Below are 55234 nucleotides of genomic sequence, written 5' to 3'. Positions count from 1 at the left end.
GAGCGGGAAGTGCTCTCCGGTAACGTCTGGGAGATGCTCATCGACTGGCTCGCCTGCGGCGTGAACCCGAACCTGGCGCGCGTGTTCATCCAGTCCCGGGTGCCGGAGCATGCCGAGCTGCATCTGCTGCTCTCCATGGTGACGCCGCTGGGCTGGCTGGAGCGCGTGCCCACGTACAAGGATCAGCAGGAGAAGCTCAAGGAGAAGGACCTGGCCACCTACGGGTTCCTGGGGTATCCGCTGCTGCAGTCCGCCGACATCCTCATCTACCGCGCCACCGGCGTACCCGTGGGCGAGGATCAGGTGGCGCACGTGGAGCTGACCCGGGAGATCGCGCGCCGCTTCAATCACCAGTTCGGCCGCGAGCCCGGTTTCGAGGACAAGGCCCTTGCCGCCGCCAAGAAGATGGGCAAGAAGAACAACAAGCTCTACCTGGACCTGCGGCGCAAGTACCAGGAGAGCGGCGATGCCGAGTCACTGGACGTGGCCCGGGCCCTGCTGGACAACCAGCAGAACATCACCCTGGCTGACCGGGAGCGCCTGTTCGGTTATCTGGACGGCAGTGGCGTGGTCATACTGCCCGAGCCCCAGGCGATGCTCACGCCGGCGCCGCGCATGCCGGGTCTCGACGGTCAGAAGATGTCCAAGTCCTATGGCAATACCATCTCCCTGCGCGACGAGCCCCAGGAGGTGGAGCAGAAGATCCGGACCATGCCCACCGACCCGGCGCGGGTGCGCCGCACCGACCCCGGCGAGCCGGAGAAATGCCCGGTGTGGGATTTTCACAAGGTCTACTCCGATGACGACACGCGCGAGTGGGTACAGCAGGGGTGCCGCTCCGCCGGCATCGGCTGCCTGGAGTGCAAGAAGCCGGTCATCGAGGCGGTGCAGGCCGAGCTGAAACCCATTCGTGAACGGGCGAAAGAGTACGAGGCCGACCCGGAAGCCGTGCGCAGCATCGTCGCTGCCGGTGTGGAGGAGGCCCGGGATTGCGCCCGGGAGACCCTGGATGACGTGCGTCGCGTGATGGGGCTGCGCTACTGGTGAGCCCGACCGCCACGGAGGCCCGGTGACGGAAGCAGCGGACAGCGACAACCTGCTCGACCAGGACGGCGACGCCGTGGCGACCGCCCGGATCCGTGGTGAGCCCCTGCGTGAGCTGCCACGGGATCTGTACATTCCGCCGGACGCCCTGGAAGTGTTTCTGGAGGCGTTCGAGGGGCCGCTGGACCTGCTGCTGTATCTGATCCGCCGGCAGAACCTGGACGTGCTCGATATTCCCATTGCGGCCATTACGCGCCAGTACATGGAGTACGTGGAGCTCATGAAGGAGCTGCGGCTCGAGCTGGCCGCGGAATATCTGGTCATGGCGGCCATGCTGGCCGAGATCAAGTCGCGCATGCTGCTGCCGCGGCCGCCGGTGGTGGAGGATGAAGAGGACGACCCGCGCGCCGAACTGGTGCGCAGGCTGCAGGAGTACGAGCGCTACAAGATGGCCGGCCAGGACCTGGATGCGCTGCCCAGGGTCGGCCGCGACATTTTCCCGGCCGAGGCGGAAGCGCCGGACGTGGAGGTCCGCCGCAGCGAGCCGGAAGTGGACATCCGCGAACTCCTGGGCGCGCTGGCGGACGTCATGGCGCGGGCCGAGATGTTCACCCACCATCACGTGCAGAAGGAAGCGCTGTCCGTGCGCGAGCGCATGACCGAGACCCTGAGTCGCCTCGAAAGCGAACGCTTTACCACCTTTACCGACCTGCTGCATGCCGAAGAGGGGCGGGCCGGGGTGGTGGTGGGGTTTCTGGCGATCCTGGAGCTGATCAAGGCGTCCCTGGTGGAGGTGGTGCAGTCCGAGCCCCTGGCGCCGATCTACCTGCGGGCGCGTGCCTGAGGGAGAGGGAGCATGGCGAAGCCGGATCTCAAGCACATCATCGAAGCGGCACTGCTGGCGGCCGGCGGGCCCCTGTCGCTGGATCACATGCAGACGCTCTTCGGTCGCGACGAAGAGCCGGACAAGGCGGCCCTCCGGGCGAGTCTCGCTGAGCTGGAGCAGGACTACGCCGGTCGCGGAGTCGAGCTGCGGGAAGTGGCCAGTGGTTTTCGCATCCAGGTCCGCCCCGAGCTCGCGCCATGGGTCTCGCGCCTGTGGGAGGAGAAACCCCAGCGCTACTCCCGTGCACTGCTGGAGACGCTGGCGATCATCGCCTACCGGCAGCCCGTGACGCGCGGCGAGATCGAGGAGGTGCGCGGTGTGTCCGTGAATACCAACATCATGCGCACCCTGCAGGAGCGTGGCTGGATACGCACTGTCGGCCACAAGGATGTCCCCGGGCGCCCGGGCATGTACGGCACCACAAGGCAGTTCCTGGACTACTTCAATCTGTCGAGCCTCAACGAACTGCCGACACTGCTGGAGCTGCGCGACATGGACGACATCCACCCCGAACTGGACCTCAAGTTCCCGGAAGAAGCCGACGCCGGCGCGCCGGAACACCCAACCGCCAGCGAGCAGGAGCCCGGGCGTGAGTGACGAGAAGCTGCAGAAAGTCCTGGCCCGCGCCGGCCTGGGGTCGCGCCGCGAGGTGGAGACCTGGATCCAGGTCGGGCGCGTGCGGGTAAACGGCCAGGTGGCCACCCTCGGTGACCGGGTCACCGGCGCGGAGCACATCACCGTGGACGGCCGCCGGGTGCCGGCGGAGAAGCTCACGGGCCTGCGGCGCAAGGTGCTCATGTACCACAAGCCCGTGGGCGAGGTGACCAGCCGCCACGACACCGAGGGGCGGCCCACCGTGTTCCAGCAACTGCCCCGGCTCGGTCAGGGTCGGTGGATCAGTATCGGTCGCCTGGACCTCAACACACTCGGGCTGCTGCTGTTCACCAACGACGGCGAACTGGCCAACCGCCTGATGCATCCCTCCTGGGAGCTCGAGCGCGAGTACGCCTGCCGCGTGTTCGGCGAGGTGGATCAGGCGATGCTCAACCGCCTGACCGCCGGTGTGGTGCTGGATGATGGCGAAGCGCGGTTCGACTCCATCGTGCCCGTGGGCGGCGAGGGCGGTAACACGTGGTATCACGTGGTCGTGCGCGAGGGGCGCCAGCGTGAGGTACGCCGGCTGTGGGAGAGCCAGGACGTGGCGGTCAGCCGGCTGATCCGCGTGCGTTACGGGCCGGTCTCCCTGCCCCATGACCTGCCACGCGGCAAGTACCGTTTCCTGGAAGACGACGCCATCGCGGCGCTCTGCCGCGCGGTGGATCTGGACCCCCGCCAGTCCATCAGCCCCGATGCGTCCGGTGGCGGCGGCAGGCGCAAACCGGCTGGTAGCAAGGGGCGCAAGCCGCGTCGCCGATAATCATGAGCAGTCCGCAGGCGGTGTTTGACACCCTCTACGCAGCCTTCGGGCCCCAGCACTGGTGGCCGGCCACCACCGACTACGAGATCATCACCGGGGCAGTACTCACCCAGAACACGGCGTGGCGCAATGTCGAACGCGCCCTGGCCAACCTGCGCGCACGGAACCTGCTGGCGCCGTCGGCGGTCATGTCGGTCAGCGAGGCCGAACTGGCCGATGCCCTGCGTCCGGCGGGGTACTACAACGTCAAGGCGGGGCGGCTGCGCAACGTGACGGCGGCCCTGATCGAGGACGGTGGTGTGGCGGGGTGGCGTGAGTGGTCAACGGCGGCGCTCCGCCGGCGCCTGCTCGGCGTGCGCGGCGTGGGCGCGGAGACGGCCGACTGCATCCTGCTGTACGTCCTGGGCCGTCCGGTGTTCGTCATCGATGCGTACACACGCCGTATCCTGACGCGCCTGGACCTGGTGCGTGACGATGCAACCTACGATGCCCTGGCGAAGTGGTTCCGTGAGGGCTTGCCGACGGATGCGCGCGTCTATAATGAGTACCATGCGCTTCTCGTCCGGTTGGGGAACGGCGTGTGCCGGCCGCGCCCGCGATGTCCCGAGTGCCCTCTGGCGGGTCTGTGTCCGACTGGCAGGCGCCATGAGGATGGGTATGTCGTTACCGGGCGACAGTAACCGGTCGCCCCGGGGTGCGTGTACTATCCAGCGATCGAGTGTGGCGCCCCCGGCGCGCGTGTTACGGGATCAAGGGGGCATGGTGTTCAGAGTGCAGGGCCCATGATCGAAAGTCTCAACAAAGTCATCGATTCCGAATTCCGGCTGGCGATCCTGGATACGGAGACGCCGGATCGCGTGATGGATGCGTTCAAACGACTGACCCTGACCACCGGGCGGGCGGTGTACGGCTGGTCTCCCAACGACGGCCTGTACCGCCTGGGCACGGAGCGCATTTTCATTCCCCATACCCGCCGCCTCGTCGACGCTCTTGCGTACGTCGCCGCCAGCCGGCATTACGGTATCTACCTGGTGCGCGATTTCCAGGATGGCCTGGAGAAGCCCAGCGTTCAGCGGGCTTTCAACCGCATTCTGGAGAAGGACGACGACGTCCGCCGCCTGGTTCTTCTGGTTGGTACCGATGTCGCCCTGCCCGACGGGCTGAAGGGGCAGTTCGCACGCATTCGGCACAGCCCCGGACGCGGCCGCTCCGACCAGGCGGGCGACAATCAGCCCTGATCGTTACCGCTCGACCGCCTCGCAGCGGACCGAGGGGCGTTCCCCCGGCTGGTAGTAGGGATGTTGCCGGCGCATGTCGGCGAGCTTGCGGTCGCGTTCCTCGGCGGTGGCGTACCAGCGATAGGCCTCCCAGTCCGGACCGAGCAGATGTTCGCCGCGGCGCGGATCGCCCTCCGGCAGGGTCAGGCGGATACCGTAGCGTTTTTCCGTGTTCTGTCTGTCACCACTCATGGCGTTGTCCTGTTACCGGTTTCAAGTCGTCGAATCGTCGTGAGCCAGGCTCAGCCGTGCGCCGTGGAGGGCGTCGCCCTCGGGGCCCAGCGGGTAGAGCAGCCTGGGGGCAACATCGGCGGGTTGCGCCAGGGCCTGCCAGTTCTCGCCCGGGAAACAGTAGCGCCGCAGCGACGTGTTGACCACGCCCGGGTCGATGCTCATGGTGCGCACCGAGCGCTTGGTGCCCAGCTCCGCTGCCAGCGTCTCCATCATGCCCTCCTGGGCAAACTTGGACACCCCGTAGGCGCCGCGGAACGCGCGGCCACGCCGGCCGGCCTGATCGCTGACGAACAGCACGCGGCCGCGGTCGGAACGCTGCACCAGCCCCAGCAGAGCCTGGTTGAGCAGAAACGGGGCATTCACGTTCACGTGGAGTACCCGCGCCCACAGTTCGTGGTCGTACTGGTGCATGGGTGATTGCTCACCGAGCATGGCGGCGTTGTGGATCAGCGCATCGAGACGCCCGAACTCCCGGTCGATGGTGGTGGCGAGCTCGAGGAATTCGGCCGGCCCGACACCCTCCAGGTTCATGGGATAGAGTGCGGGCTGCGGGGAGCCGGCGGCCTCGATGGCGTCGTACACCGCTTCCAGCTTGGGTAGATCCTTGTCCAGCAGAATGACCGTGGCGCCGCAACCGGCGGCTGCTTCCGCCAGGGCGCGGCCAATGCCGTCAGCGGCGCCGGTAATGAGCACGACGCGCTCCGCCAGGAGGTCGGCCGGTGGTGTGTAGTCCCGCGGGACGTGCACGTGAACGGGGGTGTCATGCTGGGTCATCAAGCTGCCTTTCTGCTGAGTCGCTGCTGTTGTCGGGCCGTCCGCCAGGCGATCCAGAGTCGCCGCAGCGGTGTCAGTTCAAAGCCCTGTTCCAGCAACGGAAAGTTGTCTTTCGCCATCTCCCGGAGCAGTGCCCGGTCCAGCGCCGCGAGGATGATACCACTGCGATGCACTGCGCGTTCAGCGTCCGGAAGATGGCTTTCGGCCTGGTCCAGGAACGCGTGAACGCGATCGGCCTGCTCCCGGAAAAGTGTCCGGGCGGCGGGTGGGGTTTCATGCCCCAGCAGATCCTCGCGGGAGACGCCCGCCTGTTCCAGCTCGTCCTCGGGAATGTAGACCCGTCCGGACTGGGCGTCGCGGCGCACGCTGAGCAGCCGGCGACGGAGGGTCAGCGCCATGCCAAGGTCGTGCGCGAAGTGTGCGCTGGCGGCGCTGCCCGTGCCCGCCACGGCAGTCAGAAGCCGGGCCAGTGAACCGCCGGTCCGGTGACAGTAGACCGTGAGTTCGCGAAAACCGGGATACCCGCCGTAGGCGAGATCCATGCCGGTGCCGTCGAGCATCTCCGTGAAGGCGTCGGCCGGCAGATCGTGACGGGCCACCGCCGGCGCCAGGGCCTGGCTTACCGGGTGGCGGGGCGTGCCATCGAACAGGCGTTGTACTTCATCACGCCACCACTGCAGCTTCACTTCGCCCACGCCCGGATCGGAGACTTCGTCGGGGATCTCGGTGACCTCGGCGTGGAACGCGTGCACGGCCACCAGCGCATCCCGCTGGTCATCCGGAGAGAAGCGCAGGGCGTAGTAGATGGCCGACCCGGGTGGGGCGACTTTCCGGTGACAGTAGCTGAGCGGCTCCATGGGACCTCGTCGACACCCGTGAGCGTTGGTGGCGGCTTGCGAACGGGGCGGTAGTGTAACGCGTCAGGCCGGCGCGTTGGGCGCGGGGTTAGTCGTGCTGGCCGTGTTCCGGAAGCGGGGTGGTGTCCGGCAGCCAGCGCAGCAGCTCGCCGGGATGGCCGATCAGGCCGTCGGCCCCCCAGCGGGTGGGTTCATCCTCGGCGCAGATATAGCCGAACAGCGCCACCAGCGTGCTGGTTCCCGCAAGACGGCCGGCGCTGACGTCGCGGAGGGCGTCGCCGACCACCACGGTCCGGTGCGGTGCGATGTCCAGCAGTTCACAGGCGTAGCTGATGGGGCGCGGGTCCGGTTTACGGCAGGCGACCGTGTCGCCGCTGACCACGCAGGCCGCCCGGTGCGACAGGTCCAGATCCTCCAGGAGCGGCTCCGTCAGCCAGCCGGGCTTGTTGGTCACCACCCCCCAGCGCAGCCCTGCGGCCTCGATCTGCTCCAGCAGCTCGGGAATGCCGGCAAACGGCCGTGTGAGCGAGCTCACGCGGCTGCGATAGAGCTGCAGAAAGCGCTGTCGCAACGGCTCCATGGCGGGGTCACGCGGATGCAGGTCGAAGCTGCGCGCAATCATCGCGGCGCTGCCGTGGGAGACCACCGGTGCATACAGGCCAGCGGCCAGGGCCGGGCGATCATTCTCCTGCAGCAGCGTATTGGCGGCAGCGATCAGGTCGGGGGCGGTATCCAGCAGGGTGCCGTCCAGGTCGAACAGGACCGTTTCGATGGCGGGGCGGCGGAGATGGCCCGCAGGCCGCAGACCTGGTGCCGGTTCGCGGTTGCCCCCCGGCTGGAGGCCAGGGCCGGCAGGAAGCGGGTCCGCCAGGCCCTGTGTGTTGCTGCTGTGTGCGTCGAGAGTCACGGTGTCAGTCGTCCCCCGGCCTGATGCAATGGGCCAGATAGTTCACGCCCACGTCACTGGTCAGCCGGTATTCACGGGTGACGGGGTTGTAGGTCAGGCCGGTGAGCTCGTCCAGCACCAGTGCCGCGTTGCGGCACCAGCCGGCAAGCTCCGACGGCCGGATGAATGCCCCGTGGTCGTGGGTGCCTTTCGGCAGCAGGCCGAGGACGTACTCGGCGCCGACGATGGCAAACAGCCAGGAGCGGGCGTTGCGGTTGAGCGTGGAGAAGAAAACGTGTCCCCCGGGGCGGACCAGCCGTGCGCAGGCGGCGACCACGGACGCCGGGTCGGGCACGTGCTCGAGCAGTTCCATGCAGGTAACGGCGTCAAAGGTGCCGGGGGCCTCGTCCGCGAGCTCCTCCACCGGGATGCAGCGGTAACTGACATCCGCGCCCGTCTCCAGCGCGTGGAGTTCCGCCACCGTGAGGGATTCCTGGCTGAGGTCGATGCCGGTGACCTGCGCGCCGCGTGCGGCCATGGCCTCGCTGAGAATGCCGCCGCCGCAGCCCACATCAAGCACCTGCGCGCCGCCGAGCTGCATGTGGCGCTCGATGACCGACAGACGTAGCGGGTTGATGGCGTGCAGTGGCTGGAACTCGCCGTCTTCGTCCCACCACCGGCTGGCAGCGTCGGAGAACTTGCGGACTTCCTGTTCGTTGACGTTCGCGGTCAGACCCATGACGACCCGTGGCACCTCGTAGCGTCGCGTTCCGGACTCGGGCGAACCGATCGGTCAGCTACCCATTATCATAAGCTGTTTGTCAGGCGTTGGGGAGTAGTTTATCGCGCCAGGCATGCAGACGGTTGAGAATGCGGTCACGGTCCAGGGTGAGCAGATCGCCGTGGTGCACGAGCTGCCGCCCGGCCACCCAGACATCGCTCACATGGTGGCGTCCGGCGCTGTAGACGAGCTGTGATACGGGATTGTAGACGGGTTGGCACTCCAGTGCGCCCAGGTCGACCGCGGTGATGTCGGCGGCCTTGCCGGCGGTCAGTGAGCCGGTGTGGCCATCGATGCCCAGCGCTCTTGCGCCGTTGATGGTGGCCATGGCCAGGGCGGTGTCCGCGTCCACGGCGGCCGCGTCGCCGGCGACGGCCTTGCCGATGAGCGCCGCGGAGCGCATCTCCCCGAACATGTCCAGGTCGTTGTTGCTGGCGACGCCGTCCGTGCCAAGGGCTACGTTGACCCCGGCATCCAGCAGCTGCTGGACGGGGCAGAAACCGCTGGCGAGTTTCATGTTGGCTTCCGGGCAGTGCAGGATGTGCGAGCCGGTGGCGGCGAGGCGTTCGATTTCCGTCTCGGTGACCTGGGTCATGTGGGCGGCGATGAAGCCGGGGGAGAGCAGGCCGCACGCTTCCAGCCGTGCCAGGGGGCGCTCGCCGGTGGTGGCGATGCTCTGGTTCACTTCGTCGGCGGTTTCGTGCACGTGGATGTGCACGGGGCAGTCCAGCTCGGCCGCCAGCGTTGCCACGTGCGTCAGCCGCTCTTCGCCGACGGTATAGGGGGCGTGGGGGGCGAATGCAGTGGTCACCAGCGGGTCGCCGCGCCAGGCGTCGTGCAGGGCCAGGCCTTTTTCGATGTATTCCTCGGGCTTGTCGGCGTAGGCGGTGGGAAAGTCGATGAGAATCATGCCGGCGGACAGCCGCATGCCGGCCTGGGTGGTGACCCGCGCAGTGACCTCCGGGAAGAAGTACATGTCATTGAAGCAGGTGACGCCGCCGGCGAGCATCTCGGCCACGGCGGCCTCGACGCCGTCCTGGCAGAATTCCGGGCTGACGTGGGCCTGCTCCGCGGGGAATATGTGCTCCTGTAGCCAGGTCATCAGCGGCAGATCGTCGGCGATGCCGCGCATGAGGTTCATGGCGGCGTGGGTATGGGCGTTGATCAGCCCGGGAATGACGGCGTGGCTGTCCAGCTCGCGGACGTGGTCGGCCTGGTAGGTCCGGTGCGCCTCGTCCGTTGGCAGCACGGCGACGATGCGGCCGTCACGGATGGCGACGCTGTGGTGGTCCAGCACCGTGCGTGCGGGCTCCACGGGAATGACCCAGCGGGCGTTGATGAGGGTGTCGATCTGTTCCATGGACGTCTCCCACATGGCTCCAGGCAGCTTCCGAGGCATGCATCATCACCTGTCCGCGCCTGTGCGACAATGGGTGGACAAAGTCCCGGTGCCGTCGAGGGCGCGCCGGGGGCGGTGATCCGGTCACGGACCGTCATCGGCCATGGATGGCCGATGACGAGCCTACAGGACGTACTCGCAGGCGTGTCCGTGACCGGATCACCGCCCCCGGCGTGGCCTCGCCACCCATTGGTCGATCACGGTCCGTGACCGGTTCACCCACCCGCACACGGACTCGGCGACCCCGAACGCAACCGCATGAGTGAGGTACGAGTAACCACATGACCCGTTTTGACACCATTCGCCCGGTGGTCTGGCAGGACGACCACCTGCAACTGCTGGATCAGCGCCTGCTGCCGGGTGAGACCCGGTGGCTCGCGTTCCACGACAGCGCCGCCGTGGCCGGCGCCATTCGCGACATGGTGGTGCGCGGTGCCCCGGCCATCGGCATCGCCGCCGCCTATGGTGCGGTGTTCGCCGCCCGCGAAGCCGTGGCGGCCGCGCCTGCCGACTGGCTGCCCCGGTTCGAGCAGGCCCTGGCCGTGCTGGGCGATGCCCGCCCCACGGCGGTGAACCTGCGCTGGGCGCTGGCGCGGCAGCGGCGACAGGTGGACGCCTCCACCGATGACCCCGCCACGGTGCTGCTGCGCGAAGCCCGGGCGATCCTCGACGAGGATCTGGCCGCCAACCACCGCATGGGCGAGCTGGGCGCCGGGCTCATGACCGAGCCGGGCGGCGTGCTCACGCACTGTAATACCGGGTCGCTGGCGACGGCCGGTTACGGCACGGCACTGGGGGTGATCCGCAGCGCCTGGGCGCAGCAGCGCATCACCCGGGTGTACGCCGACGAGACCCGGCCCTGGCTGCAGGGGGCGCGGCTGACGGCCTGGGAGTTGTTGCAGGACGGGATTCCCGTGACCCTGCTGGCGGATGCGGCTGCGCCGGCGCTGATGCGCAGCGGCGCCGTGCGCTGGGTGGTCGTGGGTGCCGACAGGGTCACGGCCAACGGTGACGTCGCCAACAAGATCGGCACCTATGCCCTGGCGCTGGCGGCCCGCCACCATGGCGTTGGTTTCATGGTGGTGGCGCCCACCTCCACGGTGGACATGGCACTGCCGAACGGCGATGCCATTGCCATCGAGACCCGCGACCCGGCCGAGGTGCTCGGCGTCCATGGTACACCGGTGGCGGCTGCCGGGGCGGATGCCTGGAATCCGGTGTTCGACGTCACGCCGGCACCGCTGGTGGACGCCCTGGTGACCGAGGCGGGGGTCATCCATCGGCCCGATACCGAGAGCATGCGGGCGGCGTTCCCTGTCGAGCGTGCCGCGCAGGCGATGCCCGGCGGGGCGTGATGGGGTACAGTAGCGGCCACTGCGAAACGGGGGCGCCAGGGGTATGACTGCAGCACTGATGGGTGTGGGCCTGTATGTGGACGCCGCGAACATCCAGATCAATGGCGGCTTCGGCATGCAGTACGACGTGCTGCGGGAATTCGCCTGCCGTGGCGGCGGTGAGCCGGTGCGCCTCAATGCCTACGTGACCTACGACGAGGAGCGCGCCGCGCGCGATCGGCAGTACGCCGTGCGCACCAACAACTTTTTCGCCTCGGTGCGCGATTACGGCTTCAAGGTCATCGTCAAGAACTACCGCTGGTATACGGACGACGAGGGCAACGCCTACGCCAAGGCCAACGCCGATCTGGACATGGCCGTGGACGCCCTGCTGCAGTCCAAGAGCCTGGGTCGGGTGCTGCTGGCCACCGGCGACGGGGATTTTGTCCAGGTGGTGCGGGCCCTGCAGAACGAAGGCTGCCGGGTCGAGGTGCTGGGATTCGACAATGTCTCCGCCGCGCTCCGGCGCGAAGCGGACGTCTACACCTCCGGCTACACGGTGCCCAACCTGCTGCCCGGCAGGGGCGGCGATGCCGACGCGGCCTGGGGTGAGGTCGGGTCCCGGGTCCGCGGCATCTGTTACCACCACAGCCGCGAGGGCTTCGGGTTCATGCGCTTTCTCGGCGAGATCTCCGACAATCTCTGGATCACCGACACCCGCAGCCCGCAGTCCCCCTACCGGTCCGCCTACTTTCGTGATGCCGATCTGCCCGACGGCGTGCGGCCCGCCGACCTGCCCAGCCACAACCGCGTGTTCGAGTTCGAGCTGCAGGCGTCCACGGTCAAGGAGGGCGGGCTGCAGGCCGCGAACATCCGCCAGGTCTCTGCCCAGGGCGCCCGCGTGGACAGCGGCCCCGGTGAGCGATGACGGCCAGCGGCCTGCTGATCGCGGTGCTGATCCTGGGCGGCGTGGCGCTGGCCTGGAGCGCGCTCATGGGCGCACAGGAGCAGGCCCGCCGCGCTGCGGCCCGGCGCTGCCGCGATCTCGGCCTGCAGTTCCTCGACGAGAGCCTGGTGCGCGTGCGTACCCGGCCCGGTCGCAGCCGCAGTGGCCGCCTGGGTCTGGTGCACTGGTACCGGTTCGAGTTCTCCGCCGACGGCAGCCGCCGTCATGGCGGTATGGTCACGGTTGCCGGCCGCGCCGTGAGAGCGATTGAAATGGAGCCGTGGCCGGAGCCCGGTTCAGCGGAGGAGGGCGGGTGATGCAGACAGTGAGGACATGCGTGCGGCGGGCGATGGTGATGGCTGCCGCGTTGATCATGGGTATGGCGACGGCGGCCGCCGTCGCCGACGAGAGTGAACGGGAGGGCGAGCAGGATATGGTGATCTTCAAGACCAACTACGGGGACATTACGCTGGAACTCTACCCCGAGGATGCCCCGGTGACGGTGGAGAACTTCCTCCAGTACGTGGACGACGGCTTCTACGACGGCACGATCTTCCACCGGGTGATCCCGGGGTTCGTGATCCAGGGCGGCGGGCTGGACGAGGACATGCAGCGCCTCGAGACCCGCGCCCCCATCGAGAACGAGGCGGACAACGGGCTGAAGAACGAACGCGGCATGCTCTCCATGGCGCGCACCCAGGACGTCAACAGTGCCACGTCGCAGTTCTTCATCAATCTGGCGGACAACGCATTCCTGGATCACGGCGTGCGTGATTTCGGCTATGCCGTGTTCGCCCGCGTGGTGGATGGCATGGACGTGGTGGACCGCATCGCCGAAGTCCCCACCGGCCGCCAGGCCGGGCAGGCGGACGTGCCCAGCGAGACGATCAAGGTCGAGGAAGCGCGTCGCAAGTAACCGCCGCCGCGCCGCTCCTGCCGGCGGCGTGCGTCGTCGGCAGGAGCCAATGCCGGAGCCCTTCCGGTTGTGATATGATTCACGTTTTTCCCGGGCGAATCGCCAGCCGCCGCCGCAAACGCCGGTGGCGCGGGCAGGTGTGTTGTCGATGGCAGGTCTCCGGCCCGCCGTCGACCACCGGCTGACAGGAATCGGGCCAGCGTCACTGGCCTGATGGGGACACCACGACAACCAGCCGAGAGCGTCGATGGCCAACGTCGCGAAAGAAATACTGCCGGTCAATCTGGAAGACGAAATGAGGCAGTCCTACCTCGATTACGCCATGAGCGTGATCGTGGGACGGGCCCTTCCGGATGTCAGAGATGGTCTCAAGCCCGTGCACCGGCGTGTGCTCTACGCCATGCGCGTGCTGGGGAACGACTGGAACCGCTCCTACAAGAAGTCCGCCCGCGTGGTGGGTGACGTCATCGGTAAGTATCACCCCCACGGTGATTCGGCGGTGTACGACACCATCGTGCGCATGGCGCAGTCGTTTTCCATGCGCTACATGCTGGTGGACGGGCAGGGTAACTTCGGCTCCGTCGACGGTGACGCCGCCGCGGCCATGCGTTACACCGAAGTGCGCATGGCGCGCATCGCCCACGAACTGCTGGCGGACATCGACAAGGAAACCGTCGACCTCATCGACAACTACGACGGCTCCGAGCAGGAGCCGGCGGTGCTGCCGGCGCGCTTCCCGAACCTGCTGGTCAACGGCGGCTCGGGCATTGCCGTGGGCATGGCCACCAACATCCCGCCGCACAACCTCGGCGAGGTGGTGGATGCCTGTGTTGCGCTGATCGACGACGATGACCTGACCGTTGACGACCTGCTGGAACTGGTGCCGGGGCCGGACCTGCCCACCGGCGGCATCATCAACGGCGTCAGCGGTATCCAGGAGGCGTACCGCACCGGCCGCGGCCGGCTGATCATGCGCGCGCGCACCGAGATCGAGGAAGACCAGAAAAACGGCAAGCAGACCATCATCGTCAAGGAGCTGCCCTACCAGGTCAACAAGGCGCGGCTGCTCGAGAAGATCGCCGAGCTGGTCAAGGACAAGCGCATCGACGGCATTACCGAGCTGCGTGACGAGTCCGACAAGGACGGCATGCGTATGGTCATCGAGCTGCGCCGCGGCGAGGTGGCCGAGGTGGTGCTGAACAACCTGTTCCAGCAGACCCAGCTGCAGACCGTGTTCGGCATCAACATGGTCGCCCTGGTGGATGGCCAGCCGCGGCTGCTGAACCTGCGCGAGATTCTCGACGCCTTCCTGCGGCACCGCCGCGAAGTGGTCACCCGCCGCACCATGTACGAGCTGCGCAAGGCGCGCGAGCGGGCGCACGTGCTGGAAGGCCTGGCGGTGGCGCTTGCCAACATCGATCCGGTGATCGAGCTGATCAAGGCGTCGCCGGGGCCGGCCGAGGCCCGGGAAGGGCTCATGTCCCGGCTGTGGCAGCCGGGCCTGGTCACGGACATGCTCGAGCGGGCCGGCGCGGAGGCCTCGCGGCCGGACGGCCTGGGTGCGGAGTTCGGCATGGGCGAGGGCGGCTACCGCCTCACCGAGACCCAGGCCCAGGCCATCCTCGACCTGCGCCTGCACCGGCTGACCGGTCTGGAGCAGGACAAGATCCTGGACGAGTACCGCGAGCTGCTGGACCGCATCGCCGATCTCATTCTGATCCTCGACAGCACCGAGCGCCTCATGGAAGTGATCCGCGAGGAGCTGGTGGCGGTCAAGGAGCAGTTCGGCGATGCCCGCAAGTCGGAGATCGTGCGGGATCATATCGACCTCACCATGGAGGACCTCATCACCCCGGAAGACGTGGTGGTGACACTCTCCCATCACGGCTACGCCAAGTATCAGGCGCTGGACACCTACCGCGCCCAGCGGCGCGGCGGCCGGGGCAAGAGCGCCACGGCCATGAAGGACGAGGACTTCGTCGATCAGCTGTTCGTGGCCAACACCCACGACACCCTGCTGTGCTTCTCCAGCCACGGCAAGTGCTACTGGCTGAAGGTCTACGAGCTGCCCCAGGGCAGCCGCAACTCCCGTGGCAAGCCCATCGTCAATCTGCTGCCGCTGGAGTCCGACGAGCGCATCAACGCCGTGCTGCCGGTGCAGGCGTTCACCGAGGACCAGTTCATCTTCATGGCCACCCGCAGCGGGACCGTGAAGAAGACGCCGCTGACCCACTTCTCCCGGCCGCGCTCCAACGGCATCATTGCCCTGGACCTGCGCGGCGACGACTACCTCGTCAACGTCGGCATCACCGACGGCGAGCGGGACATCATGCTGCTCAGCAGCGCTGGCAAGGCGATCCGCTTCTCGGAGAGCGAGGTCCGTGCCATGGGCCGCACGGCGGCCGGGGTGCGCGGCATGCGCCTGGAAGAGGGGCAGCACGTCATCGCCCTGCTCATCCTGGGCGAGGGCGACATTCTCACCGCCACCGAGAACGGCTACGGCAAGCGCACGCCCCTGGACGACTACCCGCTGCGCGGCCGGGGTGGCATGGGTGTGATCTCCATCCGCACCGGGGATCGTAACGGCGACGTGGTCGGTGCCACCCAGGTGGTGGATGGCGACCAGATCATGCTGATCACCCGCCGCGGCACCCTGGTGCGCACCGCCGTGGACGAGATCTCCGTGCTCAGCCGCAACACCCAGGGCGTCAAACTGATCAGCCTGGATGCCGACGAGAGCCTTGTGGGGCTGGAGCGCATCGAGGCGCTGGACGAGGACGACGCCGGCGACGGGAGCGATGATGACGCCCCCGGTGCGCCCGGCGACGACGACGCCTGACCCGCCGCGGGTCAGGCCGTCGCCCCGTCAACGATTTCTTATCGGAACCAAGGGGAGACATGAATATGTCCCGAGTGTACAACTTCAGCGCAGGTCCGGCCGTGCTGCCGGAAGCCGTGCTCGAGCGAGCCGCCAGCGAGATGCTCGACTGGCAGGGCTCCGGCATGGGCGTCATGGAGATGAGCCATCGCGGCAAGGAGTTCGTCTCCATTGCCGCCGAGGCGGAAAAGGATCTCCGTGACCTGCTGAGCATCCCGGACAACTACAAGGTGCTGTTCCTCCAGGGGGGCGCGACGGGGCAGTTCGCCGCCATCCCCATGAATCTGCTGCGTGGCGGCGACCGGGCGGACTACATCAACACCGGTTCCTGGTCCGAGAAGGCCATCAAGGAGGCGAAGAAGTACTGCCAGGTCAACGTCGCCTGGGGTGCCGACGAAAAGACCCCCATGCACATCGGCGCGCAGTCCGAGTGGCAGCTCGATCCGAAGGCGTCCTACGTGCACTTCACCCCCAACGAGACCATCTCCGGCGTGGAGTTCCACTGGGTGCCGGACACCGGTGATGTGCCCCTGGTGGCAGACATGTCCTCCACCATCCTGTCCCGGCCCGTCGACGTGTCGAAGTACGGGCTGATCTATGCCGGCGCGCAGAAGAACATCGGCCCGGCCGGGCTGACCATCGTCATCGTGCGCGAGGACCTGATCGGCGACGTGCTGCCGGAGACCCCCTCGGTCTGGGATTACAAGGTGCAGGCGGATGCCGATTCCATGTCCAACACGCCGCCCACCTACGGCTGGTACCTGGCCGGCCTGGTGTTCAAGTGGCTGAAGGAGCAGGGCGGTCTCGAAGCCATGGCCACGGTCAACAAGCGCAAGGCGGACAAGCTGTACGCGGAGATCGACAACAACCCGTTCTACAGCAACCCGGTGGATCCAGCCTGCCGGTCGTGGATGAACGTGCCATTCGTGCTCGCCGACGACAGCCTCAACGACGCCTTCCTCAAGGAGGCCGCAGCGGCGGGCCTGAGCACGCTCAAGGGGCACCGCAGCGTCGGCGGGATGCGCGCCAGCATCTACAACGCCATGCCGGAAGCGGGTGTCGACCGGCTCATCGAGTTCATGCAGGACTTCGCGCGCCGCAACGGGTAAAGCCCGTTGCCGCGTCTGCGCGTTTCCGATCAAAGACAGGAGTAACCATGTACAAGATCCAGACACTGAACAATATCTCCGCCAAGGGCCTCGACCGCCTGCCCCGTGACAGCTACGAGACCGGCACCGAGATCTCCGCGCCGGATGCCATTCTGCTGCGCTCCTACAAGATGCACGACATGCAGGTGCCCGACTCCGTGCTGGCTGTGGGCCGTGCCGGCGCCGGGGTGAACAACATCCCGGTGGATGCCATGAGCGACCAGGGCATTCCGGTGTTCAACACCCCTGGTGCCAACGCCAACGCCGTGAAGGAGCTGGTGCTCGCCGGCATGTTCCTGGCGGCCCGCAACATCTGCCAGGCGTGGGACTACACCCGCAACCTGGACGGGGACGACGCCAGCCTGAGCAAGGAAGTGGAAGCGGGCAAGAAGCACTACCGCGGCTTCGAACTGCCGGGCCGTACCCTGGGCGTGATCGGCCTCGGCGCCATCGGCGTCAAGGTCGCCAACGCCGCCCGGGCACTGGGCATGAACGTGGTGGGCTTCGACCCGGGTATTACCGTGAGCAGCGCCTGGGCGCTGGAAGCCGGTGTGCGTCAGGCCCACAGCGTCGATGAGCTGGTGGGCCGCAGTGATTTCATCACCATCCACGTGCCGTACAACGAGCACACCGCCAACCTGATCAATGCCGACCGGGTGGCGATGCTGCACAAGGGCGGCGCCGTGCTGAACTTCTCCCGTGCCGGCATCGTGGATGACCAGGCCGTGGTGGACGCCATCGACAGTGGTCACCTCACGGCCTACATCAATGACTTCCCCACCAACCTCACCAAGAACCACCCCAAGTGCATCACATTGCCGCACCTGGGCGCCTCGACCACGGAAGCCGAGGACAACTGCGCCATCATGGTGGCCGATCAGGTCCGCGATTACCTGGAGAACGGCAACATCCACAACTCCGTGAACTTCCCGGAAGTGAACATGCCGCGGGCGGAGAACTGCGAGCGCATGACCGTGGTGAACGCCAACGTGCCCAACATGCTGGGCCAGATCTCCACCACCCTGGCGGATGCCGGACTGAACATCGATGATATGTATAACAAGTCCCGCGGGGACCTGGCGTACACGGTCGTCGACGTTGCCGGCAGCATCCCGCGCGAGGTCGCTGAAGTGGTTCGCGGTATCAAGGGCGTGCTGAAAGTGCGCGTCCTCGACTGACGTCGTGGAGTGGGCGGCATGACAGACCGGAAACACCTCGCCGATGTGCGGGCGCGTATCGATGCAGTGGACCAGCAGGTCCTGGAGCTGGTCAACGAGCGCGGCCGCCTGGCCCAGGAGGTCGCCCGCATCAAGCGTGAGCATGGCGAGCAGGGTGATTTCTACCGGCCGGAACGGGAGCAGGAGGTGTTGCGGCGCATCGAGTCGCTGAACACCGGCCCGCTCTCCGACGAGGTGGTGACCCGGCTGTTCCGGGAAGTCATGTCCGCCTGTCTGGCGCTGCAGGAACCCCTGAAAGTGGGGTTCCTGGGCCCGGAAGGGACGTTCACCCAGGCGGCCGCCCTGAAGCAGTTCGGCCATGGTGTGCAACTCCAGCCACTGACCACCATTGACGCGATCTTCCGCGAAGTGGAAGCCGGGGACATGCACTACGGTGTCGTGCCGGTGGAGAACTCCACGGAGGGCGTGGTCAACCATACCCTGGACTGCTTTCTCACCTCGCCCCTGCAGGTGGTGGGTGAAGTGGAGTTGCGGATTCAGCAGAACCTCGCCAGTCGCGAGACGGAGCTGCAGGCGATCCGGCGGGTGTACTCCCACCAGCAGGGCCTCGCGCAGTGTCGTGGCTGGCTGGATTCACGCCTCCCCGGGGTGGAGCGGGTGCCCGTCGACAGTACCGGCGAAGCGGCTCGCCTGGCGGCCATGGAGGAGGGCGCCGCCGCCGTTGCCAGCGACGCCGCCATCGACATGTACGGCCTGGGAGCGCTGGCCGAGGGGATCGAGGACATCTCCGGCAACACCACGCGCTTCCTGGTGATCGGCCGCCAGTCACCACCGCCCACGGGCGACGACAAGACGTCACTGGTGGTCTCCCGCTCGGACCGGCCGGGCGGGCTGGTCAGCCTGCTGGAGCCCCTCGCCCGCCACGACATCAACATGACACGGCTGGATGCCCGGCCATCCCGGCAGGGCGTCTGGGAATACGCCTTCTTCATCGACCTGCTGGGGCACGCCGACGATGCGCAGGTCAGCGCGGCGCTGGCGGAAATGCGCGAGCAGGCGTCGCTGCTGCGCGTGCTCGGCTCCTACCCCCGCGCTGCACGATAGCCCCCGGAGAGCGAACCATGAGCGAGCTGCGATCCGCCTTCCATCAACTGGCCGTGCCCGGGGTACAGACGCTGCACCCCTACGAGCCGGGCAAACCCATGGACGAGCTGCAGCGCGAGTACGGCCTGACCGACATCATCAAGCTGGCTTCCAACGAAAACCCCCGCGGTCCGGGGGAGAAGGCGCTTGCTGCCGCCCGCGAGGCCATGGCGGATGCCCACCGCTACCCGGACGGCAACGGCTTCCGCCTCAAGCAGGCGCTGGCAACGCACCATGGCGTGGCGCCCGAGACCATTACCCTCGGCAACGGCTCCAATGACGTCCTGGCGCTGGTGGCGTCCACGTTTCTGGGGCCGGGGCGGGAGGCGGTGTTCTCCGAGCACGCCTTCGCCGTGTACCCGATCGTGACCAGTGCCGCCGGCGCGACGGCAAGTGTGGCGCCGGCGCTGGGCAGCGACTCCGGCATGCCCTTCGGACACGACCTGGACGCCATGCGTGCGCGTGTGACCGACGCCACGCGGGTGGTCTTCGTGGCCAACCCCAACAACCCCACCGGTACGTGGCTGGGCCGGCGCGAACTCAAGGCGTTCGTGCAATCCCTCCCGGATCACGTGATCGTCGTTATCGACGAGGCCTACTGCGAATACAGCGATTCGCCGCAGCAGCCGGATGCAACGGAATGGCTGAGCGCGTTTCCGAACCTGGTGGTGACGCGGACCTTCTCCAAGGTTCACGGTCTTGCCGGTTTCCGGGTGGGGTACAGCATTGCCCACCCGGCGGTGGCGGAGCTGTTCAACCGCGTGCGTCAGCCGTTCAACGTCAGCACCAGCGCCCAGGCGGCGGCCGAGGCGGCGCTGGCGGATACCGACTATGTCCGGGAGTCGGTGGCCATGAACAACGAGCAGCGGGAGTGGCTGCGCGGCGAGCTGGAACAGCTTGGCCTGGATGTGCTGCCCTCGGCGGCGAACTTCCTCTGTGTCCGGGTCGGCGACGCCGGTGCCGTGTACGAGGGTCTGCTGCGGGCGGGGGTTATCGTGCGCCCGGTGGCGGGTTACGGCCTGCCGGAGTGGATCCGGGTGACCGTCGGTCTCCCGGACGAGAACCGTCGGTTTCTTGATGCCCTGACGGGCCTGGTGGGTCGCCGGGCATGAGCACGGTCGGGCCCGTGAAGCGGCTGGCCCTGATCGGGGTCGGCCTGATCGGCGGGTCGTGGGTGCTGGGGCTCCGCCGGGCCGGTCTGGTGAGCACCGTCGTGGGGTGCGGGCGCTCCATGGCCAATCTCGACACGGCCCGTGAGCGGGGCATCATCGACGACGCCACCACCGACCCCCGGGAAGCCGTGCGCGGTGCCGACCTGGTGGTGGTGGCCGTGCCCCTGGGGGCCGTGGGCCCGGTGCTGGCGACCGTGCGGGACGACCTTGCGCCGGATGCGGTGATTACCGACGTGGGCAGCGCCAAGGCCAGCGTCCTGGCGGACGCCGCCGAGGCGCTGGGCGAACACAGTGCCCGATTCGTGCCGGGGCATCCCATCGCAGGCAACGAGAAGAGCGGCGCCGCCGCCGCGTTCCCGGAGCTGTTTGACAACCGCCGCGTCATCCTGACTCCGGAGGACAGCACGGATACCGTCGCCGTGGAACGGGTGGCCGGGCTCTGGGAAGCGGTGGGGGCGAGCGTTGCCCGCATGAGCGCCGCCCATCACGATGATGTGCTCGCGGCCACGTCGCACCTGCCACACATGCTGGCCTATTCTCTGGTGGATACCCTGTCGCGCTGGTCCGATCGTGACGAGGTCTTTGCCTATGCCGCCGGCGGGTTCCGGGATTTCACCCGCATCGCGTCCAGCGACCCGGAGATGTGGCGGGATATCTGCCTGGCCAACCGCGACGCGCTGGTGGTTGCCATGGATCGTTACATGGCGGATCTCTCGGAACTGCGCGAGCAGGTGCGCGCCGGGGATGCCGCCGCAATCGAGAATCTGTTCCGGCATGCGCGCGAGACCCGCGAACGGTTCATGGCGACGCTGGAATCCTGAGAGGACGTTCGTTGACTGATCACAACAGCAATCCCGTTTTTCACGTCCGGCCCGGGGGGGCGCTGAGCGGCCGCTTCCGGGTGCCCGGGGACAAGTCCATGTCCCATCGGGCGGTGATGCTGGGCGCCCTGGCCGAGGGTGATACCCGGGTCGAAGGCTTCCTGGAGGGGGCGGATGCGCTGGCGACGCTGGCCACGTTCCGGCAGCTCGGCGTGCGCATTGAGGGACCGCGCCACGGTGCCCTGCGCATCCGCGGTGTCGGCCTGCACGGGCTCAGCGCCGCCGACGGCCCCCTGGATCTCGGCAACTCCGGGACGTCCATGCGCCTGCTGGCCGGGTTGCTTGCGGGGCAGTCGTTCGACAGCACGCTCACCGGCGATGACTCCCTGCGTCGCCGGCCCATGGGCCGGGTGACCGACCCGCTGGCGGACATGGGTGCCGCGATCGAGACCGCGCCGGGCGGCACTGCGCCGCTGTTGGTTCGTGGTGGCCGGCCCCTGCAGGGCATCACCTACCAGATGCCCGTGGCCAGCGCCCAGGTGAAATCCGCTCTGCTGCTGGCCGGGCTCTACGCCGAGGGCGAGACGTGGGTGCACGAGCCAGCACCCACCCGCGATCACACCGAGCGCATGCTGACGGGCTTCGGCTATCCCGTGCGGCGGGACGGAGCCTGGTCCGGCGTGACCGGAGGCGGGCGCCTGCAGGCCTGCGATATCGACGTCCCGGCGGACATCTCCTCGGCGGCGTTCTTTCTCGTCGGGGCGAGCATCGCCGAGGGCAGTGATCTCGTCCTGGAGCACGTGGGCGTCAACCCGACGCGCACGGGCGTGCTGGACATACTCGATCTCATGGGCGCCGATATCGAGCTCCGCCACCCGCGTGAAGTGGGCGGCGAGCCCGTGGCGGACGTCCACGTGCGTGCCCGCCCGCTGCACGGCATCACCATTCCCGAGCGGCTGGTGCCGCTGGCCATCGACGAGTTCCCCGCCATCTTCATCGCCGCCGCCTGTGCCAACGGCACCACCGTGCTGACGGGCGCCGAGGAGCTGCGGGTCAAGGAGAGCGACCGGATCGCCGTCATGGCCGATGGCCTCACGGCCCTGGGCATTCAGGTGGAGCCGCGCGCGGACGGTATCGTCATCCACGGTGGCACCCTCACGGGCGGCACCGTGGACAGCCACGGCGACCACCGGATCGCCATGGCGTTCGCCATGGCCGCCCTGCGCAGCAGCGATACCGTCACCATCCGCGACTGCCGCAACGTGGACACGTCGTTCCCCGGGTTCGCCGATCTGTCACGGGAGGCCGGGCTCGGACTGGACGTGGAACACCACGCCCCGGAGGCCCCATGACACCGATGGACGCGCCCGTGCTTGCCGTGGACGGCCCCGGCGGATCCGGCAAGGGGACGGTGTGCCGCGCGGTCACCGAAGCCATGGGCTGGCACCTGCTGGACAGTGGCGCCATCTACCGGGCGCTGGCGGTTGCCGCTGGCAGGCGTGGCCTGGATGTATCGGACACCGCCGCGCTGGTGGATCTGGCCCACGGGCTCGATGTGGTGTTCGAGCCGCAGCCGGACGGCACGATTCGCGTGCTCGTGGACGGTGACGACGTCTCCGTGCAGTTGCGCAGCGAGCAGACCGGTGACCTCGCCTCGCGGGTGGCGGCCGTACCCGCGGCGCGGGATGCACTGCTCGCTCGCCAGCGCGCATTCCGCAAGCCGCCCGGCCTGGTGGCCGACGGTCGCGACATGGGCACCGTGGTGTTTCCGGACGCGACGCTCAAGATCTTTCTGACGGCGAGCGCCGAGGAACGGGCACTCCGTCGCCATAACCAGTTGAAGGAACAGGGGGTTGATGTTAGCCTCGCGGATCTTTTGGACGAGATCGCCGTGCGCGACGAGCGTGACCGCAACCGTGCGGTGGCGCCGCTGGTGCCGGCGGCTGATGCCGAGGAGCTCGATACCACGGGGCTGTCAGTGGATGCCGTGGTGGAGAGGGTACTCAAGCTGCTGCAAAAACAGCTATCATAAAGGATTAACTCGGGTGGTCAGAGGCGCGGATGCGTCGCTGACCGTTTAAATGTACGTAACGTAACCACAGACGTCATCACGTTGTTGACGTTCTAGGATTGGCTGACCAATGAGCGAGAGCTTTGCCGAACTGTTTGAAGAGAGCCTGGCACAAACCGATATGCGCCCTGGCGCCATCGTCACCGGGAAGGTGGTGGCGATCCGCGGTGACCACGTGGTGGTCAATGCCGGCCTGAAGTCGGAAGCCGTGATTCCCGCCAACGAGTTCTTCGGGGAATCGGGCCAGATTGAAGTGGGTGTGGGTGACGACGTGGAAGTCGCCCTGGACGCGGTGGAAGACGGTTTCGGGGAGACCCGGCTGTCCCGCGAGAAGGCCAAGCGGGCCCACGCCTGGAAGCACCTGGAGACTGCCTACGAGAACGGTGACACCGTCAACGGCATCATCAGCGGCAAGGTCAAGGGCGGTTTCACCGTCGACCTCAAGCACATCCGCGCCTTCCTCCCCGGCTCTCTGGTGGATATCCGCCCGGTGCGCGATACCACCTACCTGGAAGGCCGCGAGCTCGAGTTCAAGGTCATCAAGCTGGACGAGCGCCGCAACAACGTCGTGGTTTCGCGCCGCGCGGTGGTCGAGGAAGAGTACAGCGCCGAGCGGGAAGCCCTGCTGGAGCGCCTGCAGGAAGGTCAGCAGCTCAAGGGCATCGTCAAGAACCTCACCGACTACGGCGCCTTCGTGGACCTGGGCGGCATCGACGGCCTGCTGCATATCACCGACATGGCCTGGCGCCGCGTCAAGCACCCCTCGGAAGTGGTCGAAGTCGGCCAGGAAATCGAGGTCAAGGTGCTCAAGTTCGATCGTGAGCGCAACCGTGTCTCCCTGGGCCTCAAACAGCTGGGCGAGGACCCGTGGGAAAACATCGCCAACCGCTACCCGGAGAGCACCCGCGTGGTGGGCCGTGTCACCAACATCACCGACTACGGCTGCTTCGTGGAGATCGAAGAGGGCGTGGAAGGCCTGGTGCACGTCTCCGAGATGGACTGGACCAACAAGAACGTCAATCCCGGCAAGCTGGTTGCCGTGGGTGACGAGGTCGAGGTCATGGTGCTGGACATCGACGGCGAGCGTCGCCGCATCTCCCTGGGCATGAAACAGTGCCAGGCGAACCCGTGGGAGCTGTTTGCGGCCACCCACAACAAGGGCGATCGCGTGAACGGCCAGATCAAGTCCATCACCGACTTCGGCATCTTCGTTGGCCTGGAAGGCGGCATCGACGGCCTGGTGCACCTCTCGGACCTCTCCTGGGACGAAGCCGGCGAAGATGCCGTGCGGCACTTCAAGAAGGGCGACGAAGTGGAAGCCGTGGTGCTGTCCGTGGATGCGGACCGCGAGCGGATCTCCCTGGGCATCAAGCAGATGGAAGACGATCCCTTCTCCGCCTGGATGGCCGATAACCCGAAGGGCAACATGGTCAAGGGCACCGCGAAGGAAGTGGATGCCAAGGGCGTGGTCGTGGACCTCGGCGATGGCATCGAAGGCTACCTGCGTGCGTCGGACATCGCCCGCGAGCGTGTCGACGATGCCCGCAGCCACTTCAAGGAAGGCGACGAAGTGCAGGCCAAGTTCATCGGCGTCGACCGCAAGAACCGCTCCATCAGCCTGTCCATCAAGGCCAAGGACGTTCAGGAAGAAGCCAAGGCCGTGCAGGACTACGCCAAGGGCGGTGCCGGTGCCGGCACGACCACGCTTGGCGACCTGCTCAAGGAGCAGATGGACAGCGGTAATCAGGACGACTGATTACCGGTCGACCCAGGTCGTGCGGGGTCGTGGCCAAGCCTCGACCCCGCTCTCACCGCATCCGTTTCATCCGCCCGGGCTGCTGGCAGGCGTTGCCTGATTACGGCGCCCGGAAATTGGACGGAATCGTCTGGACATAACAATGACGAAATCCGAGCTCATCGAAGTCATCGCATCCAAGCAGCAGCATCTCGCTTACCGGGATGTGGAAGTGTCGGTCAAGACGCTTCTGGAACACATGAGCGAGGCGCTTTCCTCCGGTCATCGTATCGAGATCCGCGGGTTCGGTAGTTTCTCACTGCACCACCGTCCGCCGCGCATTGGTCGTAACCCCAAGACCGGGGACCCAGTTGCCCTGCCAGCGAAGTATGTGCCACATTTCAAGCCGGGGAAGGAGCTCCGCCAGCGGGTCAACGGCGATTGAACATCAGCCGAGGCCTCTCCCCGGAGCGTAAACAATGGCGTCGTGGCGCGCGCTCGAAACACGGGAGTAAACCGGTATGCGTCGGTTGATCGGATTCGTTGCCATCCTGATCGTGATCCTGTTCGGGCTGAGTTTTGCGCTGCTGAACGCCGACAGCGTGGACGTGGATTACTACTTCGGAAGCGTTCCCATGCCGCTGTCCCTGGCGCTGGTCGTTTCCCTGATTATTGGTGCCGTCATTGGCGTGCTCACCACGCTCGGGATGATCCTCGGAAAGCAGCGCGAGGTGCATCGGCTTCGTCGGCGTGTCAAGGATACGGAGAAGGAACTGAACGAGCTGCGCCGGTTGCCGCTGAAAGATAGTCACTGAGATGGTGGAACTGTTCTGGCTACTCCTGCCGGTGGCGGCCTTTTCCGGCTGGTTCATCGCGAGACGTGGCCAGAGCGGGGGAGCGCGTTCGGGCCGGGCGGAGCCGCTACGGGGTGACTATTTTCAGGGCCTGAACTATCTGCTCAACGAGCAGCAGGACAAGGCCATCGAAGTCTTCACCCGCATGGTGGAGGTGGACTCGGACACGGTCGAAACCCACCTGGCGCTCGGCAACCTGTTTCGTCGTCGTGGTGAAGTCGATCGCGCCATCCGCATCCATCAGAATCTCATCGCCCGCCCCTCACTCAACCGCGAACAACGGACCCAGGCCCTGCTGGAACTGGGCGAGGACTACCTGCGCGCCGGTCTCCTGGACCGTGCGGAGAACCTGTTCCAGGAGGTGGTGGAAACGGGGAGTTTCGTCCCCCAGGCGCTGCAACACCTGCTGGATATCTACCAGCAGGAGAAGGAGTGGGATAACGCGATTCTCGTGGCCGCCCGCCTGGAGGTCAACAGCGAGCAGGGCATGGCACCCCGGGTGGCCCAGTTCTACTGTGAACAGGTGGACCGGGCGTGGCGCGACGGGGAGATCAACCGTGCCCGGAATCTCATCAAACGGGCGTTGACCGCCGACCCCGGCTGCGTGCGTGCCAGCATTCAGCAGGGCGACATCGAGCGCAGCGTGGGCAACTACAAGCAGGCGCTGAAGTGCTACCAGCGCGTCCGTGATCAGGATCGCGACTACCTGCCGGAAGTGCTCGTGGGGCTGCACGAGTGTTACACCCAGCTCGGCCGCCCCGATGGTTACCGGGCCTTCCTGGAGGATGTCTCCCGGGATTACCGGGGTGCGTCCGTCATCCTTGCCCTGGCGGAGCGCATCCGTCAGGACAACGGTGAGGGCGCTGCGGCGCAGTATCTGATCGAGCAGCTGCGCGCGCGCCCGTCCGTGCGTGGGCTGAACCGCCTGATCGAGCTCAATCTCGCGCGCACGGAGCAGACAGACGGCGCGGATCTGGAAGTGCTCCGGGAGCTCTTCCACGCGCTGTTGCGTGACAAGCCCGGCTACTCCTGCCGCAACTGCGGTTTCAGTGCGCGCACCCTGCACTGGCAGTGTCCCAGTTGCCGCAAGTGGGCGACCATCAAACCCATACAGGGCGTGGAAGGGGAATAGGCGTGGCAGGTGAACAGCCGTGGATCGTGGTTGCGCTGGACGTGGACAGCGCGGAGCGTGCCGAGGCCCTGGCGGCCCGGCTCGACCCGGCACTGTGCCGCCTGAAGGTGGGAAAGGAGCTGTTCACCCGTGCCGGCCCGGGCCTGGTGGAGCGCCTGCAGGCGCGGGGGTTCAGTGTCTTCCTGGACCTCAAGTTCCACGATATTCCCAACACCGTGGCCGGAGCGTGCCGCGCCGCGGCCGATCTCGGCGTCTGGATGGTCAATGTGCACGCGCTGGGCGGTGTGCGGATGATGGAGGCGGCGCGGGAAGCGGTCAGCCGCTCCGGTCAGCAGAACACGCTGCTGATCGGCGTGACGGTGTTGACCAGCCATGACGCCGGGGATATCGCGGCGGTCGGTCTCGGCGACGCGCCGGATGCGCTGGTCGAACGGCTGGCGGGGCTCGCCCTGGGTGCCGGGCTGGACGGGCTGGTGTGCTCGGCGCGGGAAGCGCCGCGGTTGCGTGCGCTGCACGGCAACGCACCGGTGCTGGTAACGCCTGGCATCCGACCCGCGGACGCCGTTGCGGATGATCAGCGCCGGATCGTGACGCCAGCGCAGGCGCGGGCGGACGGAGCCGATTATCTCGTGGTGGGGCGGCCCATTACCGCTGCGGCGGACCCCGGCGCGGCGCTCGAGGGCATCGCCGCCGAGCTTCAGCAGGGGCCGTCCGGCGCTTGAACTACTGTTGCCGGCGGGCTAATCTTGACCCGCTTCCATTGACGCGAAGCCGCGAACACTGACGTTCGTGCCTCGATAACAAAAGGAGTTGATCATGTCGAAATCCAGGCGTGCTGTCCGTTTTGCCCCCGCTGTGGCCATGCTGTTCGCAGCCTCCGCGTTTGCCGGCCCCGTGGACCTCAATACCGCGGATGCCGAAACGCTGGCGGCTGAGCTGGATGGGGTGGGGGAGTCCCGCGCGGCGGCCATCGTGGAATACCGCGAGGCCAACGGCGGGTTTGACAGCGTCGACGCGCTCACCAATGTCCAGGGCGTCGGCGCAGCAACGCTGGAGAGTAACCGCGAGCGCCTGACCGTGGACGTGGACTGACCACGCCCCGGCTGAGGCCCCGTGCGCCCGCCCCTGGCGGGCGCTTTGCGTTGCGGCGGACTACTGGGGCACGGTCGCTGACAGCGACTCGCGCACCGCCACCCGCTCAAGCCACCGGCTCAGTGCCGGCCGCTGTTCCCGCCAGGCCAGCTCCGGAAACCGGAAGTCCAGGTACTGCAGCGCCACCGCCACGGCCAGGGCGCCGAGATCCCCGCCTGCCTCGGGTGGCTGCGATTCAAGGCGGTCCAGGGTCGACGTGATGGTCCTTGAGCGGCGCTGCCCGAGAACCCCCTGATCCACACCCTCCGGGCCGAACCGTTTCGCCAGCAGCGTCTGTACGCCGGCGTCGATCAATCCCACGGCCCGGCCGGCCTGCCCCAGTATCTCCGCTCGCCGGTCTTCCGGGACGAGCGTGGGATCGGGCCAGCTGGCTTCGAGGAAGTGCACGATGAGCAATGACTCGGTGATGGCGACACCGTCGTCCGTCACCAGCGTGGGCACGCGCGTGGCCGGGTTGACCTGCATGAGCCCGGCATCGTCGGACCATGGATCGACCACATGATAGCCGGTGCGGTCGGCCAGCCGCTTCTCAAGCAGGCTGGCGCGCACGATGCGCGCGTAGGGCGAGGTGAGGCTGTAATAGAGATCCATTGCGGCCATCCTGAAGCTGGGATTCTCCTGCAGCTTAATCAATATGGGCCGTATTTGGAACGTATGGTCCCTTTTCTGGTGCGCAAGGGAATGGCTGTCATGGAACGGTCACGTGCCGGTCACGCCGCTGTCAGCGACTCCGCCCATACTCCGCTGCAGTCGCTTCCGGATCACCAGCGACGCAACCGCGATAGAACGCAGACCGCCCCAACGTGGAGTTGATGACTATGTTCCGTAACCGCCTTGTGACCGTGGCCGCATCCGCCCTTGCCGTCGCCGCGCTTCCGGCTTTTGCTGATGAGGGTCCGGAGCTGGACGACAGCCTGCCGGGCTACGAGAGCGTCTCCGGCATCTCCGGCAGCCTCTCCAGTCAGGGGTCCGACACGCTCAATAACCTGATGACGCTCTGGGCCGAGGAGTTCAACGACTTTTACCCCAACGTCAACATCCAGATCGAAGGCGCCGGTTCGGGCACGGCACCGACGGCGCTGGCCGAGGGCACGGCGAACTTCGGCCCCATGAGCCGTCAGATGCGTGAGTCCGAGATCGAGGCGTTCGAGGACGCCCACGGCTACCCGCCCACCCTGGTGCGCGTCGCCATCGACACCATTGCGGTGTTCGTCAACCGTGACAACCCCATCGACGGCCTGTCCATCGACCAGGTGGATGCGATCTTCTCGGAGACCCGCCGCTGCGGCGGTGACGAGGACATAACCCGCTGGGGACAGGTGGGCCTGGATGGCGACTGGGAGAACCGCGATTTCACCCTCTACAGCCGCAATGCTGTCTCGGGAACCTATGGTTACTTCCGTGAGCACGCTCTGTGCGACGGTGACTTCAAGGATGCCATCAACGAGCAGCCCGGTTCCGCCTCGGTGGTTCAGGGGGTGTCCGAGTCGCTGAACGGCATCGGCTATTCCGGTATCGGCTACAACACCTCCGGCGTGCGGGCCATCAAGCTCGGCGATGATCCGGACAACCTCTACGAGCCGAACGCCGAGAACGCCATCTCCGGCGATTACCCGCTGGCGCGTTTCCTCTACGTCTACGTGAACAAGGACCCCAACGAGGATCTGCCGCCGATCGAGCGTGAGTTCCTGCGTCTGGTGCTCTCGGAGGAAGGGCAGGATGTGGTCCGGCGTGACGGCTTTATCCCCATGCCCGAGTCCGCGGCGTCCCGTGAGCGGGAGCAGCTCGGTCTCGAATAGCCGGTAGCATTCACACTGTCCCCTGATGCCGCGCCCTCCGGGCGCGGTTTTTTTTTGGGCGGATTCCATGACACGGAACTGACATCCGGGTGTCACGGAACCGTCACGGGCGCTCACTACCATGCCCCCAGTCCTCCACTTAACCCAGCGGGCCAATCGTCATGACCGATGTCGGCACCTCTCCCGGTTCCCCTGTGTCACGCGGCCATATGCCGTCCGAAGGACAGCGGCGGCGGCTGCGCCGCTGGCGGGCCGTCAAGGACCGGGTCGGCAAGGGCACCATTGCCACGTTCGGCATCGGCGTGATCGGCACCCTGATCCTCATGTTCGTCTATCTCTTCTCGGAAGTGACGCCCATCTTCGGCGCCGCGGAGATGACGCCGGCGGGCGCCTACGCCGCGCCTGGCGATGGCGGCAGCGAGACCCTGCATACCGCCATGGAGCGGTATCGCGAGGTGGCGGTCCGGTTCACGGACGACGCCCGGGCGGTGTTCTTCCGGCCATCGGACGGCGAGGTGATCCGGGAAGAGCGCATGCAGCGCCCCGATGGCGTGAACGTGACCAGTTTTGCCACCGGTGAGGCCCGGAGCCACCTGGTGGGCTACGGCCTGGACGACGGCACGGCGATCTTTGCCCGGCACGCCTACGACGTCTCCTACCCCGGTGGCGAGCGCACCGTGGAGCCGTCGATCCAGTACCCGGAGGGCGGAGGCGAGCCCCTGGATATCTTCGCGGAGGATGGCTATTCGATCGACGCCATCGGCGTGCAGCGGGGGCGCCGTGGCACGGCCATCGTCGCTGCCAACAACGCCAACGAACAGCTCCGCATCGTGTTGTTCGAGGAGGACGAGGACTTCCTGACCGGCGACGTCACCGTTGAGCGCCAGGTCTACGAGGTGCCATGGCCGGAGGACGGGGTGGAAGTCACCCAGATCCTCATGGACACCACCATGCGTAATCTGTTCGTCGGCGGTGGCGACGGCAGGCTTCATTATTACGATATCTCCCGGATGAGCAGCCCCCGGTTGCTGGCCAGTGAGCGGGCCATCGAAGGGGACAACGCCGAGGTCACGGCGCTGGATTTCCTGCTCGGGGCCGTCTCCATGATCGCGGGTGGCTCCGACGGCTCCGTGAGCCAGTGGTTCGTGGTCCGCGATGGTGATGGCGAGCGTCGCCTGCGCAAGATTCGCGATTTCGAGTCTCACGATGCGCCGGTGACCAGCATCGGTCCGGAGCACGCCCGCAAGGGATTCGCCACCGCGGCCGAGGACGGCACGGTGCAGCTCCATTACGCCACGTCGGCGCGGACCATGGCGCGCCTCGCCCTGGGCGGCGACATCCAGGTGGAATCGGTGACCATGGCGCCGCGCCAGAACGCCATGCTGGTGGTGGGCGCCGACGGTGGCTTTCGCTATCTGGATGTGCACAACCCGCACCCGGAGATCTCCATCAGCGCGCTGTGGCAGAAGGTCTGGTACGAAGGGCGCAACAATCCCGCCTACGTGTGGCAGTCATCGTCGGCCACCCAGGAGTTCGAGCCCAAGTTCTCCCTGGTGCCCCTGACCGTGGGCACGCTCAAGGCCGCCTTCTACGCCATGCTGTTCGCGGCGCCCCTGGCCATTCTCGCGGCCATCTACTCGGCCTGTTTCATGTCGCCGCGCATGCGCACCATGACCAAGCCGACCATCGAGATCATGGAGGCGCTGCCCACGGTCATTCTCGGGTTTCTTGCGGGGCTGTGGGCGGCACCGTTCGTGGAGAACAATCTGCCGGCAGTGTTCAGCCTGTTCCTGTTGATGCCGGTGGCCTTTCTCGTCATGGCCTGGGTCTGGTCACGGTTGCTGCCGGCGCAGTGGCGCGGGGCCGTACCGCCCGGCTGGGAGGCGGCGCTGCTGATTCCGGTGGTGCTCGGGGTGGGCTGGTTGTGCGTGAGCATGAGTCCGCTGGTGGAGCTGTGGTTCTTCGACGGCGACATGCGTCAGTGGCTGACCAACCAGGGCATCACCTACGACCAGCGCAACGCCCTGGTGGTGGGCATGGCCATGGGCTTCGCCGTGATCCCGACAATCTACTCCATCTCCGAGGATGCCGTGTTCAACGTCCCCAGGCATCTCACCCAGGGCGCCCTGGCCCTGGGGGCCACGCCCTGGCAGGCGGTGGTCACGGTGGTGCTGCTGACCGCCAGCCCCGGCATCTTCTCCGCGGTGATGATCGGCTTCGGGCGCGCCGTGGGCGAGACCATGATCGTGCTCATGGCCACGGGCAACAGCCCGGTGGTCAACTTCAACATCTTCGAGGGCATGCGCACCCTGTCGGCCAACATCGCCGTGGAGATGCCGGAGGCGGCCGTGGGCGGCACGCACTACCGCATCCTGTTCCTGGCCGCGCTGGTTCTGTTCGTCATGACCTTTGTTCTCAACACCCTTGCTGAAGTCGTGCGCCACCGGCTGCGCAAGAAGTACAGCACCCTGTAACGACCCCGGAGACACGGATCATGCGCGAGTGGTTCAACAAGGGCACACCCTGGATCTGGCTTAACGCCGGGGCCGTGGCCATCAGCCTGGTCATGGTGGTGGGGCTGATCGGCCATGTTGCCTTCAATGGCCTGCAGCACTTCTGGCCACGGGATATCGTCGCCTTCGAGTACGCCGAACCCGGGGACGAGCCGGTTCAGGTGCTGGGGGAGGTGGACCGGTCCGAGACCCTGACCGCCCGGGCCGCGCGCGAGCGCGGCTTTGAGGTGGATGCCGACGAGGACCTGGTTACCCGCCACCGCATCAAGCGCGGCAACCGCGACGTCACGGATCAGGACTTCACCTGGTACGTCGAGGAGAACATGTCCGAGTGGTCCTACCCGGACGATGCCGTGCGCCTGGAGCGCCGGGAATGGGGGGATTTCTACGGCTTTCTTCGGGAGGTCCGGGTCGGTGACGAGGTGGTTGCCGACGACGATGGGGCGTGGGAGACCTTCGAGCGGCTGTTCGCCGAGAATCGGCCACGCATCGAGGAGATCGGGCAGATCGAGCGCGTCGAGATCGGCGCCGTGAATGCGGAGATCGAGGAGATCCGGCTTGCCCAGCGGCGCCTGGCCATGGACGACACTCTGTCCGAGGAAGACCGCACCGAGCAGGAACAGGCGCTCGCGGAAGAACGGAACCGCTGGGAGGCCGAGTACGACGAGCTGGCCGAGCGCCGCAACGCGCTCCTGGAGGAAATCCGGCGCTTCCAGGTGATGCTGGAGACCGCCGAGGGCGAGCAGGTGGTCATGGCGCTGGGTGACATCGTCAAGCCCAGCCGGCCCAACGTCATGAACACCGGCGAGAAGCTGCGCTTCTACGTGGGCGAGTTCTGGGATTTCGTCTCGGGTTATCCCCGGGAAGCCAATACCGAGGGCGGGATTCTGCCGGCGATCTTCGGCACGGTGCTCATGACCATGGTCATGGCGGTGTTCGTGACACCGTTCGGGGTGCTGGCCGCCATCTACCTGCGCGAGTACGCCAGGCAGGGGCCGCTGACGCGCATGATCCGCATCTCCGTGAACAACCTGGCCGGGGTTCCATCCATCGTCTTTGGCGTTTTCGGTCTGGGGTTCTTCGTCTATTTCGTCGGCGGTGGTGTGGATCAGCTGTTCTACTCAGACCGGTTGCCGGCGCCCACCTTTGGCAAGGGGGGCGTGCTGTGGGCTTCGCTGACGCTCGCCCTGCTGACGCTGCCGGTGGTGATTGTCTCCACGGAAGAGGGGTTGTCGCGCATTCCCGGCTCCATCCGGCACGGCGCGCTGGCGCTGGGTGCCACCAAGGGTGAAATGCTCTGGCGCACCGTGGTGCCACTGGCCACGCCGGCCATGATTACCGGGCTGATTCTGGCCGTTGCCCGGGCCGCCGGCGAGGTGGCGCCGCTAATGCTGGTGGGTGTGGTGAAGCTGGCTCCGCAGTTGCCGGTGGAGGCGAGCTGGCCCTTCATTCACCTGGACCGCAGTTTCATGCACCTGGGCTTTCATATCTACGACGTCGGCTTCCAGAGCCCCAACGTCGAGGCGGGGCGGCCGCTGGTCTACGCGACGGCACTGGTACTCATCCTGGTGATCATCGTTCTCAACCTGACGGCCATCACCATCCGCAACCACCTCCGGGAGCGCTACCGCGCGGAAGGGGACTAGGTTCAACGTGGAGCAGCGAATCATCATGAGCGAACAAGCGATTCAGACAGCACCGTCACGGCAGTCCGCACCGTCCAGCGCCGGCGCGCCCGCGGGTGGCCAGCGGTTGCGTGGAGAGGACATCTGCATCGAGGTGGAGAACCTCAACCTCTGGTACGGCGATGATCAGGCGCTGAAGAACATCAACATGCAGTTGCCGCGCGAGCGGGTGACGGCATTCATCGGCCCGTCCGGGTGTGGCAAGTCCACGCTGCTGCGCTGCATGAACCGCATGAACGACCTGGTCGACAACTGCCGGCTTGACGGCCAGATCCGCATCGACGGCCATGACATTCACGACAAGTCCATGGATATACCGGAGCTGCGCCGGCGGGTGGGCATGGTCTTCCAGAAGCCCAACCCGTTCCCCAAGTCCATCTACGAGAACGTCGCTTACGGTCTCCGTCTGCAGGGGGTGAAGAAACGGCGCATTCTGGATGACGTGGTGGAGAAATCCCTGCGCCAGGCGGCGCTGTGGGACGAGGTGAAGGACCGCCTGCACGAGAACGCCTTCGGACTCTCCGGCGGGCAGCAGCAGCGGCTGGTGATCGCCCGCGCCGTGGCCATCGAGCCCGAGGTGCTGTTGCTGGACGAGCCGGCATCGGCGCTGGACCCGCTGGCGACGCTCAAGATCGAAGAGCTCATGTTCGATCTGAAGAAGCACTACACCATCGTCATTGTCACCCACAACATGCAGCAGGCCGCGCGCGTGTCGGACTACACCGCTTACCTGTACCTGGGTGAGGTCATGGAGTTCAACGACACGGACACGCTGTTCACCAACCCGTCCCGCAAGGAGACGGAGGACTACATCACCGGACGCCACGGCTAGACAGACCGGGCACCCGGACCACACAGGGGATGCGGCGATGACCGACGATTCCATTGATCAAGGCTTCTTCAAGCAGCATATCTCCCACCAGTTCAACGAGGAGCTGGAGGACATCCACACCCGGGTGCTCGCCATGGGTGGCATCGTCGAGCAGCAGCTCACGGACGCGGTCTCCGCGATGGTGGACGGCAACCGGGAGCTGGCACAGACGGTGATCACCAGTGACTACAAGGTGAACTCGCTCGAGGTGGAGCTGGACGAGGCGTGCACCCACGTGCTGGTGCGTCGTCAGCCCACCGCCAGCGACCTGCGGCTGGTGATGGCCGTGGTCAAGACCATTACCGACCTGGAGCGCATCGGCGACGAGGCCGAGCGCATCGGCCGCATGGCCCTCTACCTGCTGGAGGAGGACCGCGCCGTGGCCCCTGTAGCCGAGATGGGCGCATTCGGCAGCCACGTGCGCGACATGCTGCGGGGTGCCCTGGATGCCGTGGCGCGCATGGACGCCGAGCACGCCGTGCGTGTGGCCCAGCAGGATATCCAGGCGGACAGCCAGTACGAAGTGGTGCTGCAGCGGCTCATGGACCAGATGAAGAAGTCGCCGGAGACCATTCCCCGCCTCATGGACATTGTCTGGGCGGCCCGCTCCATGGAGCGGATCGGCGATCGGGCCCGCAACATCTGCGAGTACGTGGTCTACTTTGTGCGCGGCAAGGACGTGCGCCACACCAGCTTCGACCAGATGGCCCGGGAGGCCACGGGAGACCGCGGTTGACCTGGGCGTGGGGGGCAATCAAGGGGGTGTTCTACCGGCCCCGTGCAGTGCTGCGGGAGTGGCGTGCCCACGATCCGGAGCCGGTTGCGTTGCTGACGCGGTTCACCATCCCGGTGATCGTTCTCAGCGTCGTGGCCTCGGCCATGGCCCATGACGTGCTGCCCTCGGGGTTTCCGCCGGAGACCCGGCCGCAGCTGGTGCCGTTCAGCATCTACAGTGGGCTGACGCAGCTGGTGGGGGTGCTGGCCCTGGCGGCCGCCGCCCACTACCTGTGTGATCTGTTCCAGGGGCGCTCCGATTTCCGGCGCGCGCTGGCGGCGGTGTCCGTGGCCATGGTGCCGGCCTGGGTGGGGAACGTGCTGGCGGCGCTGCCCTGGCCGTACGGCGCCTCCCTGGCACTGGGCGGCATCCTCTACAGCCTGGTGCTGCTCTATGCCGCCTTCGTGGTGATACTCGGCATGCGACCGGGCAACCGTGTCGGCCACTATGCGGCCAGTCTCGGTGCCGCCCTGCTGGTGGTGTTCGCGTTCGGATGGCAGGCGGTCAGCCTGATTCCCGGGGCAGCGCCCGAGGTCCGCCTCGGCACCACCTGGTTGATCTGACCCGGCGTGTTGCGTCGCGGCCGTTTGCCGTCATGACCCGGTGGCGGAGGCGTGCGCCATGGCAATGATGCGTTCCGCCGGGAAGCGACAGCGGAACGTGCTGCCTTCGCCGGGGCGGCTGTGGATCTCGAGGCTGGCGTCGTGGCGTTGCAGGGCGTGGCGCACGATGGACAGGCCCAGCCCGGTGCCGCCCCGGTCCCTTGAGCGGCCGTCATCGACGCGGTAGAAGCGCTCGGTCAGCCGCGGGATGTGCTTTTGCGGGATGCCGATACCGCTGTCCACCACGTCCAGGCAGGCCGTGTCCCCGTCCCGGTACCAGCGCACGTGCACCTCGCCCCCGGCCGTGGAGTACTTCACGGCGTTCTGGACCAGGTTGCCGAAGGCGCTGCGCAGCTCGCTGTGCACGCCCCGCAATCCGATGCGTTCATCGCTGTCGCAGTCCACCGTGATGCGGTTGGTGGCCGTCATCCGGCCGTCCCGGCAGATGCCGCGGACCAGCGCGGCCACATCCACCCGCTCTTCGGCGCCGGGGTCCGGCTGGGCATCCAGGCGGGAGAGGGTGAGCAGGTCTTCGAGGATCTGGCGCATCCGCCCGGCCTGGTTGTGCATCTCCTGCACGGGCTTGCGCCACTCCCGGGCGGCGGCTCCGTCGTCATCGCGCATGCTCTCGAGATACCCGGAGATGACGGTCAGGGGCGTTCGCAGCTCATGGGAGGCGTTGGCCACGAAGTCCCGCCGCACCTGCTCCAGGCGGTGCAGACGGGTGATGTCCCGGGCGATCAGCAGCCGCTGGTCGCGCCCGTAGGGGATGACCTGCATGGACAGCCGCGTGGCATCGTCGAACGGACTGGTCATCTCCACCGCTTCCTGGAAGGAACCCGTATCGAAGTACGCCTTCAGGGCGGGGCTGCGGATCAGATTGAGCACGTGCTGGCCCATGTCGTCGGGGGACTGCAGGTGCAGCAGCCGCTGCGCCGCGGCGTTGAACCAGACAATGCGGTTGTCCGGTGCCAGCACCACGGTGCCGTCGGGCATGGCGGCGGTGGATTGCCGGAACTCGTGGAGGATGGCGCCCAGGCGCTTCTTGCGCCTGCGGTTGCGGCGCTGCATGTGGAAGACCTGATCGTAGATCGCCCCCCAGAGCCCCGTGCCCTCGGGAGGATTGGCACTGCGCGAGGTGCTGAGCCACGTGTAGAGGCGGTGCTGCTGGTAGATGTGCCACCCGGCGAACCCGGTGATCCCGACCAGCAGGGACACGGCCAGGTAGCCCGTGAGCATGCCCACCACCGCAGCGGGGACCACCACGGCGGTGAGGCGGCTGATCTCGTCCGGCCACGGGGAGTTGGTCATGGCGGGTTACTCGCGGGTGGAGAAGCGGTAGCCGGCTCCACGTACGGTCTGGACAAAACGCTCGGCACCGGTGCCGTCCAGGGCCTTGCGCAGCCGCCGGATGTGGACATCCACGGTCCGCTCCTCGACGTAGACGTTCGGGCCCCAGACCCGGTCCAGCAGTTGCTCGCGAGTGTAGACCCGATCCGGGTGTCCGGCAAAGAACTTCAGCAGGCGGAATTCCGTTGCCCCCAGGTGGATGGGGCTGTCATTGACCATGACGCGGTGCGCGGCGATCTCGATGCGCAGCGGACCGATCTCCAGATTCTCCTCGGCCTCGTCGCCGCCAGTGCGCCTGAGCACTGCCTGGATCCGCGCGATCAGCTCCCGCGGGCCGAACGGTTTGGTGACGTAATCATCCGCGCCCGCCTCCAGGCCGCGCACCTTGTCTTCCTCCTCGGTGCGCGCCGTCAGCATGATGATGGGGATGTCCCCGAGCATGTTCTCGCGCCGCAGGGCGCGGGCGAGGTCCGGGCCGCTGGTGTCCGGCAGCATCCAGTCGAGCAGGATCAGGTCCGGCTGGTGGTCGGTGATGGCCACCCGCGCCTCGGCGGCATCGCCGGCCTCCACGACCCGGAAGCCGGACCGTTCCAGGCTGAACTCCACCATCTCCCGGATCGGCTTTTCATCGTCGACGATCAGTACGGTCTTGTCCGTCATGTGGTATCCCCGCGTCCTGACAAGGCTGGTTCCCTTGAGCACCGACAGTTAACCAGCGGGATGTGACAGATCCATGACACATTTGCGGCACGTCCATGACGTGGAGCCTACATGATCCGCCGGCGGATGGCCGAGGAGATGGTTTCCACCACCACGACAACGGTGACGATGACCATGATGATGGTCAGGGCCACATCGTAGCGGTACAAGCTCATGGCCGAGCTCAGCTCGACACCGATGCCGCCTGCGCCCACCAGCCCGAGGATCACCGCCGACCGGATGGCCTTCTCAACACCGAACAGGCTGGTGGCGGTCATGGACGGCATGGCCTCGGGCAGGATGGCGCCGAAGATCACGGCGCTGCGGCCGCCACCGGTGGACTGGATGGCCTCGGAGGGGCCGGCGCGGATCTCCTCGATACGCTCCGCGAAGAAACGGGCGCAGAAGCCGATGGTGTCCATGATGATGGCAAGAATGCCGGCCAGTGGACCGAGCCCCACCGCGGCAACGAAGATCAGCGCCCAGATCAGCTCCGGGATGGTCCGCAGCACCGCGGTCACGCCCCGGGCGATGATCCGCACGACAGGGTGGGGCGTGGTGTTCCGGGAGGACAGCAGCGCCAGGGGCACGCTCAGCACCACACCGAAGGCCACGCCGACGATGGCCATGTTCAGCGTCTCCAGCATGTAGCCGGTGATGGGGCCGAGCCGACTCAGGTTGTCCCTCTCCAAGATATTCCCCTGGTAGGTTTCAAGATAATGGCATTATCTGGGCTGTTGTGGTCTATAGGGGTCTGAGATGGGTTGAAACGGTCATTTCAGATTGAGAGGGAACCGGGAGGGGGAGCTGCAGAGTTCCTAACGTTCGCGTCGCCGTCTCCACTTTGCCAGCCAGTAACGGGCGTAGATGGGGGTGGCAGCGCAGACGCCCCAAAGTAGAATCGCGACCGCCGCAGACACCAAGAGCGCGTCAATCCATGTCAGCCACGTGCTCTGAGCCACAGAGGTTGCGGCGAGGATGAGCGCTATCGCCACAACGCCGACCCCTTGCACAAAGGCTCGGTTCTGTTGATGAGTCGATTCCTCTTTGCGACGGCGCTCATCAGCGTAGTCGTGCCCGCATTGTGGGCACACGGGAGCTTCAAGGGCTAACCCCGGCCACCCGCAGTGTTCGCAGGACCTCAAGGTAGGCCTGGCCCCGTCCAGGTCGAAGTGCCCACCCTGGTTTATGATGTCTCGCCCGGCGATTTGGTGGCCGTGACCATCGATGCTTTGGCGGACACGGTGGCGCTCAGTGTTCGCCAAAACTACTCCTCCTCTCGATGCTTACCTTTATTTACCACGTCGCGGCCGGCAATTTGGTGCTTCTTTCCACTGACTTGCTGCGTTACCCGATAGCTATCCTTTTCACGCTCCAACTGTTCGAGCTCTCGGTCCATAGATGCTATCGCCTCATCAGTCTCGCTGGGGGCGGCCTCGGGATTCTCCTCAGCGAACTCCCTCATCTGATCCCGCTGTCCGCGCAGAATCGCCATCTTCAGCATACGGATTGCACCCCGAATGATCTGCTCCTGCGCCTCAGCATCATCAGTCGCCACAGCCTGATTGTAGATGTCCAAGAGAACCTGGGCCCCTCCTAGACTCAGACGCGGGAAACCCTCGGGATCCTTAAGCGCTTGAGTAATTCGCTCAACCAGATCCCAGTCGATCGGGTCGGGGCGGGCTTTCCTGTTCAGCAGTAAGTAATCCAGCGAGACATCGTGTTCCGCAGCGAAACGGATCAATCGCTCGTAAGGGATCGTGCCTCGCCTCTTCCACGTAGACAGGGTTTGCGGGGAGGCGCCAAGGCCTCGCGCAATATCGCTGTCGGCGCCAACCCCCAGGAGCCTACCAACACGCTCAAGCACAGCCTGAACATCAGCCGCAGTACTCATATTGACTTGTCCATACTCTATATGACTAATATAATACTACATGTGTTTAGGTTGTCTGTCATAAGTAATGATGAAGGAGCGCCCTGTGAACATCAATCAGGTCCAGCCCGGTCCAGAGCTCTATCTGAAGGTACGTGCGGGTTTTGTTGCTCAAGGTCAGACCTTGTCTGGTTGGTGCCGGAAAAACGGTCACAACCCGAGCAATGCTAGGGCGGCAATCGTTGGCGCCTGGAATGGGCCTAAGGGCCGAAGGCTTCGCGAGAGAATCCTTAGGGCTTCTGGTGTTGCGCATACCCGGGCGAGTGGAGCGCACGACGAGTAACAGAAGCGGATTGGAGGAGGTTGCAGGTGATGCGCTGCGAGGCAGTTACGACGAGAGATCGCCGCTGCAGGAGGGAAGCGGCCCAATACATAAGACATTCCAACGGGTGCGAGTACCTCGTCTGCAAAGAGCACGCGCACGCAGTGCGTGAGTCTCAGTTTCGGCCAATCAAGGGAGCGGGGCGCCCATGCTGAGCAACGCAGAAGCCCGACAGAGAGGCCACCAAATCCTGTCCCGGCTGTCGAGTTTGTCGGGCGCAGAGATGATCCAGGTCCTTAACACAGCAATGACCGAGGTCATTGCCGGTATGGAGGGGCGACGCGGTGATCCGCCCCTTATCAGCCCTTCGTTGCCAGAGAGTGCAGCTGTTCTCGCTGAGCGGCGCCCTGGTAGGGCCTCGACCATCAGGACCAACCCCGAGATCCGGGCGTTCATACACAGCCTGCGCGGGTACCGCACCTATGACGAGATCACGGCTGCCTGCCGGAAACGCTTTGGTTCGCGGTCTCCCAGCCGCAGCGCCATTCATCGCTACATCATGCAGCTCAAGTATCCGAACCGAAGGAATCAGGCCCATGAATGAAGGCATCAATCAGTCTGCCGCGAAGGCGCTCCGGGTAGTGGAATGCCTCACCGATGGCGGGTTTCAAGGGAAAACCCTAAGGGAGCTCAGTGGCGAGCTTGGTATTCCGAGGGCAACTGTCTGGCGTCTGTTGGTCACGCTGAAGTCGGCTGGCTGGGCGGTGGCCATTCAGTGCGAATCCGGGGCCAAGGAGGAGCGGTGGCAAGTGAGCACGAAGCTGGCCCAGATCGCCTACGAGTACGAGCAATACACCTGGAGCAGGATCAACGGTATCCGTGCGGAGTATCGCGAAGTGACTGGCAAGGAGCTGAACGTATGAGCAAGAAGGCACCTGAAACACAACAGCAAGATCTGCAGCAGGCAGTTCAGTCGGCCCAGCTGGCCGGAGAGCAGGCTGATCGCATGGAGCTGCTTCAGGTGGACGAAGCGGCACGGGCTTCCGGATACACAGAGCAGCGGGATTTGGCGAACCAGTTGCTCGGTCAGGTTCAGATGGCCAACTCATTCTCAAAACTCGCGACTGTCGTGAGTTTGATGAAGCTGGATCACGTCAAGAAAAACAAGCTCTATCGGGCACTTAAGGGCAAAAAAGGGGTTGATGCGGATGGCAGCGAAATTGCCGACGTCGGCACTTGGGACGGGTATTGCCGGGCGCTGGGGAGTAGTGCCAGCAAGGTGGATGAAGATCTGCGGAACCTTAGCGAGTTCGGGGAACAGGCGCTAGAGGCGCTGGGACGTGCAGGTGTCGGCTACAGAGAGCTCCGTAAGCTACGGAAGATCCCGAGTGAGGAGCGGGAGCTGATTATCAATGGCGAAGCGGTTCGCTCGGGAGATAAAGAAGCGATCGCCGAAATGATTGATGAGATGACGCAGCGCCACTCCAAGGAAAAGGATCAGCTCAAGCGGCAGCTCTCCGATACAAAGCAGGATTTGGAGGCGCAGCGCCGTGTAAACGAGAAGAAGTCTCAGCGCGTTACCGAGCTTGAGACGCAGCTGGAGCGAGCGGCTGCGCTGTCACCTGACGAGCGAGAAAAGGAGCTCTCTAGGCGCCTTGAGACCACCGTCGCTTCGGTCTGCGACGCCCTCCTGGAGCCAGAGGCTGTCATCTCTGAGATCTGCCAGATGGACAGCGCTCCGCGAGACCTTACCCATGCCTGCGCCCAGGTCATTGCACGGCTTCGGATTCGCCTGGACGAAGTTCAGGCCCGCTATCAGCTCCCTGTTGTGGATCTGGATTTCGACGATTCGTGGATAGATGGCGAGGGCTAGCGCTATGCCGAAGCTCACCGAAGGCCAACACCGCTATCTCATGGAGGTCGCCGACGCGCTTCGGTCGGCGCCGCGTGGCTCAAAGCAAGAGATTGTCGGTCGCGCCTGTGAGTTCTTGGGGTGGTCTCGTGATCGAGTGTACCGCGGCCTCAGAGAGGTGGGCTGGACGTCGAGGCGTCGCCGCCGCCAGGACCGCGGGAATAGTGTCGTGACCGTAGAAGAAGCGCGAGTGGTCGCGAATCTCATCCATGAATCGACTAGGCAGAACGGCAAGAGGTTGCTGTCCTTCAGAGATGCAATCGATATCGCCTTCGCGAACGGCCGCATTGAGACATACGCGTCGCCTGCAACCTTTGCACGCGTGATGCGGGAGGCAGGGTTTCACCCAGACCAACTGGCCACCCCCGCGCCGCATGTTTCGATGCGCTCCATGCATGCCAACCATGTTTGGCAGTTCGATGTTTCGATCTGCGTGCTGTACCGGCTGACGACCGGCGGCCTACAGGTCATGGAGGAGAAGGAGTTCTATAAGAATAAGCCGCATAATCTGAAGCGCATCGAGAATCAGCGCGTTCTGCGCTACCTGGTCACGGACCACTTCAGCGGCGCCTTCTACCTCGAGTATTTCCAGGCCGCGGGCGAAGACCAGGAAACCCTATTCAAGTTCTTGATGAGCGCTTTTGCCGAGCGGCCACATCCCAATGACCCATTTCATGGCGTGCCGTCCACGCTGGTCTGGGACGCTGGCAGCGCAAACCAGTCCTACATGATTCGCAACCTCCTGGACCGGTTGCAGGTGGAGCATATCGCTCATGAGCCGGGTAACCCGCGGGCCAAGGGACAGGTTGAGCGTACGCACGACATCGTGGAGCGACACTTTGAGGGCCGGCTCTACATGATGCGGATCGAGAGTATCGAAGAGCTGAATGAGAAGGCCCATGCGTGGATGCGCCATTTCAACAGCAAGCGGCAGCATTCCCGGACAAAGAAGACGCGCTACGGCTTGTGGCAAACCATCCGGGAAGATCAGCTGCGTATCTGTCCGCCATTGGAATTGTGCCGCGAGCTTCTGCAAACGAAGCCGGTGCAACGCAAGGTCGCTTCAGATCTCTCCGTCAGCTTCGCCGTCCAGGGCTGGGGGCAGGCTACGTATTCCGTTGAGCATGTTCCTGGCGTTCGGGTTGGGGAGCAGGTCGATGTGTCGGTGAACCCTTACAGAGCGCCTTCTGTGCTGGTTGCCGGTCTTGACGAAAACGGGGGCGAGATCCTCGTCGAGTGCGATCCGGTTCAGCGGGATGAGGCAGGTTTTCGACTGGATTCGCCTGTCTATGGAGAGGGCTTTCACTCGGTTGGTGACACCGATACGGATACCCACCGCAAAGCTCTCGCACGGGAAGCCTACGGCGCCGAGACCAACCGGGAGGTGGAGCGGGCCCGAGCTAAGCGAGAGCCGGCGTTCCAGGGCAGCATCGACCCTATTTCCTACCTGGAAGCGGACGAGTTGCCCAGCTACATGCGCCGCAAGGGAACGGCGCTGGATGTGCCAAATCCTGCTGCCGCCCTCGAAGTCCAGCCCTTGACGCACATCGAAGCGATGAAGCGCCTCGCTGTGAAGCTGGAGCGGCCGATCAAGCCGGAGGAGAACCAGGCCATTCGTCGGGCGTTTCCGGATGGCGTTCCCGAAGACAGTCTGGGCGCAGTCGTTGATTGGCTGTCTGGTGGGGCGGGGCCGCCCACCGGCAAACGCCCCTCTTCCTTAAAGGCCGTGTAAACACGGCGTAACGCCGGCCCACAGGCCGGAGAACCCAGGAGGCAAAGCACGATGAGCATAAACCAGCCACAACCCCGATGGGAGGAGTTGCGAACGCGACCTATGACGCCACTCAAAGCGAAGAAGATCATGGCCGCCCTCGGCCTGCGCCGGGCTGACCTTGCCAGCTTCCTGACCATGCCGAATGGGCCCAGGCCAAGCAACCCGACCGTGGGACATATTCTCAATCGGGGTTACTGGCCGGAGCGTTCCGCGTCCAGGTCCATGCTGCAAAGCCAGCTTAAGGCGTTTCTGCGGCAGAGCGGTGCCGCGGAGGAGGATGTGGAGGTGGCCCTGGAGATTGACGATGGCCTGTTCCAGCCGAGTTCGACCGACCAAGACCGCGCACGACTGGGCCAGGCCACCGCTCCGATCGCTGACGAAGAGACTCAACTACCGGAGAACGAGATGCTATCACAGCTTGCACGACGCCATTTTTCACTGTTCCGCGACCCCTTCATGGATGACGTTCAGGGGCCGGACGACGTTTTCCTCTCACCCGGGCAGCGCTACATCCGGGAGTACATGTTCAGCACGGCCAAGCACGGCGGCTTCCTGGCGGTGATTGGGGAGTCCGGCGCTGGCAAAAGTGTGTTGCGCCGCGACCTCCTGGATCGCATTCAGCGCGATGGTGAGTCAATTACGCCCATCATGCCGCGCATTATCGACAAAGGGCGGCTGACGGCCGGGGCCGTGTGCGATTCGATCATTGCCGACATCTCCCAGGAGCGGCCACGCAAAGAGCTGGAAGCGAAGGCCCGGCAGATTGAGCGACTCCTCACCGATTCAAGCCGTGGCGGGAACAGCCATGTCCTTATCATCGAGGAGGCGCATGACCTGACCATCCCGACGCTCAAGTATCTCAAGCGGTTCTGGGAACTGGAGGACGGTTTTAGGAGGCTCCTGTCGATTATCCTCGTCGGCCAACCGGAGCTGCGTGGCACCCTGGATGAAAGGCGCAATCGTCAGGCTTGTGAGGTGATTCGTAGGATCGAGGTGGCGGAAATGGAGCCACTCAACGGACACCTTCAGGAATACCTCACCCTCAAGTTCAAGCGCATTGGCAAAGAGCTTGCCGCGTGCTTCGACCCTGACGCCTTTGGCGTCATGGAAGAGCGACTGATGCTGCGAAGTCGGTCCAGTCGGGAGCCGATTTCGATGCTCTACCCGCTCGTGGTGAACAACCTGGTCGTGAAGTGCATGAACCTCGCAGCGGAGGTTGGGTCGCAGAAAGTCAACGCCGAAATCGTCAAAGGGGTGTGAATATGCCTGAAGTACACCAGATCGATTCCGTGGATCGAGAGCTTATGGACGTCACCAAAGGTGTGATGAGGATTCGGTCCCTCAGCTGGGCAGCCGCCCGGGTCCTGATGGATGACACGGACGCAACGATCTCCCCGAAGGAGCGGGAGGCCCGAATAATGCACATGGCTGAAGCAGTGGAAGAGGAGGCCTCCAGGCTTATCGAGAAACTGAGCGATCTCGGTGGCTAGGTTGCCATCGGAACCCCGCACAACGCCTTCTAAGCCGTTTGAGCGGCGTTGTGCGGGGGTTGCCTAGGGTCAAAGCTATTAAACAACTCAGCGGGATATTAAACGGGTTTTACGCGGGGTCACGGTCGGTATCGAGGGCGAGTTTCCGTGGCTGGCCCTCCAGGGTGCCAGAATTCATCCGAATCGGGAGGAAGTATGGGCATCAGCAAGAAACAAACTAGCATGCTACATGTGGCAAAGGCGAAGCTGTCGTTGTCCGATGCCGCGTACCGAGAGTTGCTCCAGGATGTTGCCGGCGTCACCAGCTCTAAGCATTTAGACAGCGCCGGATTTCAGGCTGTCATCGACAGGCTTGCTGAGATGGGGTTCCAGACTCCGCGAGCCCACCGCACGTATGGCAACCGGAGGGGGATGGCTACTCCTGACCAGGTTGAGTACATCCGGGACCTGTGGCAGCGATATAAAGGGGAGCCCGATCCCCGGGGGCTCGATCATTGGCTGGAGCGAAGCTTCGGTGTCACAGCGCTTCGTTTTACCGACCAGAACACCGCAGGCAAGGCGCTGGTGGCTCTGAAAAGGATGGTATCTCGCGCCCCTCCTTCGCGATAAAGCGCTGACCCATTGCCACGCTGCCTTCTCGCTCACAAGAGCGCCTTTCCCTCCGCCTTCCGTCTTCTCTGCTTCTGCTGAAGTGCTTCACCGTGCGTCGCGCCGGCCTGCTGTGGCTTCCTATGCGAAGTCTTTCAGTAGGGGTGTGGAATGCAAATACCAACCTGGAGATCAGCCGCCGAAGTGCGACTCGCAGAGGCCCTCGAAGAAGGGCTGCTGTCAGGTGAGGAGATCCAGAGCGCATGCGCTGGCGGAAGCCTTGAGGCTTTCGGTGACGTTGCGCCCGAAGCGGCCGCAGAAATCTGCGACGTCCTGGGAGGGTTGAGGTGTTACATACCGACCCTTCCGCATGAGCCCGGCTCCCTGTTCGATGATCTCAGCGCCGAAGCTCGAAACCTTCTCCTGGAGGTGGCTGGTGGAGATGCGGTGGCGATACCCCGACTGTACAGGCTTAGGTTATTGGTTCGGGACAGGGTGATTCTCGCTCTCCGGCAAGCAGGTGCATCGACGACCGAGCTTGCTCAGCAATTTCAGTGTACGGATCGGGCCATCTATCAGGTGCTTGAGAAGCATCGTGGTGATGGCTGTCGCCCCATGTCGGAGCACCGCTGAGCCGGTGCGGGACCGGGGCTATTACCGGCAAAGACTCAGGCAGGAGGTACAACGTGACAGCGAACGCAAACAACCATCATCGACGGACTGCGCAGGTCGGTGACAGCGTCGCCAGTGAGGCTCGCGAGGGTGCGCGTAACCACTTGGAGGCGCTGAAAGCTAAACGCAGCGAGGTTGAGAGGCTCCGTGAGCTTGCTGCTGAACACGATGCTTCGATGACGGACAGTCTTGGAGCCGAGGAGCAGGCTTTGGAAGGGTTGCAATCCCGACGCGAGTCTGTGCTTGCCGATATCGTTGCCGGCGAAGCGGATGACGCGGCCCTGGTGGAGATCGACCGCGAGCTGGGTGCGCTGCTGAAGGATTCCGATGGGTCTCGGGCGGAGAAGCTTCAGCGCTTCCGCGACGCGAGCCAGACGCTGGCCGGCTTGCGCCGTAAGCTCGAGTCCGCCAAAGCAGATTTGTCCGAGCTGGAACACGAAACCCGTGAGGTCTTGAAGCAGCTTGTCTTGGCGGAGGCTGAGCAAGTAGGCGCGGAATACGTGCAGCATGCAAACGCCCTCTGCGAATCGTTTGCCCGGTTGAGCGGCCTGAACGCCCTGGTGGTTGAGGTTGTTGGCAGTGAAAGCGCCGGGTTCCTGCATAGCGGTGGCTGGCCGCTCTTTCTTCCAGCCGCTCGCTTGGCCGCATTCAACGAGGCAGATGGCCACGATGTCGGGGCTGGGGTTCTCTTCTCGGCTGATCGCGAGGCGCGCTCTGGGCGCTATCTGAAACAGCGGCAATGGGAGGTTGAGCGCCTTGCCGAAGAAGGGCTGTCGGATCTTTTTCGGGAGGTCTTGTCAGGCAGGCGATGATCCTCGTGAGACCCGGGAACACCGCCTCCTGGGTTCCCGGGCCAGGTAACGGTATGCGCAGGCGCCGTTGCCTGGGGGTCGTAAAGGGGAGTCTGCGCAGCTTCGGGCCGGATCGGGGTCTGGTGGTGCCAGTGCACCGGCACGAAGCACGGGCGCGGAGTTGGTGGTGGCCCCTCTCTGCGTCAGACAAGAGCCACCAGGGGTTGTCTGCCCCCGCTCCAGCCGCCGAGCGCCGATTCTCCCCTGTCGGTCTCCCGGTTGGGGCGCATATGAAGTACCGGCTTGTCCGGTTTGCACAGCGAGGAGGATGTGGCGATGGCGGTCTATCGGGCAAAAGAAGGCGAGATGGTCGATGAAATCTGCCACATGTACTACGGGAAAACTCGCGGGGTTGTTGAGCGCGTTCTGGCTGCGAACAAAGGCCTCGCCAGTCTCGGCCCTCGCCTGCCGGCTGGCACTCTAGTGGAGTTGCCGGATTTTGACGAAGGAGGAGCTGAGCCTCCCAAGGTGAAGATGCCGTGGAGTTAGTCCTGGACGTCCGAGCACGTGACCGTCACTCGCTCGTCAGTCTCGACATGGCGCAGCTGAAGCGCATAGGGAGCACCTGCGCGCCAGCCGGAACGGCAGTGGTCGATCAGCTCAGCCTCCGGGTCAGGGTGCTTTCCGGAGTAGTACCCGCCTACCCATTCGGCATCTTCGGATGTTTTTTCGTAGCCCTCCCACGGGCCGGTCTGGGTTGCGCAGCCAGAGACAGCGATAGCGGCCAACCAGACAAGCGCGCGCGTTTTCATTCGCAGACCCTCTCATAAAGGTGAATGATGATTAAGCCAACATACCAAATTGAAGCGCAGGGCGTGGATCTCACGAAACACATCGCCGACGCTCTCATTGAGCTCCGCCTTGAAGACCGGGCCGGGTATGAGTCGGATGCCCTGGAGATCGAGGTAGCAGACAATCAGGACTGGACGTGGCCGCGGGAGGGGGCGCTCTTACGGCTGCGGGCCCTCGGATACGACGGCGAGACCCTTGTTGAGCCGGCTTCCTCAAGCCGCTTCGCCATTGATCAGATCGAGCACGCCGGTCCCCCGGCGCGGCTACATTTCTCGGCCACATCTGCTGACTTTACGAGCCAGATGCGGGAGGGGAGAGACCGCTCGCATCCGAACATGACGCTCGGAGAGCTCATAGAGCGGCTGGCTGCCGAGCACGGATACGATTTCGGCATCTATCCCGCCGATCTGGGGGAGACCCACCTGGGGTTTGTCGACCAGTCGGGGCAATCCGATCTCGCGCTAGCTCACCAGGTCGCAGCTGAATACGGCACCTTATTCAAGGTCATCGACGGCAAGTGGGTTGTGATTAGCTATGACGCCACCGAAGGCCCGGACGGCGAGCCAATCCCGGTCACCGAGTTGACCCCCGCCGACGTTTCCACGTGGCGAGCCCACTTCATGACGAAAAAGAAGGTGGGAAGCGTCGTCGCCACCTACCAAGACTACGACCTTGCGCGGCGCATTCCCGTGACCGTCGGTGAGGGTGAGCCGGTCCGAACGCTGTCGCGTGTGTTCCTGGACGAAGCCACTGCCCAGGCGAATGCGAGGTCTACCCTCCATCGCGCCTGGAGGGAGAGTCGCCGCCTCACGATCAATTTGCCGGGAAACCCCTCGCTGGCATCCCGCCAGAGGCTGAGGCTAAGCGGGTTCCGAGACGGCGTGAACGGTGACTGGCTTATTACCCAGGTCAGTCACGTGGTGAACAAACGAGGCTACAGGTGCCGAGTGGAAGCGGAAGGCCTCGGTTACGCCGACCGCTGACCGTCGGCACTTTCCTGTGCACATTACAGTGAAGGAGTGAAGCTGGATGATTATCACACCTGATGTCCTATCAGCCCTCAAAACTGGATTTCGGCGCCAGTTTCAGGACGGGCTAGAGATTGCCGAATCTGCATGGGGCCGCGTTGCTACTCGCGTGCCCAGCTCAACGCGCAGTAACACGTATGGCTGGCTTGGCCAGTTTCCAACCTTCCGGGAGTGGGTGGGCGAACGCCAAATCAGGGATATGGCAGCCCACGGTTACCAGATCGAGAACAAGCTCTGGGAATCCACGGTCGGGGTCAAGCGCGTAGATGTGGAGGACGACAATGTCGGTATCTACGTGCCCCTGTTTCAAGAGATGGGGCGTGCCGCGGCCGTGCATCCTGATGAGTTGGTCTTTGGGCTCCTGAAGCGCGCCCACGAGGAGCACTGCTACGACGGGCAGAACTTCTTCGACGACGAGCACCCGGTTTACCCAGAGGTGGACGGCACCGGAGACGCCGAGTTTGTCAGCAATCAGGACATCCCGGAGAGCGACCCGGGGGACAGCTGGTATCTTCTGGACGTGACCCGCGCAATCAAGCCCCTCATCTTCCAGGAGAGAATTCCCCCTGAGCTGCAAGCGATGGTTGATGAGTCTGATGAGCGGGTGTTCATGGAAGACGAGTTTCGGTACGGCGTCCGCGCTAGATCGAATGTTGGGTTCGGGTTCTGGCAGATGGCATTCCGGAGTCGGCAGCCGTTAACCAAAGAGAGCTACGGCACGGCGCGTGCGGCAATGATGAACATGAAGGCTGACGGCGGTCGCCCTCTCGCGATTCGTCCGACCTTGTTGGTGGTTCCGCCCAACCTGGAGCAAGCTGGCCTGGAGGTCTTAAAGGCAGAGCGGGCAATCAATGGCGCCACTAATGTTTATCGCGACTCGGCCGACCTCCTGGTTACTCCTTGGCTGACGTAACAGGGTGACGCTGTCTGCGTCTCTGCAGCCACGGAGGCTTTCGGTTCGGCCCAGGAGATGATTCAAGGGGGGGGGCATATGGAAGCCGTGCTGGGGTTGCTGGTTGTTGCATCGTTCCTGGCGATCTTCGTCGGGCTATTTCGTCCGAAGTGGGTTATGCCGTGGAGCGAGTCGCCACGACGCCTGGTGGCCGCCCTCTTCTATGTGTTGGCCACGATGGTGTTCATGCTGCTTGGTGGCTTGATGTACGGAGACCCAGATGGCGCCGCATCGAGTGATCAGACGGAGGAGTTGGCCAGCAACGGTAGCAAGCCCGAGTCCACAGATGGCATCGCCGGCGAGGGCGCTGAGCACATGGATGACGCGGAAAGTTCTGAGTCCTCAGGGGAGCCAGAAGCTGAGCGCCAAGAGGAAGAGTCTGGCCCTGGAGATGATCGGATGCCTGAGGGCTGGCGAGAGCTGGACAAGAGTGACGAGGCTCAGAGTGACAGGCGGCAGTTTATTGATGATCTCAAGGGCGTAGGCATTGTCCAGCGGATCGAAACCCCAACCGACTATCCTCGCGTCTATCTCGGCTCTGGCTGGGAGCGCCTAACCGTCCAGGACAAGGAGCAATTCATCAACGTCGTCTTGACGTACCATTTTGCGGATAACCCGGATTCCACGACCGCTGTCCTTCGCGATGCGTACACCGGGGAAGACGTGGGCACCTACAGCTTCGACTGGGGGTTACGGCTAGACTAATTCCGAAATGCGCGTTTCATCACCTGAGAAATCACGAATCGGGATTATCTTGAACTGGGCGTCGGATTATCGCGGCGCCCTACATCAGGTCCGGTGGCACGGCCCGGGCGATGAAGTCGCCCATGTTGCCGACGCCGGCGATGAGTCGGGAGCCCTCCACGTCCACCGCGGTAATGCCCTGGATGAAGAAGGCAAGAAAGCCGACCAGGACGACCCACGTGAATACCGAGGGCAGTTCGAAACGGCTGGGCTGGGGGCCGTGCCGGCCCCCGGGCTGCTCGGGGGAAGCCATGGAAATCAACTCCTGGAGGTTCTGGGGGACGCGAGGGGCGACGCTTCAGGACGCCCGTCTCAGCGGCGTGACGGCGTCGGACGGGGTTTCGTCCACCCGCACGTTGCCCTCGTAGAGGGACTGCAGCTCATCGCGGCTGGTCTGTCCCATGGGGCGGTCCACCTGAACGTGACCCGCTTTCATGCCGATGACGCGATCGCCGTACTCCATGGCGAAGTCGAGCTGGTGCAGCGTGCACAGCAGTGTCATGCCTTCCTCGCGCACCACGCCCCAGAGCAGGTTCATGACCTCCCGCGCCGCCTTCGGGTCGAGGCTGGCAACCGGTTCATCCGCCAGCACCACGGACGGCCGCTGCATCAGCACCCGGGCGATGGCCACACGCTGCTGCTGGCCACCGGAGAGCTGGTCGGCGCGCTGATCCGCGCAGCGCGCAAGCTGGACCCGCTCCAGGCAGTGCATGGCGTACGCCCGCTCCTCCCGTGAGGCCAGCGGTGCCGTGATGGCGAAGAAGCTGCGATGGCGCGCCAGCCCGCCGTACAGCACGTTCTGGAACACGCTGAGGTTGCCCACCAGGTTGAAGTTCTGGAACACCATGCCCACCCCTCGGCGGACCTCGCGGAGCTTGCGCTGACTACAGTTGGCCACGTTGCTGCCGTGGACATGGATCGAGCCCTGCTCCGGGCGGGCGAGGCCGTTCATGCAGCGCATGAGCGTGGACTTGCCGCAGCCGTTGGCGCCGAGCAGGATTGCGCCTTCCCGTTCGGGGATCCGGAATGCGATGCCGCGCAGTACGTGCACCTTGCCAAACCGTTTGTGGACGTTATCCGCGTGAATCACTGACATGGGTGCCTCCGTTGGATGTCGGGCCGTGGTCCGGTCCGGAACGTCATCGGGGCGGACCGACTGTTCGCCGAACCGCCCCGATGCGTCATGGCGACGGGGATCAGAGCTCGAGACCGAGCACCTCGTAGGCTTCGCGCACCATGTCGTATTCCTCGTCGGTGATGTCATCGACGAATTTCGCCCCCAGGTACTTCGAGCGCTCCTGCCCTTCGTCGGTATCGGGCTCGTCAGCCGCCGGCTGGACGAAGGCCTGGAACAGCGCGTCCTCATACGCCATGGCGGTGTCGCTGATGGCCTGGATGCACTCCTCGCCCAGAGCGTCCCGGGCCACGAACACATCCCGCGGCATGGTGCCGCTGTCGGCGATGATGTCGTACTCCAGGTCCGGGTCGTATTCTTCGATGATGTCCACGTCCCGGTAACCGACGGCCGCGGCGTCCACGTCGCCGTTGACGAAAGTCTGCACCCGCGCATCACCGGCGTGGGTGTAGCGCACGTCGTCGCCCAGGCTCAGGCCGGCATCCTCGATCATCCAGCCCTGGGTAATGTGGTTGGTGGTGGAGCCCACGCTGCCGAACGCCAGGTGCTTGCCTTCCAGATCCTCGATGCCGTTCAGGCCCAGGTCGCTGTGAGCGACGATGTAGGCGCCGTAACCGTCACGTTCCAGGCCGAACGCGGGGGAGACGTTGCCCGAGACCGCCGTCATCACCACGTACTCGGACGGTCCGGCCAGGACCAGGTCGATGGAGTCGTAGCGCAGCGCGTTGGCTGCGGAGGTGCGGTCGCTCAGCGGGAAGAACTCCATCTCCACCCCGGTCAGTTCGGTGAACTCCTCGGCGAACGGCGCGAATGCGCGGCGCAGTTCCTCGGCGCCTTCAATACCGGTGTCCGCCAGCCGCAGGGGGCTGTCGCAATAGTCCGCCACGTCCTCTGCCGGGCTGGCCAGGGCGAAGGCGGGGGCCGTCAGCGCCGCCGCGGCGACCAGGGCTGTCACGTTTCGCATCGTCACTCTCCCGATTCGGTGTTTACAGTGAATGTGGTCCGCGAGGATGACGCCCCGGTGTTACATGGGGTTTCAGTGGCTGTTACGTGACAGTGACACCCGGTCAGCCGGCGGCGACCAGAGGCCGGGGGCCGGTCGATGGCTGTTTGCCGGTTGCGTGGGCTGCCAGCAGCGCCGTGAACCGGGCGCCGACCGTGTCCCAGTCCAGCGTGTTGACCGTGCCCCTCGCGAGCGCCCCGAAACGGTGCCGCAGGCTGGGTTCCCGCGCGAGGAGAATCGCCAGTGCCACGAAACGGTCCGCGTTGCCGAGGGGCGCCGTCACGCCGTTGGAGAATGGGCTGATGTGCTCCGCCGCCGCACCGTGATCGAAGGCGACCACCGGGAGCCCGCTGGCCATGGCTTCCAGCACCACGTTGCCGAAGGTGTCCGTGAGGCTCGGAAACAGGAACAGGTCAGCCGAGGCGTAATGCCGTGCCAGCGCCTCCCCGGACTGGCAGCCGGTGAAGACGAAATCGGGGTTGTCCGCGGCAAGGCGGGCCTTCAACGGTCCGTCACCCACCAGCACGAAGCGGGCCGTGGGCGTGCTGCGCTGGATCGCGCGGAACGCCCGCACCGCCAGGTCCAGGTTCTTCTCCGCGGCGATGCGCCCGACGTAGAGCACCACCGGTGACCCGGGCAGCAAACCCCACTGCCGTCGCAATTCGTCGCAGCGGCGCTGCGGCTGGAAAAGCCGCGTGTCCACCCCCCGGGACAGGACCTCGACGTCGCCGAAGCCGGCGTCCCGGAGCTGCGCGGCCAGCTGCTGCGTGGGTGCCAGCGTCAGGCGCGTACGACGGTGAAACCGGCGCAGGTAGCTGTCCACCAGCGGTGCCGCCAGCCCCAACCCGTAGTGCTCACCGTACGCACTGAAGTGGGTGTGATAACCGGAAATCACCGGCAGGCCAAGCCGCCTGGCGGCGCGCACGGCGGCCCATCCCAGCGGGCCCTGGGTGGCCACGTAGATAACGTCGGGGCGGTGCCGCCCCCACTCGGCAACCAGCCGGCGCACGGCGGGCAGCCCGAACCGGACCGCCGGATATCCGGGCAGCGGCAGGCCGGGCAGTGTCAGCAGCGAGAGGCTGGCGGGCACGTCGTCGCGCTTCAGTGTCGGCGTGACCAGCTCCACCTGGTGGCCATGACGGCTCAGGTAATCCACCAGTCGGCCCAGCGTCATGGCGACGCCGTTGGCCTCGGGGCGGTAGGTTTCGGTGACCAGTGTAATGCGCATGAGATGACTCCCTGGGTGCGGACGGAGGCCTGCGCGCAGTCTCCGTTCGCCGCATTGCCCCGGTGTGACGCCGGGATCACGGTTCCGTGACAGCGCACGTGGTGCCGGCACAACAGGCGTCGCATGTCACCAAACGGTCACTGTGGCATCGGGAAACAGTCACATCCCCGCCTTATTGTTCCCCTCGCCAATGCACTTGCGGCCGCCGCAAGGCAGGGCCGACGAAACGAGACCATTCCTTCGGAGGTAAGCGTGAAAGCAACCAAACTGACAGCACTCGGCATCGCGGCGGGCATGGGCCTGGCGGGTATCTCCCAGGCCGCGGCCTACCCTGAGTTCGAGCCACGCGGCCGTCTGCATATCGACGCCGGCTTCCACGATGAAGACAACGTGGATATGGACGATGGTTTCCTCAATCGCCGTGCCCGCCTGGGTGTTGGTGGCGACCTGGACGAGCTGTGGGACTTCCGTATCGAGGCGGATTTCGCGGAAGAGGGCGTCAGCGCCGCCGACTTCCGCCTGCGCCGGTCCCTGGACGTGG

The 55234-nt window shown here is 65.3% G+C and carries 58 protein-coding genes and 1 pseudogene (2 of these 59 running past the window's edge); 44 read left to right on the top strand and 15 right to left on the bottom strand.

Features of this window, described 5'->3' with window-relative positions:
• The 6 genes from BMZ02_RS06075 to BMZ02_RS06050 form a co-directional block, all read left to right on the top strand.
• Positions 1-1047, top strand: partial view of a tryptophan--tRNA ligase gene (locus BMZ02_RS06075; RefSeq protein WP_091640915.1) — the 3' portion only. 171 nt of this gene lie to the left of the window's left edge; the window shows 1047 of its 1218 coding nt (coding positions 172-1218); its start codon lies beyond the left edge, outside the window; it ends in the stop codon at positions 1045-1047.
• Between the two features lie 22 nt (positions 1048-1069).
• Entirely contained in the window at positions 1070-1888 is an 819-nt protein-coding gene (locus BMZ02_RS06070; protein WP_091640912.1) for a segregation and condensation protein A, read from the top strand.
• 12 nt (positions 1889-1900) lie between these two features.
• The gene (scpB, locus tag BMZ02_RS06065) at positions 1901-2527 is read left to right on the top strand and encodes an SMC-Scp complex subunit ScpB (RefSeq protein WP_091640908.1); all 627 of its coding nucleotides are present in this window, start codon (positions 1901-1903) and stop codon (positions 2525-2527) included.
• Complete coding sequence (gene rluB, locus BMZ02_RS06060) at positions 2520-3347, top strand: 23S rRNA pseudouridine(2605) synthase RluB (protein WP_091640905.1); 828 nt, start codon at positions 2520-2522, stop codon at positions 3345-3347. The genes scpB and rluB overlap by 8 nt, the downstream gene beginning before the upstream one ends.
• A 2-nt stretch (positions 3348-3349) precedes the next feature.
• Entirely contained in the window at positions 3350-4027 is a 678-nt protein-coding gene (locus tag BMZ02_RS06055; RefSeq protein WP_091640902.1) for an endonuclease III domain-containing protein, read from the top strand.
• Positions 4028-4129: 102 nt separating this feature from the next.
• Positions 4130-4585, top strand: coding sequence for a hypothetical protein (locus BMZ02_RS06050; RefSeq protein WP_091640899.1), 456 nt, complete (start codon positions 4130-4132; stop codon positions 4583-4585).
• 3 nt (positions 4586-4588) lie between these two features.
• Here the strand turns inward: BMZ02_RS06050 and BMZ02_RS06045 are convergent, their stop codons facing one another.
• The 6 genes from BMZ02_RS06045 to BMZ02_RS06020 form a co-directional block, all read right to left on the bottom strand.
• Positions 4589-4816 (bottom strand): hypothetical protein, encoded by a 228-nt coding sequence (locus BMZ02_RS06045; protein ID WP_091640897.1) that lies wholly within the window; start codon positions 4814-4816, stop codon positions 4589-4591.
• A 21-nt stretch (positions 4817-4837) separates the two neighbouring features.
• Positions 4838-5632 carry an SDR family NAD(P)-dependent oxidoreductase gene (locus BMZ02_RS06040; RefSeq protein WP_091640894.1) on the bottom strand — a complete coding sequence of 265 codons (795 nt, stop codon included), beginning with the start codon at positions 5630-5632 and terminating at the stop codon, positions 4838-4840.
• On the bottom strand, positions 5632-6489 hold the full coding sequence (locus tag BMZ02_RS06035; RefSeq protein ID WP_091640892.1) for a squalene/phytoene synthase family protein: 858 nt from the start codon (positions 6487-6489) through the stop codon (positions 5632-5634). Before BMZ02_RS06035 ends, BMZ02_RS06040 begins: the two co-directional genes overlap by 1 nt.
• Before the next feature lie 88 nt (positions 6490-6577).
• The gene (locus BMZ02_RS06030) at positions 6578-7396 is read right to left on the bottom strand and encodes an HAD-IA family hydrolase (RefSeq protein ID WP_245753959.1); all 819 of its coding nucleotides are present in this window, start codon (positions 7394-7396) and stop codon (positions 6578-6580) included.
• A gap of 4 nt (positions 7397-7400) precedes the next feature.
• Positions 7401-8114, bottom strand: coding sequence for a bifunctional 2-polyprenyl-6-hydroxyphenol methylase/3-demethylubiquinol 3-O-methyltransferase UbiG (gene ubiG, locus BMZ02_RS06025; protein WP_091640890.1), 714 nt, complete (start codon positions 8112-8114; stop codon positions 7401-7403).
• Positions 8115-8196: 82 nt separating this feature from the next.
• The gene (locus tag BMZ02_RS06020; RefSeq protein ID WP_091641859.1) at positions 8197-9516 is read right to left on the bottom strand and encodes a TRZ/ATZ family hydrolase; all 1320 of its coding nucleotides are present in this window, start codon (positions 9514-9516) and stop codon (positions 8197-8199) included.
• A gap of 320 nt (positions 9517-9836) precedes the next feature.
• Here BMZ02_RS06020 and mtnA point away from each other — a divergent pair, with 320 nt between their 5' ends.
• The 18 genes from mtnA to BMZ02_RS05930 all read left to right on the top strand — a co-directional run bounded on the left by mtnA (position 9837) and on the right by BMZ02_RS05930 (position 27975).
• Positions 9837-10910: an S-methyl-5-thioribose-1-phosphate isomerase gene (gene mtnA, locus BMZ02_RS06015; protein WP_091640887.1), complete on the top strand. Its 1074-nt coding sequence runs from the start codon at positions 9837-9839 to the stop codon at positions 10908-10910.
• A gap of 43 nt (positions 10911-10953) precedes the next feature.
• Complete coding sequence (locus BMZ02_RS06010) at positions 10954-11817, top strand: LabA-like NYN domain-containing protein (protein ID WP_091640884.1); 864 nt, start codon at positions 10954-10956, stop codon at positions 11815-11817.
• Positions 11814-12152, top strand: coding sequence for a DUF3301 domain-containing protein (locus BMZ02_RS06005; RefSeq protein WP_091640881.1), 339 nt, complete (start codon positions 11814-11816; stop codon positions 12150-12152). The genes BMZ02_RS06010 and BMZ02_RS06005 overlap by 4 nt, the downstream gene beginning before the upstream one ends.
• Positions 12152-12751: a peptidylprolyl isomerase gene (locus BMZ02_RS06000; RefSeq protein WP_216110721.1), complete on the top strand. Its 600-nt coding sequence runs from the start codon at positions 12152-12154 to the stop codon at positions 12749-12751. The genes BMZ02_RS06005 and BMZ02_RS06000 overlap by 1 nt, the downstream gene beginning before the upstream one ends.
• Positions 12752-12998: 247 nt before the next feature.
• Complete coding sequence (gyrA, locus tag BMZ02_RS05995) at positions 12999-15590, top strand: DNA gyrase subunit A (protein ID WP_091640878.1); 2592 nt, start codon at positions 12999-13001, stop codon at positions 15588-15590.
• Positions 15591-15655: 65 nt separating this feature from the next.
• The gene (gene serC / locus BMZ02_RS05990; RefSeq protein ID WP_091640876.1) at positions 15656-16738 is read left to right on the top strand and encodes a 3-phosphoserine/phosphohydroxythreonine transaminase; all 1083 of its coding nucleotides are present in this window, start codon (positions 15656-15658) and stop codon (positions 16736-16738) included.
• 47 nt (positions 16739-16785) lie between these two features.
• Positions 16786-17955 carry a phosphoglycerate dehydrogenase gene (locus tag BMZ02_RS05985; protein ID WP_091640873.1) on the top strand — a complete coding sequence of 390 codons (1170 nt, stop codon included), beginning with the start codon at positions 16786-16788 and terminating at the stop codon, positions 17953-17955.
• Between the two features lie 18 nt (positions 17956-17973).
• A complete protein-coding gene (gene pheA, locus BMZ02_RS05980; RefSeq protein WP_091640871.1) occupies positions 17974-19059 on the top strand; it encodes a prephenate dehydratase in 1086 nt (361 codons plus the stop codon).
• 17 nt (positions 19060-19076) lie between these two features.
• Positions 19077-20210: a histidinol-phosphate transaminase gene (gene hisC / locus BMZ02_RS05975; protein ID WP_091640868.1), complete on the top strand. Its 1134-nt coding sequence runs from the start codon at positions 19077-19079 to the stop codon at positions 20208-20210.
• Entirely contained in the window at positions 20207-21091 is an 885-nt protein-coding gene (locus BMZ02_RS05970) for a prephenate dehydrogenase (RefSeq protein ID WP_091640866.1), read from the top strand. Before hisC ends, BMZ02_RS05970 begins: the two co-directional genes overlap by 4 nt.
• Positions 21092-21102: 11 nt before the next feature.
• Positions 21103-22443, top strand: coding sequence for a 3-phosphoshikimate 1-carboxyvinyltransferase (aroA, locus tag BMZ02_RS05965; protein ID WP_091640863.1), 1341 nt, complete (start codon positions 21103-21105; stop codon positions 22441-22443).
• Positions 22440-23123: a (d)CMP kinase gene (cmk, locus tag BMZ02_RS05960; RefSeq protein WP_091640860.1), complete on the top strand. Its 684-nt coding sequence runs from the start codon at positions 22440-22442 to the stop codon at positions 23121-23123. The genes aroA and cmk overlap by 4 nt, the downstream gene beginning before the upstream one ends.
• 109 nt (positions 23124-23232) lie before the next feature.
• Complete coding sequence (gene rpsA / locus BMZ02_RS05955; RefSeq protein WP_091640857.1) at positions 23233-24918, top strand: 30S ribosomal protein S1; 1686 nt, start codon at positions 23233-23235, stop codon at positions 24916-24918.
• Positions 24919-25060: 142 nt separating this feature from the next.
• Complete coding sequence (locus BMZ02_RS05950; protein ID WP_091640852.1) at positions 25061-25342, top strand: integration host factor subunit beta; 282 nt, start codon at positions 25061-25063, stop codon at positions 25340-25342.
• A gap of 76 nt (positions 25343-25418) precedes the next feature.
• On the top strand, positions 25419-25712 hold the full coding sequence (locus BMZ02_RS05945; protein ID WP_091640849.1) for a LapA family protein: 294 nt from the start codon (positions 25419-25421) through the stop codon (positions 25710-25712).
• A 1-nt stretch (position 25713) separates the two neighbouring features.
• Positions 25714-26883 carry a lipopolysaccharide assembly protein LapB gene (gene lapB / locus BMZ02_RS05940; RefSeq protein WP_091640846.1) on the top strand — a complete coding sequence of 390 codons (1170 nt, stop codon included), beginning with the start codon at positions 25714-25716 and terminating at the stop codon, positions 26881-26883.
• The gene (gene pyrF, locus BMZ02_RS05935; protein WP_425425070.1) at positions 26880-27605 is read left to right on the top strand and encodes an orotidine-5'-phosphate decarboxylase; all 726 of its coding nucleotides are present in this window, start codon (positions 26880-26882) and stop codon (positions 27603-27605) included. The genes lapB and pyrF overlap by 4 nt, the downstream gene beginning before the upstream one ends.
• A 94-nt stretch (positions 27606-27699) precedes the next feature.
• Positions 27700-27975 carry a ComEA family DNA-binding protein gene (locus BMZ02_RS05930; protein ID WP_091640836.1) on the top strand — a complete coding sequence of 92 codons (276 nt, stop codon included), beginning with the start codon at positions 27700-27702 and terminating at the stop codon, positions 27973-27975.
• Between the two features lie 60 nt (positions 27976-28035).
• Here BMZ02_RS05930 and BMZ02_RS05925 read toward each other — a convergent pair whose 3' ends face one another.
• On the bottom strand, positions 28036-28626 hold the full coding sequence (locus BMZ02_RS05925; RefSeq protein WP_091640833.1) for a glutathione S-transferase family protein: 591 nt from the start codon (positions 28624-28626) through the stop codon (positions 28036-28038).
• Positions 28627-28853: 227 nt separating this feature from the next.
• On the opposite strand from BMZ02_RS05925, the gene BMZ02_RS05920 reads away from it, so the two are divergent.
• From BMZ02_RS05920 to BMZ02_RS05895, 6 genes and pseudogenes are all read left to right on the top strand, one after another.
• Complete coding sequence (locus BMZ02_RS05920) at positions 28854-29834, top strand: PstS family phosphate ABC transporter substrate-binding protein (RefSeq protein ID WP_425425068.1); 981 nt, start codon at positions 28854-28856, stop codon at positions 29832-29834.
• Positions 29835-30043: 209 nt separating this feature from the next.
• A complete protein-coding gene (locus BMZ02_RS05915) occupies positions 30044-32308 on the top strand; it encodes an ABC transporter permease subunit (protein ID WP_216110719.1) in 2265 nt (754 codons plus the stop codon).
• Between the two features lie 20 nt (positions 32309-32328).
• Positions 32329-33993 carry a phosphate ABC transporter permease PstA gene (gene pstA, locus BMZ02_RS05910; protein WP_091640824.1) on the top strand — a complete coding sequence of 555 codons (1665 nt, stop codon included), beginning with the start codon at positions 32329-32331 and terminating at the stop codon, positions 33991-33993.
• Between the two features lie 42 nt (positions 33994-34035).
• Positions 34036-34864 (top strand): annotated as a pseudogene (gene pstB, locus BMZ02_RS05905) (phosphate ABC transporter ATP-binding protein PstB); the annotation flags it as partial.
• 52 nt (positions 34865-34916) lie between these two features.
• On the top strand, positions 34917-35639 hold the full coding sequence (gene phoU / locus BMZ02_RS05900; RefSeq protein WP_091641850.1) for a phosphate signaling complex protein PhoU: 723 nt from the start codon (positions 34917-34919) through the stop codon (positions 35637-35639).
• Complete coding sequence (locus tag BMZ02_RS05895; RefSeq protein WP_091640822.1) at positions 35636-36241, top strand: Yip1 family protein; 606 nt, start codon at positions 35636-35638, stop codon at positions 36239-36241. Before phoU ends, BMZ02_RS05895 begins: the two co-directional genes overlap by 4 nt.
• A 30-nt stretch (positions 36242-36271) precedes the next feature.
• On the opposite strand, the gene phoR is transcribed toward BMZ02_RS05895, so the two are convergent.
• The 4 genes from phoR to BMZ02_RS05870 form a co-directional block, all read right to left on the bottom strand.
• The gene (gene phoR, locus BMZ02_RS05890; RefSeq protein ID WP_091640821.1) at positions 36272-37591 is read right to left on the bottom strand and encodes a phosphate regulon sensor histidine kinase PhoR; all 1320 of its coding nucleotides are present in this window, start codon (positions 37589-37591) and stop codon (positions 36272-36274) included.
• A 6-nt stretch (positions 37592-37597) separates the two neighbouring features.
• Positions 37598-38290: a phosphate regulon transcriptional regulator PhoB gene (gene phoB, locus BMZ02_RS05885; RefSeq protein ID WP_091640818.1), complete on the bottom strand. Its 693-nt coding sequence runs from the start codon at positions 38288-38290 to the stop codon at positions 37598-37600.
• 107 nt (positions 38291-38397) lie between these two features.
• Positions 38398-39021 (bottom strand): phosphonate ABC transporter, permease protein PhnE, encoded by a 624-nt coding sequence (phnE, locus tag BMZ02_RS05880; RefSeq protein ID WP_245753958.1) that lies wholly within the window; start codon positions 39019-39021, stop codon positions 38398-38400.
• A gap of 575 nt (positions 39022-39596) precedes the next feature.
• Positions 39597-40223 carry a helix-turn-helix domain-containing protein gene (locus BMZ02_RS05870; protein ID WP_091640813.1) on the bottom strand — a complete coding sequence of 209 codons (627 nt, stop codon included), beginning with the start codon at positions 40221-40223 and terminating at the stop codon, positions 39597-39599.
• A 509-nt stretch (positions 40224-40732) separates the two neighbouring features.
• On the opposite strand from BMZ02_RS05870, the gene BMZ02_RS18955 reads away from it, so the two are divergent.
• The 13 genes from BMZ02_RS18955 to BMZ02_RS05805 all read left to right on the top strand — a co-directional run bounded on the left by BMZ02_RS18955 (position 40733) and on the right by BMZ02_RS05805 (position 51288).
• Entirely contained in the window at positions 40733-41128 is a 396-nt protein-coding gene (locus BMZ02_RS18955) for a hypothetical protein (protein ID WP_171909834.1), read from the top strand.
• Complete coding sequence (locus BMZ02_RS05865) at positions 41121-41447, top strand: helix-turn-helix domain-containing protein (RefSeq protein ID WP_171909833.1); 327 nt, start codon at positions 41121-41123, stop codon at positions 41445-41447. Before BMZ02_RS18955 ends, BMZ02_RS05865 begins: the two co-directional genes overlap by 8 nt.
• Positions 41444-42397 carry a hypothetical protein gene (locus tag BMZ02_RS05860; RefSeq protein WP_091640808.1) on the top strand — a complete coding sequence of 318 codons (954 nt, stop codon included), beginning with the start codon at positions 41444-41446 and terminating at the stop codon, positions 42395-42397. Before BMZ02_RS05865 ends, BMZ02_RS05860 begins: the two co-directional genes overlap by 4 nt.
• Positions 42398-42605: 208 nt before the next feature.
• Complete coding sequence (locus BMZ02_RS05855) at positions 42606-44168, top strand: integrase core domain-containing protein (protein WP_171909832.1); 1563 nt, start codon at positions 42606-42608, stop codon at positions 44166-44168.
• A gap of 102 nt (positions 44169-44270) precedes the next feature.
• Entirely contained in the window at positions 44271-45470 is a 1200-nt protein-coding gene (locus tag BMZ02_RS05850) for an ExeA family protein (RefSeq protein WP_216110717.1), read from the top strand.
• A gap of 2 nt (positions 45471-45472) precedes the next feature.
• Positions 45473-45700 carry a hypothetical protein gene (locus tag BMZ02_RS05845; RefSeq protein ID WP_091640805.1) on the top strand — a complete coding sequence of 76 codons (228 nt, stop codon included), beginning with the start codon at positions 45473-45475 and terminating at the stop codon, positions 45698-45700.
• 195 nt (positions 45701-45895) lie between these two features.
• The gene (locus tag BMZ02_RS05840; RefSeq protein WP_091640803.1) at positions 45896-46309 is read left to right on the top strand and encodes a regulatory protein GemA; all 414 of its coding nucleotides are present in this window, start codon (positions 45896-45898) and stop codon (positions 46307-46309) included.
• A gap of 150 nt (positions 46310-46459) precedes the next feature.
• Complete coding sequence (locus BMZ02_RS05835) at positions 46460-46921, top strand: Mor transcription activator family protein (RefSeq protein ID WP_091640801.1); 462 nt, start codon at positions 46460-46462, stop codon at positions 46919-46921.
• Between the two features lie 53 nt (positions 46922-46974).
• Complete coding sequence (locus BMZ02_RS05830; RefSeq protein ID WP_091640798.1) at positions 46975-47772, top strand: hypothetical protein; 798 nt, start codon at positions 46975-46977, stop codon at positions 47770-47772.
• Positions 47773-48087: 315 nt separating this feature from the next.
• On the top strand, positions 48088-48300 hold the full coding sequence (locus tag BMZ02_RS05825; RefSeq protein WP_091640795.1) for a tail protein X: 213 nt from the start codon (positions 48088-48090) through the stop codon (positions 48298-48300).
• A 326-nt stretch (positions 48301-48626) separates the two neighbouring features.
• Positions 48627-49586 carry a phage late control D family protein gene (locus BMZ02_RS05815; RefSeq protein ID WP_171909831.1) on the top strand — a complete coding sequence of 320 codons (960 nt, stop codon included), beginning with the start codon at positions 48627-48629 and terminating at the stop codon, positions 49584-49586.
• Between the two features lie 46 nt (positions 49587-49632).
• Positions 49633-50544 carry a Mu-like prophage major head subunit gpT family protein gene (locus tag BMZ02_RS05810; RefSeq protein WP_091640786.1) on the top strand — a complete coding sequence of 304 codons (912 nt, stop codon included), beginning with the start codon at positions 49633-49635 and terminating at the stop codon, positions 50542-50544.
• A gap of 78 nt (positions 50545-50622) precedes the next feature.
• Positions 50623-51288, top strand: coding sequence for a hypothetical protein (locus BMZ02_RS05805; protein ID WP_139209154.1), 666 nt, complete (start codon positions 50623-50625; stop codon positions 51286-51288).
• A 79-nt stretch (positions 51289-51367) separates the two neighbouring features.
• On the opposite strand, the gene BMZ02_RS05800 is transcribed toward BMZ02_RS05805, so the two are convergent.
• The 4 genes from BMZ02_RS05800 to BMZ02_RS05785 form a co-directional block, all read right to left on the bottom strand.
• Positions 51368-51580, bottom strand: coding sequence for a hypothetical protein (locus BMZ02_RS05800; RefSeq protein WP_091640781.1), 213 nt, complete (start codon positions 51578-51580; stop codon positions 51368-51370).
• A gap of 45 nt (positions 51581-51625) precedes the next feature.
• Positions 51626-52423: a phosphonate ABC transporter ATP-binding protein gene (locus tag BMZ02_RS05795; protein WP_091640778.1), complete on the bottom strand. Its 798-nt coding sequence runs from the start codon at positions 52421-52423 to the stop codon at positions 51626-51628.
• A 100-nt stretch (positions 52424-52523) separates the two neighbouring features.
• On the bottom strand, positions 52524-53426 hold the full coding sequence (locus tag BMZ02_RS05790) for a phosphate/phosphite/phosphonate ABC transporter substrate-binding protein (RefSeq protein ID WP_091640775.1): 903 nt from the start codon (positions 53424-53426) through the stop codon (positions 52524-52526).
• 103 nt (positions 53427-53529) lie between these two features.
• Entirely contained in the window at positions 53530-54693 is a 1164-nt protein-coding gene (locus tag BMZ02_RS05785) for a glycosyltransferase family 4 protein (protein WP_091640772.1), read from the bottom strand.
• 252 nt (positions 54694-54945) lie between these two features.
• Here BMZ02_RS05785 and BMZ02_RS05780 point away from each other — a divergent pair, with 252 nt between their 5' ends.
• A protein-coding gene (locus BMZ02_RS05780) for an OprO/OprP family phosphate-selective porin (RefSeq protein WP_245753957.1) crosses the window boundary here: on the top strand, positions 54946-55234 show its start. The gene runs 854 nt beyond the window's last position; the window shows 289 of its 1143 coding nt (coding positions 1-289); the start codon lies at positions 54946-54948; its stop codon lies off the right edge, out of view.

Origin of the sequence: Aquisalimonas asiatica, assembly GCF_900110585.1 — a bacterium.
Taxonomy (GTDB): Bacteria; Pseudomonadota; Gammaproteobacteria; order Nitrococcales; family Aquisalimonadaceae; genus Aquisalimonas; species Aquisalimonas asiatica.
This window is presented reverse-complemented; position numbering and strand designations above follow the sequence as displayed.

Bases quoted from the DNA above. Each gene is read 5' to 3' on its own strand.
- BMZ02_RS06000 (WP_216110721.1), top strand. From the start codon at position 12,152: ATGCAGACAGTGAGGACATGCGTGCGGCGGGCGATGGTGATGGCTGCC.
- BMZ02_RS06045 (WP_091640897.1), bottom strand. From the start codon at position 4,816: ATGAGTGGTGACAGACAGAACACGGAAAAACGCTACGGTATCCGCCTG.
- BMZ02_RS05790 (WP_091640775.1), bottom strand. From the start codon at position 53,426: ATGCGAAACGTGACAGCCCTGGTCGCCGCGGCGGCGCTGACGGCCCCC.
- BMZ02_RS06035 (WP_091640892.1), bottom strand. From the start codon at position 6,489: ATGGAGCCGCTCAGCTACTGTCACCGGAAAGTCGCCCCACCCGGGTCG.
- BMZ02_RS18955 (WP_171909834.1), top strand. From the start codon at position 40,733: ATGCTGAGCAACGCAGAAGCCCGACAGAGAGGCCACCAAATCCTGTCC.
- BMZ02_RS05795 (WP_091640778.1), bottom strand. From the start codon at position 52,423: ATGTCAGTGATTCACGCGGATAACGTCCACAAACGGTTTGGCAAGGTG.
- BMZ02_RS05915 (WP_216110719.1), top strand. From the start codon at position 30,044: ATGCCGTCCGAAGGACAGCGGCGGCGGCTGCGCCGCTGGCGGGCCGTC.
- BMZ02_RS05950 (WP_091640852.1), top strand. From the start codon at position 25,061: ATGACGAAATCCGAGCTCATCGAAGTCATCGCATCCAAGCAGCAGCAT.
- BMZ02_RS06010 (WP_091640884.1), top strand. From the start codon at position 10,954: ATGACTGCAGCACTGATGGGTGTGGGCCTGTATGTGGACGCCGCGAAC.
- gyrA (WP_091640878.1), top strand. From the start codon at position 12,999: ATGGCCAACGTCGCGAAAGAAATACTGCCGGTCAATCTGGAAGACGAA.
- BMZ02_RS05930 (WP_091640836.1), top strand. From the start codon at position 27,700: ATGTCGAAATCCAGGCGTGCTGTCCGTTTTGCCCCCGCTGTGGCCATG.
- BMZ02_RS06040 (WP_091640894.1), bottom strand. From the start codon at position 5,632: ATGACCCAGCATGACACCCCCGTTCACGTGCACGTCCCGCGGGACTAC.
- BMZ02_RS05985 (WP_091640873.1), top strand. From the start codon at position 16,786: ATGTACAAGATCCAGACACTGAACAATATCTCCGCCAAGGGCCTCGAC.
- BMZ02_RS05925 (WP_091640833.1), bottom strand. From the start codon at position 28,626: ATGGATCTCTATTACAGCCTCACCTCGCCCTACGCGCGCATCGTGCGC.
- BMZ02_RS05835 (WP_091640801.1), top strand. From the start codon at position 46,460: ATGCAAATACCAACCTGGAGATCAGCCGCCGAAGTGCGACTCGCAGAG.
- phoB (WP_091640818.1), bottom strand. From the start codon at position 38,290: ATGACGGACAAGACCGTACTGATCGTCGACGATGAAAAGCCGATCCGG.
- phoR (WP_091640821.1), bottom strand. From the start codon at position 37,591: ATGACCAACTCCCCGTGGCCGGACGAGATCAGCCGCCTCACCGCCGTG.
- BMZ02_RS06005 (WP_091640881.1), top strand. From the start codon at position 11,814: ATGACGGCCAGCGGCCTGCTGATCGCGGTGCTGATCCTGGGCGGCGTG.
- scpB (WP_091640908.1), top strand. From the start codon at position 1,901: ATGGCGAAGCCGGATCTCAAGCACATCATCGAAGCGGCACTGCTGGCG.
- BMZ02_RS05840 (WP_091640803.1), top strand. From the start codon at position 45,896: ATGGGCATCAGCAAGAAACAAACTAGCATGCTACATGTGGCAAAGGCG.
- BMZ02_RS05970 (WP_091640866.1), top strand. From the start codon at position 20,207: ATGAGCACGGTCGGGCCCGTGAAGCGGCTGGCCCTGATCGGGGTCGGC.
- ubiG (WP_091640890.1), bottom strand. From the start codon at position 8,114: ATGGGTCTGACCGCGAACGTCAACGAACAGGAAGTCCGCAAGTTCTCC.
- BMZ02_RS05785 (WP_091640772.1), bottom strand. From the start codon at position 54,693: ATGCGCATTACACTGGTCACCGAAACCTACCGCCCCGAGGCCAACGGC.
- BMZ02_RS05945 (WP_091640849.1), top strand. From the start codon at position 25,419: ATGCGTCGGTTGATCGGATTCGTTGCCATCCTGATCGTGATCCTGTTC.
- BMZ02_RS06020 (WP_091641859.1), bottom strand. From the start codon at position 9,516: ATGGAACAGATCGACACCCTCATCAACGCCCGCTGGGTCATTCCCGTG.
- rpsA (WP_091640857.1), top strand. From the start codon at position 23,233: ATGAGCGAGAGCTTTGCCGAACTGTTTGAAGAGAGCCTGGCACAAACC.
- pstA (WP_091640824.1), top strand. From the start codon at position 32,329: ATGCGCGAGTGGTTCAACAAGGGCACACCCTGGATCTGGCTTAACGCC.
- mtnA (WP_091640887.1), top strand. From the start codon at position 9,837: ATGACCCGTTTTGACACCATTCGCCCGGTGGTCTGGCAGGACGACCAC.
- BMZ02_RS05865 (WP_171909833.1), top strand. From the start codon at position 41,121: ATGAATGAAGGCATCAATCAGTCTGCCGCGAAGGCGCTCCGGGTAGTG.
- BMZ02_RS05860 (WP_091640808.1), top strand. From the start codon at position 41,444: ATGAGCAAGAAGGCACCTGAAACACAACAGCAAGATCTGCAGCAGGCA.
- serC (WP_091640876.1), top strand. From the start codon at position 15,656: ATGTCCCGAGTGTACAACTTCAGCGCAGGTCCGGCCGTGCTGCCGGAA.
- BMZ02_RS05825 (WP_091640795.1), top strand. From the start codon at position 48,088: ATGGCGGTCTATCGGGCAAAAGAAGGCGAGATGGTCGATGAAATCTGC.
- lapB (WP_091640846.1), top strand. From the start codon at position 25,714: ATGGTGGAACTGTTCTGGCTACTCCTGCCGGTGGCGGCCTTTTCCGGC.
- cmk (WP_091640860.1), top strand. From the start codon at position 22,440: ATGACACCGATGGACGCGCCCGTGCTTGCCGTGGACGGCCCCGGCGGA.
- BMZ02_RS05800 (WP_091640781.1), bottom strand. From the start codon at position 51,580: ATGGCTTCCCCCGAGCAGCCCGGGGGCCGGCACGGCCCCCAGCCCAGC.
- BMZ02_RS05850 (WP_216110717.1), top strand. From the start codon at position 44,271: ATGACGCCACTCAAAGCGAAGAAGATCATGGCCGCCCTCGGCCTGCGC.
- BMZ02_RS06055 (WP_091640902.1), top strand. From the start codon at position 3,350: ATGAGCAGTCCGCAGGCGGTGTTTGACACCCTCTACGCAGCCTTCGGG.
- hisC (WP_091640868.1), top strand. From the start codon at position 19,077: ATGAGCGAGCTGCGATCCGCCTTCCATCAACTGGCCGTGCCCGGGGTA.
- BMZ02_RS05870 (WP_091640813.1), bottom strand. From the start codon at position 40,223: ATGAGTACTGCGGCTGATGTTCAGGCTGTGCTTGAGCGTGTTGGTAGG.
- BMZ02_RS05920 (WP_425425068.1), top strand. From the start codon at position 28,854: ATGTTCCGTAACCGCCTTGTGACCGTGGCCGCATCCGCCCTTGCCGTC.
- pheA (WP_091640871.1), top strand. From the start codon at position 17,974: ATGACAGACCGGAAACACCTCGCCGATGTGCGGGCGCGTATCGATGCA.
- BMZ02_RS05805 (WP_139209154.1), top strand. From the start codon at position 50,623: ATGGAAGCCGTGCTGGGGTTGCTGGTTGTTGCATCGTTCCTGGCGATC.
- BMZ02_RS05810 (WP_091640786.1), top strand. From the start codon at position 49,633: ATGATTATCACACCTGATGTCCTATCAGCCCTCAAAACTGGATTTCGG.
- BMZ02_RS06050 (WP_091640899.1), top strand. From the start codon at position 4,130: ATGATCGAAAGTCTCAACAAAGTCATCGATTCCGAATTCCGGCTGGCG.
- BMZ02_RS05845 (WP_091640805.1), top strand. From the start codon at position 45,473: ATGCCTGAAGTACACCAGATCGATTCCGTGGATCGAGAGCTTATGGAC.